30 protein-coding genes and 1 tRNA gene (2 of these 31 cut by a window edge) are annotated in these 57671 nt (G+C 52.4%); 4 read left to right on the plus strand and 27 right to left on the minus strand.

The features are described 5' to 3' along the window. On the minus strand, positions 1-524 hold the 5' portion of the coding sequence (locus tag T496_RS0110125; protein ID WP_027450649.1) for a sodium-dependent transporter. Its footprint begins 877 nt before the window's first position; 524 of the gene's 1401 nt are visible here — the first part of the coding sequence; its start codon is at positions 522-524; the stop codon falls past the left edge of the window. Positions 525-669: 145 nt separating this feature from the next. Between T496_RS0110125 and T496_RS0110130 the strand changes: the two genes are divergently transcribed. Continuing rightward, entirely contained in the window at positions 670-1014 is a 345-nt protein-coding gene (locus T496_RS0110130) for a VanZ family protein (protein ID WP_231478041.1), read from the plus strand. Here the strand turns inward: T496_RS0110130 and T496_RS0110135 are convergent. From T496_RS0110135 to T496_RS0110205, 15 genes are all read right to left on the minus strand, one after another. Further along, complete coding sequence (locus tag T496_RS0110135) at positions 983-8965, minus strand: chitobiase/beta-hexosaminidase C-terminal domain-containing protein (protein ID WP_081783617.1); 7983 nt, start codon at positions 8963-8965, stop codon at positions 983-985. The genes T496_RS0110130 and T496_RS0110135 overlap by 32 nt on opposite strands. Positions 8966-8969: 4 nt before the next feature. Further along, positions 8970-20426, minus strand: a complete 11457-nt coding sequence (locus tag T496_RS0110140) for a hypothetical protein (protein WP_155808853.1) — start codon at positions 20424-20426, stop codon at positions 8970-8972. A 33-nt stretch (positions 20427-20459) separates the two neighbouring features. Further along, positions 20460-21473: a hypothetical protein gene (locus T496_RS0110145; protein WP_155808855.1), complete on the minus strand. Its 1014-nt coding sequence runs from the start codon at positions 21471-21473 to the stop codon at positions 20460-20462. A gap of 8 nt (positions 21474-21481) precedes the next feature. After that, entirely contained in the window at positions 21482-22654 is a 1173-nt protein-coding gene (locus tag T496_RS0110150) for a fimbrial protein (RefSeq protein ID WP_155808857.1), read from the minus strand. A 13-nt stretch (positions 22655-22667) separates the two neighbouring features. Further along, a complete protein-coding gene (locus T496_RS0110155) occupies positions 22668-24407 on the minus strand; it encodes a hypothetical protein (protein WP_155808859.1) in 1740 nt (579 codons plus the stop codon). Between the two features lie 9 nt (positions 24408-24416). Next, positions 24417-25442 (minus strand): hypothetical protein, encoded by a 1026-nt coding sequence (locus tag T496_RS0110160; RefSeq protein ID WP_155808860.1) that lies wholly within the window; start codon positions 25440-25442, stop codon positions 24417-24419. 12 nt (positions 25443-25454) lie between these two features. After that, complete coding sequence (locus T496_RS0110165) at positions 25455-27785, minus strand: hypothetical protein (RefSeq protein ID WP_155808861.1); 2331 nt, start codon at positions 27783-27785, stop codon at positions 25455-25457. Between the two features lie 74 nt (positions 27786-27859). Further along, the gene (locus T496_RS14475) at positions 27860-29311 is read right to left on the minus strand and encodes a DUF3575 domain-containing protein (RefSeq protein ID WP_197018952.1); all 1452 of its coding nucleotides are present in this window, start codon (positions 29309-29311) and stop codon (positions 27860-27862) included. A gap of 264 nt (positions 29312-29575) precedes the next feature. Continuing rightward, the gene (locus tag T496_RS0110175; protein ID WP_027450658.1) at positions 29576-31138 is read right to left on the minus strand and encodes a helix-turn-helix domain-containing protein; all 1563 of its coding nucleotides are present in this window, start codon (positions 31136-31138) and stop codon (positions 29576-29578) included. A gap of 14 nt (positions 31139-31152) precedes the next feature. After that, positions 31153-31638, minus strand: a complete 486-nt coding sequence (locus T496_RS0110180; RefSeq protein ID WP_027450659.1) for a CYTH domain-containing protein — start codon at positions 31636-31638, stop codon at positions 31153-31155. Then, the gene (locus tag T496_RS15170; protein WP_162164195.1) at positions 31639-31794 is read right to left on the minus strand and encodes a hypothetical protein; all 156 of its coding nucleotides are present in this window, start codon (positions 31792-31794) and stop codon (positions 31639-31641) included. It abuts the gene before it with no gap. Between the two features lie 491 nt (positions 31795-32285). Beyond that, a complete protein-coding gene (gene prfB / locus T496_RS0110190) occupies positions 32286-33407 on the minus strand; it encodes a peptide chain release factor 2 (RefSeq protein WP_027450660.1) in 1122 nt (373 codons plus the stop codon). Positions 33408-33924: 517 nt separating this feature from the next. Beyond that, positions 33925-37734: a glycoside hydrolase family 31 protein gene (locus tag T496_RS14480; protein WP_081783618.1), complete on the minus strand. Its 3810-nt coding sequence runs from the start codon at positions 37732-37734 to the stop codon at positions 33925-33927. A gap of 201 nt (positions 37735-37935) precedes the next feature. Then, positions 37936-39894 carry a helix-turn-helix domain-containing protein gene (locus T496_RS13960; RefSeq protein ID WP_081783619.1) on the minus strand — a complete coding sequence of 653 codons (1959 nt, stop codon included), beginning with the start codon at positions 39892-39894 and terminating at the stop codon, positions 37936-37938. 8 nt (positions 39895-39902) lie between these two features. Continuing rightward, positions 39903-41711 carry an AMP-dependent synthetase/ligase gene (locus T496_RS0110205; protein WP_027450661.1) on the minus strand — a complete coding sequence of 603 codons (1809 nt, stop codon included), beginning with the start codon at positions 41709-41711 and terminating at the stop codon, positions 39903-39905. A 194-nt stretch (positions 41712-41905) separates the two neighbouring features. Here T496_RS0110205 and T496_RS0110210 point away from each other — a divergent pair, with 194 nt between their 5' ends. Further along, a complete protein-coding gene (locus T496_RS0110210; RefSeq protein ID WP_027450662.1) occupies positions 41906-42802 on the plus strand; it encodes a phosphate acyltransferase in 897 nt (298 codons plus the stop codon). Between the two features lie 80 nt (positions 42803-42882). Next, a complete protein-coding gene (buk, locus tag T496_RS0110215; protein WP_027450663.1) occupies positions 42883-43950 on the plus strand; it encodes a butyrate kinase in 1068 nt (355 codons plus the stop codon). Between the two features lie 113 nt (positions 43951-44063). Here buk and gyrB read toward each other — a convergent pair whose 3' ends face one another. The 3 genes from gyrB to T496_RS15010 form a co-directional block, all read right to left on the minus strand. Then, positions 44064-46040 carry a DNA topoisomerase (ATP-hydrolyzing) subunit B gene (gene gyrB / locus T496_RS0110220; protein WP_027450664.1) on the minus strand — a complete coding sequence of 659 codons (1977 nt, stop codon included), beginning with the start codon at positions 46038-46040 and terminating at the stop codon, positions 44064-44066. A gap of 153 nt (positions 46041-46193) precedes the next feature. After that, a complete protein-coding gene (rpsT, locus tag T496_RS0110225; protein ID WP_027450665.1) occupies positions 46194-46445 on the minus strand; it encodes a 30S ribosomal protein S20 in 252 nt (83 codons plus the stop codon). 209 nt (positions 46446-46654) lie between these two features. Further along, a tRNA-Glu gene (locus T496_RS15010) sits at positions 46655-46726 on the minus strand. A 105-nt stretch (positions 46727-46831) separates the two neighbouring features. Between T496_RS15010 and recO the strand changes: the two genes are divergently transcribed. After that, positions 46832-47557 carry a DNA repair protein RecO gene (gene recO / locus T496_RS0110230; RefSeq protein ID WP_027450666.1) on the plus strand — a complete coding sequence of 242 codons (726 nt, stop codon included), beginning with the start codon at positions 46832-46834 and terminating at the stop codon, positions 47555-47557. A 173-nt stretch (positions 47558-47730) separates the two neighbouring features. On the opposite strand, the gene ftsZ is transcribed toward recO, so the two are convergent. The 8 genes in view from ftsZ to T496_RS0110270 are tightly spaced (at most 24 nt apart) and all read right to left on the minus strand, a layout consistent with a single transcriptional unit that may run on beyond the window. Continuing rightward, complete coding sequence (gene ftsZ, locus T496_RS0110235) at positions 47731-49056, minus strand: cell division protein FtsZ (RefSeq protein WP_027450667.1); 1326 nt, start codon at positions 49054-49056, stop codon at positions 47731-47733. A gap of 20 nt (positions 49057-49076) precedes the next feature. After that, positions 49077-50516, minus strand: coding sequence for a cell division protein FtsA (gene ftsA, locus T496_RS0110240; RefSeq protein ID WP_027450668.1), 1440 nt, complete (start codon positions 50514-50516; stop codon positions 49077-49079). Positions 50517-50540: 24 nt separating this feature from the next. Then, positions 50541-51272 (minus strand): cell division protein FtsQ/DivIB, encoded by a 732-nt coding sequence (locus T496_RS0110245; RefSeq protein WP_027450669.1) that lies wholly within the window; start codon positions 51270-51272, stop codon positions 50541-50543. Between the two features lie 7 nt (positions 51273-51279). Then, entirely contained in the window at positions 51280-52656 is a 1377-nt protein-coding gene (murC, locus tag T496_RS0110250; RefSeq protein WP_027450670.1) for a UDP-N-acetylmuramate--L-alanine ligase, read from the minus strand. A gap of 7 nt (positions 52657-52663) precedes the next feature. After that, positions 52664-53773 carry an undecaprenyldiphospho-muramoylpentapeptide beta-N-acetylglucosaminyltransferase gene (gene murG / locus T496_RS0110255; RefSeq protein ID WP_394331348.1) on the minus strand — a complete coding sequence of 370 codons (1110 nt, stop codon included), beginning with the start codon at positions 53771-53773 and terminating at the stop codon, positions 52664-52666. Beyond that, the gene (locus T496_RS0110260; RefSeq protein ID WP_027450672.1) at positions 53770-55086 is read right to left on the minus strand and encodes an FtsW/RodA/SpoVE family cell cycle protein; all 1317 of its coding nucleotides are present in this window, start codon (positions 55084-55086) and stop codon (positions 53770-53772) included. The genes murG and T496_RS0110260 overlap by 4 nt, the downstream gene beginning before the upstream one ends. Before the next feature lie 9 nt (positions 55087-55095). Continuing rightward, the gene (gene murD, locus T496_RS0110265) at positions 55096-56427 is read right to left on the minus strand and encodes a UDP-N-acetylmuramoyl-L-alanine--D-glutamate ligase (protein WP_027450673.1); all 1332 of its coding nucleotides are present in this window, start codon (positions 56425-56427) and stop codon (positions 55096-55098) included. Further along, positions 56424-57671, minus strand: partial view of a phospho-N-acetylmuramoyl-pentapeptide-transferase gene (locus T496_RS0110270; protein ID WP_027450674.1) — the 3' portion only. Its footprint extends 24 nt past the window's final position; 1248 of the gene's 1272 nt are visible here — the last part of the coding sequence; its start codon lies off the right edge, out of view — the gene reads right to left on this strand; its stop codon occupies positions 56424-56426. Before T496_RS0110270 ends, murD begins: the two co-directional genes overlap by 4 nt.

The following is a 57671-nucleotide window of genomic DNA, read 5'->3' on the forward strand; positions in this document are numbered from 1 at the left end:
ATCATCTTGGAACCCTTCTCAATGCCTTTTTCCACACCACGCGAGATAATGAAATGACACATGAGCATGAACAGCAGCATACAGACAATTGGCTTCCAAGGATCAGACGAGAAGGTTTCAAAATAGGTTTTCACATAGTTGGCATCGCCCATAAGATGACCTGCTGCAGAAGCATAGATATACTGCAGACACCATCCCGACACCACTACATAATAGCCGGTGATCATGAAACCAGTGAAAACACCAAAGAGGCCGATAAGGCGCCAAGGGGTGCCGTTGGCCAACTTAGCATAGGCGCGAGCCGTGTTGGCCTGCGCCCGACGACCGATGATAAACTCGTTGAGCATACACGGGATGCCTAATATCAGCACACATGCCACATAGATAAGGATGAAGGCAGCACCGCCATTTTGACCTGTCATATAGGGGAAACGCCACACATTACCCAATCCCACAGCCGAACCGGCCGTGGCAAGGATAATGCCCAACTTACTTCCGAAACTTGCTCTTTCCGTCTGATTCATATCTAGTTTACGTAAATCGAGTGCAAAAGTAGAAAAAAAATATGAATTACAGATGATGATTCATAGATAATTTAGTACTTTTGCAGCCAACTTGACAATAAAGAAAGCTATTATGCTGCAAATCGTAAGAAATTATCCCCTTTCTATGATATGTATCGCCTTGGTGTGGTATCTGTCCATTTGGTTCATGCCACCAGAGGAGATGGAGCTGCCAAGCATCAACTTCCTGGATAAATGGACCCATTTCGTAATGTATGGCGGCACATGCGCAGTCATCTGGTGGGAATACTTGCATAATCACCATACAATAAATGCCCGCAAGCTGATCTTGTGGGCATGTCTGGCTCCCTCCGTAATGGGAGGAGTGATTGAGCTGGTTCAAGCCTATTGCACCGCCAACCGCTCAGGCGAATGGCTCGACTTGGCTGCCGATGCAATAGGCGTAATGATGGGTGCTGTTATGGGACTTGTTTACCGATGGTTACATTAGCAGAGCCTGTTACCTCGGCATTGTTACCACCACCATAGACATTACCTGTGATATTAGCGCCCAAAACTCTTTTCTTAGTATAAGTAGGCTTATTATTTGCATCCAAGACAGGATTGCCATCAGCATCGAGGATTGGAAGTGATATCATGTTGATATCTTCGCCCGTAGCCGTACCAATATTTACCTGCGTATTGCCAATCACCTTAGCAGCATTACCACCACCAAAGACATCACCAATCGTACCTATTCGGCCATCAACAGCATAGTCGCCCAGCACCACATTGACATTGACGGTGGGATTAGCAATCATCACAGCATTGGTACCATAGCCGCCACCATAAATGGTGCCTATGTTGGTAAACGACTTGACATTAACTTCAGGGTCGCCATACAAAGGCGAAGAAGCAGTTTCAATCAGAGATCCGTCCTCGTTATAGCCATAAACAGAATAGCCTGCCTCGTTGCCACCACCATACAGTTCGCCAATGACAATAGGCCTACAGCCAGTTTCCTCAATGTTAATAGTAATCTTACCACGGATGGTTCCACTGATATTGTTACCGCCAAACACGCGATTGAAGTTACCGTTGGTAATCGTCAACGTCACATCGTCGAAGACATCAGCTGCCTGAGCACCGCCATAGACTTCGGTCAGACCAGGGATACATGCCATAATCAGTTTAGCCTCTGCATCCATCGGTGCACTCTTACCGCCACCATAAGCCTCATCGACATGGAAAGCACAGAGAGGTATGCCATTATTGTCAACCTCTTCAAGAATTGTCAGAGCTGTTTTACGCACATTACCCTTCGTATTGGATCCACCAAAGACACGATGAATAGTGCCACCTTTGACATTAACAGCAGCCTCACCACTGCCATAGGAATAGCGGGCAATGAAATCGGCATTCGTCGCTCTTTCCTCCTTTGTATCCCATCGTTCATCATTCTCAACATCGGAGTAGTCCAGGAAACCGACATTAGCGCCTGGGTTCTTTTTCTTTATGTTGTTAACGACGATACTATCCTTTCCGTTACCGCCACCAAACAGTTCGCCAATCTCGAAAGTTCCATTGACTTCCACATTCGTAGCAGGTGTTGAGGCTGCATTGCCACCGCCATAGACCTGTCCAATACTGGTGCGGTCGCAACCATCAATGATCACATGGGTAGAACCATTAGCTAAATCCAATGGCATATAAGCTGCCATGTTACCACCACCATAGACAGCTTTAACATCGAATGACTCCAGCACAAAATTACCATCGGCACTCCTAGTGCCAAGCACTTTAGCCGTCTGCGGACCTTCCGCAGGATTGGTGATACGTGTCTGTCCTGCACGTTGAGTCTTATAGACATGCACCAAGACATCGCCCTGAGGAGAGCTATTCACATTATTACAACCAAAGATAAAGCCCTTCACAGCACAGCCGCGTGCATCGTCTGCCACATTCTCATTCAGTTTCACTGTGACATTCTTTGAAACACCCAGGCTATCGTTTTCAGTTGTGCCCATACAGCCACCATAGACATTTTGTTCGATAGTGCCTCCCGTGAGATTGACGGTAATCACGCCATGGTCATCGCCGCTCTGCATCTTTCCATAGTCAGGATTATCCACTTCCTCGCCAGATGAAGGATCAATGATTTTTGCCATAGTGAAATAGGTTCCGACAGAAGCAATACGACCACCACCATAGACAGAGCCAAGTATCGTACCATCCTGAACATTCAGAATCGCATTACCTCCAACGACACCGGAAGTCAAAGCCATAGAAGAGCCCTGTCCGCCACCAAATATATTACCATCATAGCCCGTAGTACCTACCGTACCTATCACCGTAGCAATATCATTATCTGCTTGGCGAATCGTTGTCACTGCATTGTTCAACACGTGACCATCCTCACCACCACCATAGACAGAGCCATAGACCTTGCCACCAAGTACGTTGACAGATGTCGAGGCTACATTGGTACTGGTATTAAAGAAGATACGTTTGTCGCCCATGCCTCCACCATAGATATGGCCTACAGTAGGATTGGCAACAATATCGGCAGCACTGCGTGGTACACCTACAGTACCATCCGTCATTAGAACCGTGGCTAAGCCAAGAATGTCGGCCATCTCACAACCGCCATAAACGTTGTTCAGTACATGACCGCCACTGATGGTCACACTCGCATTTCCTTCCACACGACCGGCAGAGCGGAGCCATTTGCCTGGTGCATAAGGATAGTAGCCAGAACCACCGGCAAACACGTTACCATAGAACGTATGGCCATCGGTGGCACTGGGATAGCCGCCACGAGCCGAGGGTCCATCCTCGTCGGCAGGCATCTCTGGATAGTTACCACTTGCATCAGCATATTGGTCGTGAGGACGGCCATTATGCTCGAAGGGCCAGTGGTCTGTGGGTGCCAATGTCTCAGCATCCCAGTCGGTGTAAGCCTTGTCGGCGCCCACACCACAACCAATCTGGCCACCACTGATCGTCACGTTGGTATTGCCCAGCACATGTCCACTCTCGCTGCCGCCATAGATTGAGCCTGTCACCAGAGCATCACCGCTGATGGTGAGCTGCGTCATGTTGAAATAGCTGACCACCTCCAGGTTCGGATAGAGCGCAGGATCGTGCATCTCGCCACGACCGGCACCAAACACATGCCCAAAGTCATCAGGACCGCCTTCGGCTGTCATGGTGGCCCCCGTGGCCCCAATCAAGCCACCACTAATCGTCACCTGACAAAGGCCGCCCGACAAGCATTCGTAGGGTTTGCCCAGCGGCAGTGTAGCAGCGGGATGGGCCGTGTTATAAGCCTCATCGACAAAGGCATACTTACCCACCGTACCCATGGCGCCACCGCCATAGACATTGTGAGCCACATGGCCGCCAAAGATCTGCACGTGAGTGTTGCCCCACACCTGACCCGACATGGGGTTATAGTAGTATTTTCCGCCTTTGACATACGTATCGGTGCCGCAGCCGCCACCATAGACATTACCACGGTGGGGATAGCGCGGACCACCATTGACATTACGGTCCAGGACGCCTATCAGTCCACTGTATATCTTCATGTCGGTATCGGCAAACGTGTGACCATTCTCACCACTGCCATAGACCGAGCCCGTAATGACAGGTCCGGTAGCAGAACCAGAGGTACCGATGGTGACATGCGTCTCATAGACCCACGCCATCTGGTCGTAGGGATCCACGCCGTCGTCGCCGGGTACAGACACATCACCACGCGAAGCGCCAGACACCATACCATTGTTCATACCCGTGGTACCAATCTGACCGCCCAGGATCGTCACATGGCATGCACCCGTATTGCTGGTACGCAGCGATGCCGGCAATCCGGTCTCACCACTGTAGGTAAAGTCGCCCACCGAACCGATGGCACCACCACCATAGACGTTGTGATAGATCATGGGCGAACCGTTGATGAGGATGTGCGTATTGCCCTTCACCAGTCCGGCCATCTTATCGTCCACCTTTCCTTTACCGCCACCATAGACGTTGCCATAGACAGCGGCTCCCAGGCCTTGAACACCGATGGCGCCACCGCTCACCGTGACGTAGGTGTCGCCAATGACGCTGGCCTCCTCGCCACCGCCAAAGACACTCTTCGTGACACTCATCACCTTGCCGCCAGTGACTGTGGTGTGACCATCTACGGTCAGCGTCACATCACCCGTGACGACACCAAGGTTGGTCAGATCCACAGGCGTATAGAGGATGTGGTTGGTTCTGTCAATAGCCGTCGCTGCAGAGTTGACCACATCACGGTGTTGCCAGGTGTAGGTCACCGTAGAAGGCAGCACAGCCTCCAGATAGGCTCCCAGGTTCACGTCGTAGTAAGGCTCTGTCTGGAAGTGGTTGTCCATCACTGCCACTGGTGGCAGACTGGCCGAGTAGCCTGCGCCAAACACGTTGCCCTCCACCACACAGTTGGTGAGCGTGGACTTGACAGGGCCTGCCACCATGCCGAGGTTACCACCGCCATAGAAGTTGCCCACACACTGACTGAAGAGGTCGAGCGTGCCCAGCGGACTGGTGGTGATGGTACAATCTGTCAGCTTAGAGGTGACGTCGCGCGTGGTAGCCAGCGAGAAGCTGACATAGTCAACAAACAGACGGGCCACGTTGTTAGCGTTGTCAGACATGGGGATAAACTGATAGTCGATGCGCGACTCCACGCCAGAGGCGTTGTATCTGTATTGTATGCCATTATTACCAGAAACCCAGGCATTCCAGTCGATGTTGGACACCTTGTTCTGGTTCTGAGGATAACGGCGGTTATAAGAGTTGCCGCCATAGCCAGCGCCGAAGAAGGTGCGGAAGATGCAGTTGGAGGCATTGGTAGCCACCTTCTTATTACTGTTCATATCGCCAAACTTCGGACCGCCACAGAACTGATCCACACGACTGTTGGTGATGACTGTCACGATGTTGCCCTCGGCAATATGGGCTGCATTGATACCACCGCCATAGAACTCGTTGATATCGGCATTATCTATCTGCCACACGATGTTGCCCGTATCGTCGGCACCACCAGCTGCGCCAATGCCCTGCATGCCCGTACCTGCCACCTTGTCGAAACGGCCGCCATTGATATAGCACTCGGCATTATCGGCATATTTGTTGGCAGGACTGTTATAGTAGCCCGTCAGGTAGAAGATGTCATAATCGCCACCTGTAACCGAGATGGGCGGATGCGGACTGACAAAGTTTTCCTGCGTCTTATCCTGGTGCACGCCGATGTGGAACTCCTTGAACCACACATTGCCACCCACGTGGTAGTAGGTCACCGACTCGGCCTCGTGGTGATAGACCTCAGCACCGCCGACAGTCACCCACTGCTCTATCACGCCACCTTGCAGAATCATCGGGCTCTCGGCTCTGCCGGAGTTAGCGACATTGATGTTCAGGTAGTCATATTCAAACTGCGTGACACGGAAAAGACCCGTGTTGGTGCATTCAAACCATCCGTAGGGCTGCATGATACCCAGGTTGTAAGTTCCCGTACCGCCGAAGGATTTCTGAGCCATACCCAGACCAATGACATTCAGGAAGTCTATTCTGACGGGATGCACTCTTTTACGAGAGTCGAAGCGAAGGATATAGGAATAGTCTGGCTCATTGTCTTTATCCAGGTCGATAGACATGATGGTATAGGGCAGCGTTTTGGCCTCGCTTGAAAGCTTCAGACTATGCACATTGCCCACCAGCACGATGGCATTATCGTAAACAGAGCCAGATGGTGCCAGTGCTGTAACAGCTGCTTGCATCGTTGTATAGACGTTCTGACTGCTGCCATTGATGTTGTAGGCCACCGCATTGGAGTAACGTGCTCCGTCGCCAACGGTGGTCACGTAGGCCGGTGTGCCATTGTTCATGGCCTGGTTGTAAACCACGTCGGGATATTCGTCAGCCACATACACACACTTGCCCCAATAGGGTTCGATGGTGATGGAGGTCACGCCCTCGGGCACATCGAAGTAAGCGCCCTGACTGAACACACGCTCACCTACACTATACAAGTCCTTGTCGGTGCTCTTGCGATCAGCAAAGTTATAAGGTGTCGTCAGCGTGATGTCGCCATTCGCATCGACTGTTGCCGTTGCGTCGGAACCGGTAGAGAAGCTATGTGTGCCACCACTGATGGCAACGATTTTCCAGCCCGTCACAACTTTATTGTTGGTATAGTTCTTCGAGCCCACATCGTTGTAATAGGGCAACTGCACCTTGTAGTAGTTGAAATTGAAGTGCGCTGGGTCTTTGTCGGTGATATTGGGTGTGACCGAGGGCACCTCGATATTGGCACCGGCAGGCGCACCGCTCGATGCGTTCTGGATGTAGATGATCAGCGTGCCGAACTTACGTCCCTGGTTATACTGTGTCTTCCTGGTAGCAGCATCGCTGGCAAAGGCCTCAGCATGGTCTGCGTCGATATTAACCACTGAAGAATACTTGCCTGGTGTTTTAAGGATGGGATACGGCGTCGTACTACCTATCTGCGAAGGTTCTAACACCCATTTCTTCATCTCGTTCACGTTTTCTTCACTGCCTGTTGCCCACCATGCAGCCAGTGCTCTGTTACTATTGAGCAAATGGCGGTAGAACTCAAAGCGCTGCAGGAAGCGCGTTTCGGCAGAAAGAGCACAGTTGTAAACATCAATCTGCCTGTTTTGAACATAGGAGGCGCCTGCCCAGAAATAGTTAAAGTTGCTAACCCCCGACTGATCGCTTCTGTTAGTGATAATACTACCATTGTAGATAGGGGCCTTTGAAGAGCCATTGACCTCACCATAGAACATGCAGTTCATCACCATAGTCTTGAGATTGTTTGATTTCGTGGCAACGTTATTATATCCCACGATACCACCCACATAACTGCCTCCCGACACATGGGCATAACTGAAACAGTTGATGACACGCGCACTGCCGTCGAGCAGACCTACAAGTCCGCCCACGTAGTTGCTGCCACTGACGGTACTGCTGCAGTTGGTCAGTCTGTTATAGCCATCCTTATCGGTCTCCACCGTGCTGCCCGTGGCCAGCACGCCACAGTTGAAGATGCGCGTGGTGCCGGTAGCCTCAGCACAGATGGCGCCCACATTCGTGCCACCACTGATGCTGACATTGTCGAGGATGACATTCTTGATCATGGCATTATTGGCATAGGCGATGAAAGGATGGTCAAGTCCCGACACCACCACCATGTTGCCATCAATCGTTCCACTGAAAGGATGGTCGGAGGTGCCGATGGGGGCCGTCGATGTGAAATTGTCTGCCAGGATATAATTGCCCGTCATATCCGTAATCTCGCTGGAAGAAGACACCTCCGTGGGAGGCAGAAGAACAGCCTCAGCAGAGATGACATAGCCTGGTTTGGTAGCAACAGTCCTGAAGACCGTGGAACTGCTCCAGACGACGGGAGCGCTGTAAACCGGCGATGCCGACGTGGCAGGTGTGTCGTTCGTGGTATAATGAATGACGGCACCCTCTGTACCACACGTCACCATGATCTTACTGCTATGAATCGATATGATAGGCTTTTCGCAGACAGGCAGTTCATAAGTGCGGGCTGGCGTAGAGTAAGGATCACTGGCCAGCTTGGCTATGGCCTTGATGACACGCATGTTCTCCGTCTGACTGACGTTGACCGTGGTAGTACCAGTGCCTGTATAGGACGACATGGTCGGCGTGCTGCCATCGGTGGTGTAATAGATAGCGGCACCAGCAGCGGCTGTAATGGTGAAGGTACCATCGAAATTGTTCGTGATGGTAGGCGCTGTAATCGTTATGGCCGACTCGAAATACCAGCGGGCAGCAGGCTCGTCAGTCCAATAACCGATACCGCCACCCACATTGATGGTGCCGGAAGAGGTTTCGGCCGTTCGATAGTTAGTGAGGTCAGTTCCTTCCCTATTACCACCAGCAGGATCGAGATAGGTCGTTGTCTTATTGTTGACCTTATCATTCATATCCTTATGCCTGATATTAAAAGCAGTGCCATTGGGTTTTATCTCAAACAGCGTGTTATTGTCAGGCACGTCCATGGCTTCAAGGTGCACTCTCAGTCGACCAACATCATTATCTTTTGTTCCGTCGTATGCAGGATTGGCTGTAAGATACTTTCCATCAGCAACATGGATGATATGGTAGTAGTCGCCCGCTTTCTCCACCATCCAGCAACTGTTGGACACACGGCCCGTCGTTGCTGTTGTCAGGTGCGGCTGTCCTGTAACATAATCAGCGTTGGTGGCTGGTATCAGATAGAAATTATTGGCAGGGGTGCCTGCATTGTAACCATTACCATTGGCAATATAATATACACCAGAATAGTCTGTCTCTGCCCACGCAGCGGCACTGCCGAGTGCCAGCATCGCCAGGGCAACAACCAATTTGTTGATCACTTGTTTCGTGTAATCGTATATCTTTATCATAGCTCTATCTTACTACTAATTTCTTCTGATATCTGCCACCGTCGGCATTCAACATATAGATACCTCCCACTCCGACACGGGTGCTGATGGTCTCACCGGGCTGTATGGTGAACGAGCCGACCTTCACACCTGCCGTGTTCACAATATGTACATCGGCAGCACGACGCAGCGTTGAGGTGACTATGATGGTATGGCGACGCAGACTGAACTGCAGACCGCCCTCACCTATTTCCTCCTCCGAAGGCTCCTGCTCATCGAAAGCGAACGAGGTGTCCTTGCCCACGAACAGGATGGACTGCACATGACGACGCGCGGCCGACGGACTGGCCACAAAGTACGGGCGGAATGGCGTTGCTTCCAGACCGCCAACAGGCGTCGCATCGAAACTACGTCCCTCGTCATTCATGAGGTAGCCATTCGTCACTTTACTCATATAGTTGGGCACGAAGGCATAGCCATCGGCAGGCACGCTGTTCAGCTCATCATCACTGACGCCAATGGTGATGGCCGGTTCGGAAACGAAACTGATGACCTGCTTGTCGAGTCGTGCGGGTGCCACACTGGCAGTATTCTGCGCGGTCCAGTCGCCACTGAGATCAAACTCATAATAGGTCTTGCCCGGGAATCCAATCATATAAGGCTTAGCCATCGTCAGCAGCGGATATGCTTTCAGCTCACGTCCGTTCTCATAGTAGGTCTGGTAGGTGTCGTTGTTGGCATCCTTCTGCGCGTTCTTACTGTAATAGTAATCCCACAGGAAGGTGTTGTCCACCTGCTTGTCGTCGCCCGTGGCCGTCGGATAGCTAAAGGCCGCTGTGAATACCTGCTCGTCCTCGGCCGACTTACCCTGATACTCGCGCAACCAGTACTCGTGGCCAATCTTTGCGCCGTTCTCCTCGGCCGTACGACTACCACTATAGAAGTGCGTAATCTCACCCTTATCCTGCGTAGATACCAGTTCGGCGGTGAAAGGCAGGCTGACGGTCTCCCATCCCTTGTTGATGTCCACATAAAGGTCTGGCATGCGCTGATGCCACATACGCTTTCCTGAGGCGAACGTATAACTCAACGGACAGTTGAAATCGCGCTTGTCGACCAGGAGGTGGTCAGTGATGGCCGTGAGGTTGCTCTGCACCAAGTGTCCATGAACCGTAGAGGCAGGTGCCACCTTCACGCGATGGTAGTCATCATCCACGTAATAATCCGTATAGTCTGGATCCACAAAATAGTTTGTCAGCACCTCGTTTGTCTCTGCGTTATGCTCGGCAGAAGGTGCATAGACCAACAAGTTGGTGGTCTCACCCTCGTTGGTGATACTGAGCAGTCCGTCAGCATCGTCCAGCATAGGCGGATAGAAATAGGTTGGAGCTGTTGGCTCCGCACCAACGCTGACAGTGCCCAGAGCCCACGTGTTATCTTGATGTCCGGCGAAGTCAATAGCCGTCATATTCGGATAAGCTGGTTTCAAGTCAGTATCCGTAACAGACTTCGGGGCAGATTTTGCTGCAAGCACAGCCGAGATATTAAAGTGAGCCTTGTCCATCACCTTACTCTGATAGTAGGCCGGTGCACGATAGACGCGGTTGCCGGCACCACTCAACGATAGGCGGTTGCCATTCTTGATGATGTGCTTAGGTGTGTCATCGTGCGGACGAGACATGTTATATCCGTAGGTCAACGTCTGTCCGAAGAAAATGTAGTCATCGGGCCAGATGGGTGCATAAGAGACGGTGCTGACAGCACCATTGTTGTTCACGCGCATACGGTCATCATATGTCTCAGGTATGCTACCCCCCGCATAGATAAAGTCGCCATCCTTATAGCGGTTCTCCACATAGCCCACATCACCATAACGGGCATCGGGCATTGTCGGGTAATAGCCTGTGAGCATCTGTTCCGACAGCACATCATTCTCTGCCTTCAGGTAGTGGTAGGCCTGTCCACTAGAGAGCTGTTTGTCGTAATAGCGTTTGTTCAGATAGAAGCCGTTCAGGTTATAGGCCACCGTACCGTTATAGAACGCCTGTTCACTCATGGCCGTAGCCATACCGTGTGTGTTGGCCGTTGTCTTATAGTTCTTGCCACTTTGGTAGTAGCAGTTCACCAGTTGGCGCGTGGTAGGCTCCTCGTCGGAAGGATTACCGAAGACCGCATAGACCGAACCATCGGGTGTTCCCGTCGTGTTGATCCAGCAGTTCTCCACATAACCATCGCCACTATCGACAACACCTGCCGAAGCAAACGAGCCAGTCACGCCCAGGTTATAGACACTGCCACAGAGCTTGCCAAACAACGAGTTGTTCAGTCCGCTGATGGTATAGCCATCGCCATGCAGATTTCCGGCAAAGCACTGTTCTTCATTACCAATGGGCGTCCAGTCGGTATATGCCTTTGGTGCCACATCACTACTCAGGATGAACTCCAGGTTTGCACCGCCCTTCACCCTACTATCGAGCAGGGCATGTCCTGCCGTAGCGCCCGTAGCAGCCTCTGTCGTCTGCAAGCTCAGGTCGTAGAAGTCCTTCAACAGGTCGAGTCTGCTCTTGCCAGCGTCCGACGTACAGTTGCCACCGTTGATATATATCTTTGAATTACGAGTCACATCAGGATGATCCACATACAGATGATGGTCCTTGTCGGCCATCACGGCATCCATATCATGATAGTTGGCTACCGTGACTGGCACGTAGTTAGAGTAGGTCTTACCCAAATAGGTCTTCGAATAGAAAGCAATCCATGCTTTCTGATCCTGATACCAGTACAGCGGTGTTCCATTGTTCTTGAATGGCACGCCATTACGGCGCATCATCGCATCATGTTCATCTGCAAACATCTCCCAACCGCTGGTCAGCACCTCGTAAAGACCGGGGTTCACCGTAGGAGCCTTCAGTCCAAGATTTGTGCCAGGCAGCACAGCAGGAGGTGCATTCAGCAAGCCAATTTCTGGTGCACCACTCTCCAGTTGCAGATGAACGTTCAGCACGTGCAGCTCATTGACCAGGCTCATACCTTCGCCCTCTTCATCAGGCTCGTAGTAGGTGTACTGATAAACGGCCGTCAGAATCTTCTCTGATGTCACATCCCTGGCTGTTGATTCGCGCGACACAAAGAGTGTTGTCGTCTCGGTTGGCTCAGAACCACGTATTGAGAAATGCTTCTGGTAGTTAGGAATCGTGGCAAAGACACTGGCAGAGATGACCGAACCCTTTTGTCCTGCAGTACCACGCTCTGTCGTAAACGAAGCAGAAGGCGTATAAGTCTCGTAGCAATAGAACACCGTGTTTGCCATGCCACCCTTCTGGAAGGTAATAGAATCAACCTTGGCACGGTTGACAGCCGACAGCAACTTAAAGTCTTTCTCACTGATTTCCTGTCCCTTTGCATAAGGTGTACCATTGTCTATCAACGACTCGTTGACAATAAATACCTTCTGTTCGCCAGACCCTGCGGGCACCACAATGCTTGAATAGTGCAGTTGATCGTTTCTAACTTCCTCGTACTCCTCACGCGTCAGTTTGTTGCCCGATGCAATCGTGTGTTCCACGTTGTCATTATCATAATAAGTCAGAGTGCTAGGGCCGTCGTAAATGGCATCATACTCTACCGCCTTCACATCGCTATACGGACTCTTATAATAAACATCCGTGAAGCCCTCGCCATGATAGTCTGGGTCAATCAGCAAATCAAGGGCATCATAGTTGAAATCGAAATTCTCACGTGCATCTGTCAGCGAGCACCACGACTTGATGGCGCTATAATTCTGGCCTGCCTCGTAGTACTGACCGCCATAGAGGCCATCGCTCTTGACATAGTAGGCTTCAGACAGATGAGCCTTCACATACTCCAGCGCCTCTGCATTAGTGACAGAGTCGGCATTAATCCTGCTGTTGTTGTACACCTTGTATTTCCGAGCCAGTTCTTCCAGGCTTTCGTCGGTTCCGGATACCAGCTCTCCGTGCAGGATGTACGACTCTTCGCCAATCTGGAAGGTGTTGATGCAGACCATAGCAGGCTCAAACTTCGACTTATCATCCAGCGCATCGTAAGCTTCCTGACCGATCGCATTACCTTTCTGGGTGTTTGCGAAATCTTCCAATGCCACATAAGCTGGCTCCACAACAGCCTGTCCTGTGGGCGGCTGCGGCATACGCACCACCGTAGAGACATAGTCGTCATGAGCTTCCTTCGTGATCACATCGCCCACCTCATACTCACGCTGACCATACAGACCTGAGGCTCCCGTCAACGTGTATGTAGGACCCTCTATATAGCCAGACTTATCAGGCAGTGCCTTATAGGCATCCTTTCGTATCTTGTCGCCGTCAGCGTCCATCAGCGGACTATACCAGTCGTTCCAATCCTTGGGGCTGTCCATCTTCACGGTGAGCACATAGCCCGTGTCATGGCCAATATTGTTCGACGAGTGGAACATCGAGTTCAGGTCTGTCACCTCCTCACCGAGTGCATTGCACACCGTGTGGTTTCCAGACACAAAGTTTTGCCAGGCCGTTGTGCTATGAAGGGTGGCATCATCTTCAAGAACGAATGCACCTGCAGAATAAGGCGTGCCATCAATGATACAAGAGTCCACGTTGACGCGGGTTTCCTTGACAAAGTATCTCTGTTCATTATCCGGCAGCTGGTGCCAGTCCCACCACGAAATGACGTCGTTCAGGTAGTACGTCATACTCTCGTTTTCCACCTTCACACCGTCGGGTGTTATCTTCTCCGTCCGCTCATCGTTAGCATAGTAAGCATAGAGACTGGGCTGGATGTTCAGCAGTCTGAGTCGTCCGTTAGAGCAAGCAGTGATGGTCAGCGGGATCTTGACCTCTTTTGAGTAGGCCGATGCAGAACCAGCATAGGCAGACACTACCTGGTCGTAAATATACACCTCACCCTTGATGAACCAATAGTGGGCAGGCGATATCACGTAACCATCATTATAGACACCGTTGTTCGGGTAACAGTCATCCACGATACGCTTTGACCTATGGATAAAGTTGCCGCTGGTCTGGTGGTCCAACAGCACCGTTGGACTATATATAAATATCTTATTGGTCAGCGCCTCATCGCCATTCTTCATATTATAGACAGATAGCAGAGTGTTCTCATGAGATATCTCACTGCGCTCACCATGTTCATTGCGTGCATAGACATAGCCACCACCCTCAATGTCCTTCTTCACATTAATCAGGTCCAGTTCAACCACACCTGTAATATCGCCATATATCTTGTTTTTCGGTGTACTCCGCTCCGAGGTCAGTTCCAGATACACACCAGATGCCAATGCCACCTGATTAATAGAAGTACCATTATTACGGTCGCGTTTGTCTATGTGACTTGTCTTCCAGCTATAATAGGTTTCAGTGTCGTCAGTCTTGGCATTACCGCGCTCCACATATCTGTAAGGATCGCTAAAGTGCACATCGCTCGTCAAGCCTCCCAGATAGTTCACCACGCTATAGATACCGAAGTAGTTGCCATGAAGCGCATTCTCTGCATTCAGATAGTCATCAGGTGACTGGTCGCTCACATTCAGCGCTGGCACAGCACCAGGCTTCAGCGCCAGGTCTTCGGCAATCACCGAGTGTTTCTGGTTCAGCGAGAGCTCGCCAATACGGTTGATGGTGTACTCCGTTGCATCGCCCACATCAGCCACACGGTCCTTGGCACCCTGCAAAACCAATCGACTGCCAAATACGCCACAGAAGTCTGCACGCTGGATGGTGTTCAACAATCGTCCGGCATAGATAGAACAGAAGCCATACTGCATCCAGTATTCCGGAATCTTATAGGCAGCGGGCAAAGCATTATACTCCTCCTCACTGATACGATCGGTTACGTGGTAAGACTTACCACCAATCACCACATCCTGCTGGCACTGGTATTCCAGTTTGAAGTAAGCACGCTCACGGTTGGTCAGCTTCTGATAGTCTTCCAACGAGATTTGCTGGTCCAGTCCGTAGTAGTCCGTACCATAGTTCGTGATGTTCAGTTCGCGATAGCCACCCACCAACGACAGGTTACCACCACCATAGAGACCACCCGTATGCTCTGTGCCCACGGTGATATAGTCATGGTGGTACACATCGTTGAGTGTTGCCGTGGTATTACCGAATACTGTGGTTGCATTGTTATAGCTCTCACTGTTAGACGACACGTTACCACCAGCAAACACAGCATTATGGATATGCACACCGCGCTCCACCCGGTCGTCGGCTGTCAGTCCGTCGCCTGTATAGAGGTTGGCCCATCTGCTGTCTTCCTTATCGGCAGGCAGAGTGTTCAGATAGTCGGTAGGCACATAGTCATAAGGACCATAAACCTGTCCCTGGAACGTCACCGGTGTGCCGTTCTTTCTGATTTGCAGCTGTGGCGAAACCACCACCTTACAGTCTTCTGTCAGGTGTCCTTCGCTGTCGTAGTAGTAGTAATGGTTAGGCGAGCCCGTACCAATCTTTCGGCTGTTCTCGCTGAAGTAACCACGACCATAGACATAGCCCACATCGCCACCGCCAAACACGTTACCATAGCCAGACGCCAGTCCTTCTTCGGTACCGATTTCACCACCATACACGTTCACTGCAGTCTGTCCGAACACGTAGCCGTCGGTATAGAAACCGTGAATACCGCCATAGCCCAGAATGTTATAGCCCTTACCGCCACCGAACACGTTGCGCTTCACATGACCGTTATAGATTGTTACGTTGGTGCCGCCATACAGATAGATGCTGTCCAGTTCACGAATCTTGTTGTCCACATCGCTTTCGTGCACCTTACCGCGTCCGATGGTAGCAATCTCACCACCGCCAAACACGCTATTACGTATCATACCGCCCCACACGGTGACAAAGCTCGTGTCCACACTACTGTTGTCGTCGTAGCCACCACCAAAGAGGTTACCACAGTCCGACAGTCGATCCTTACCCACGTGGTCGCTCCAGGTCTCATCGTTGACCTTCTCTACGTAAGTACCTCTCTCGGTATCATAGTAATAGCCAATGTAGCCATTGTTCATGGTCAGTGTGGCTCGGCCAATCACCGAACCACCTTCACCGCCGGCATAGGCGTTACGCAAGATGGCTGGCACACCATCATAATAGCCATAATCTTCGGGCAGCGCTTCTGTACGATCCTGGCGGATACCAATCACCACGTTTGTCTCTCCGGGAATATTTTCCGCGATGGTCTGCTTGCCGTTCTGTGCTGTCTCGCTCCTAGTATAGCCCACGTCACCTTGCCATCCACCGCCATAGACATTACGAGCCGAACCACCCTCTACGTAAGCAGTGGCACTGGCCGTGAAGGTTCCAGCTTTATAGTAGTCCTGCACAGCACCACTGGTACCGCCGGCATACATATCCTTTATCACATTACCGCCCAACAAGTCGATATAAGTAGAACCGCTGACCACCGCATTCGTACCATAACCACCACCATAGGCGTAGCTAACCACCGTGGCACCCTTGTGGATGTGTACGTTGGTATTGTATTTCTTGCCATCCATACGCACGGCATGCGCCAACGGGCTGTCCAGACCGTCATCGAAGCCATCTGCATTCTCGTAGCCAGGCAGTGAAAGGTCAAGTGTTGGGTCGGTCTCTTTCCACTTTCGCAGCGACTCCATGTTCAGCACCTTACCATTGTTTCCGCCACCATAGACCTCATAGACCTTGGCACCATCAAACAGGTTCACCTCGGTATATTGCGACCATGTGTCAGAACCATAACCGGCACCATAGACCGTGGCCAAATAGTCATTTTCCTTATCCTTCCACACCGGTGCACTGATGTTCACCTGTCCGTAGAGCGTACGGTCGGCAGAGTTGTTACCACCGAAGAGCACGTGCACACGTGCCTCCTCACTACGATAGTTCACTTGGGCCTCATAGACATCGCAGGGATAAAGCGGGTCGAAACCATAGGCACCACCAAAGATGCTGTCCACACGGATGGTTGCCCCCTGTGGCACGTTGATCACCGTACGACGAGTGACGCCCTCTTGGTAGCTGCCACCAAACACGCTCTTCACCTGACCCGTCATCAGGTCGATGATGGCAGAACCACTGTCTGGACGTCCCTCAACGGTGCCCTCAAGTGCATTCGTATAGCCACTCAGCGTCAACGGATTGACACCCATACCCAGACCGCAGTTGGCACCGGCACCAAAGATTTCAATATTCTGATATTTCGAAGTGGTCTTTGGTATCTCTACGAGTATATAGCTACGGTTCTGCATGCTGTCCACGCCCAGTCCCTTCAGGTGTCCCTGTCCCGCGCCAAAGACTTTTTTCAGTGAGTTTCTGACATGTACATTCGGACGAAGGTTAACAAACGCGTTGTCCAGACGAGGCTTTGTAAAGCCAGGCTTCGACGCACCATCAGGATAAGTGTACTGACGGTAGTGAGCATCCGTATAGTCATAGTCGCCATAGCAACCACCAAAAAGGTGGCTCACATTTCCCTGAATATACTCCACATAGGCAGAAGCATTCGTCACGTCGGGCACGTCTGCAGAATCTGGGTTATGCACCATGTCAACCACATCGTCGTTGATACGGTTCATAAAGTTACCCTTGTTCAGGATGCGTCCACCCAGGTCATTACCACCATACGCATGGTCACGCACCCAGGGGAATCCCAACACATCATGACCATCGGCATCTGTGCCATTACGTCCGATATACATCTCCGTATGTCCGTAGATGTCGGCATTACAGCTACCTGCAAAGGCGTTGAACACACGACCGTTACCCAGGTTCACAACCACATCGCCGGCAATGGGTGCCTCAAACGAACCGCCATAGATAAACTCAGCCTCAGCCATATCGTCGTCGTCCTCTTCATGTCCTCGGTGCACACCTTCCACAGTGCCCTTCAGGTTGACGTAACAGCTATTTTGTGGGTGATAGGAATAAACCAGTTTACTTGTCACAGGGTCGTAATAGTCTGCATTTCCCACCGGACCATTCTCGCCACCGCCAAAGACCTGGAACACATAACCCTTGTTAATATTCACCGTCGTGCTGCCCCATATCTCTGACTCGGGTCCATAGCCGCCGCCAAACACGTTCAATGCTTGACCCAGCACATCCATGCCCTGCTCATCGAGGATCACACCCGAGCGGCGCTCTGTCACATGATAGTCGCTGTTACCATAAAGGATAGCTTCACCCTCGTTCTGTTCCACCTGGTCGAAGATGGCAAACTCACCCTTACGGTCAACGATAGATGCATTGACATTGATAATCACATTGCCGTTCACATGACCGGTGTTATAGCAGCCGCCATAGACGTTACCACCCTTCAGTCGGCGGTCATGGTCGGCAGCCGTTGTGGTGCCGGGCAACAGACCCTCGGAACTGACGTTCTCGCCCGTGGCAGCACTGATGGTGTTCCACTCCAGTGCCGTCTTTGTGGCATTCCAGCGCTTGGGCTGAATCTTCAGTCCGACGAAGTTCAGCTCCAGCTTATCGCCATTGGCATCAGCGTCGCCCAGCAGTCCGCCCAGGTATTCCGCATTAAAGTCGTCGGTGGCATAGACGTTGGCATTATTACAACCACCCACCACCTTGTTATATATGATAATCTTATCGACGAAGTCAACGGTCATCTTACCATCCGTCAGGATGCTTCCCACGTTACCACCGCAATAGATAGAACCAAACTGTGAACTATAGGGTATATAATCATTGGGATCACCACGTCTTGTATCCTCAAACAGCACGTTAGGCTTAATCTTCATGGCACAGCCTTCCATGTATTTGGCAAAGAGCAACGAGTCCTTCAGGTTCATCGAGTTGAAGCGCGAACCATCGGGGGTCTGGTCGGTACTTGCCAGCGTGCGCAGCACACCCTCTTCACGACCTTGCTCGTCCACGGCCTCGTTGTATTTCACCATGTTCTCGCCATTGTTGCCCAGGAACACATTGTCGATGGTGACATAGGAGCCGATCTTGATGTGCGGCTGACGGGTGTCGAAGTTGCTTCTGGCCGTCTGTTCGCGCAGCGAGGCACTGTTGCCACCCACGTAAAGGGCGCCCTCTACAAGTACTGGATTCTCTGCCGTGCCACGAACCAAGATAGACACCTGCTCAGCATTCGGTCGGAAAAGGTTCAGGGCTTCTGCCGACTGCATCTGCGTGAAGCTGTTGCCTTCCAATCCCAGTATCTCGACAGGGTTATAGTAGAAATCACCCCATCTGGGATCATTTTTCAGTTTAGGATTGTCTGTATAGGCATACGAGCCATTGCCTCCACCATAGACATTGCCATAAATACGGGTCAGGATACCCACGGTGTTACCACCATAAACGTTGCCCGAGATATCATTACCGCCATAGACATTAGTCACGTGGCCACCCAGCACACGCACACGCGCTGCATAGCCACCAGGAATATTGTTCGGGTTGTCGGAAGGATCCAACTGTATTTCCGTATAGGGCACGGGATGATTGTCGTCGCCGTCATAAAGCGCACGCACATCGGCCTTACGGCATCCGCCATAGACATTCTCCACAACCATGCTGTCGCCTTCCACCTGCAGGAGCAGGCCCTCAGGACTGGTCATACGGCCTTCGTTACCGCCACCATAGAGGTTACGCACAGAACCGCGAATCAGGTTCCATCGGGGGCGTATGGCCATCTCAGCCTTGTTGTTTCCGCCAAACAGGCGTCCTATCTGATAGGCATTGCTGTGAGGATAGGTAAACGTCAGGTTGATGCCCATCTTGCTTTCCAGTCGGTCATCGTTCAGCACCTCGCCAGCCTGGTTGGCATTCGGATTGGTAGCATCAATAATGCTGCCAACTGCTGCGCTGGGGTTGTCCAGACAGATCACCGTTCTCTTCTTCACCGTGGCATTATTACCGCCACCATAGGCATAGACGATAGAGCCACCCAGTATCTCCAGATAGGTCTTTCCCAGTTCAGGCTTAGGCAATCCGAAATAGGGGTTCGGTGTCTCGCCGTCTTCCAGCTTCAGCGAGTTGTAGTCATAGTCACCATTACCGCCGCCAAAGAGCTGTCCGATATACACCTTCTTGGCATCAGCAGCAGCCCTGATCTTTCCGCCGACGATCTCCGTCTTGGTGGAAAGGCGTACAAAGGCATTCCATGTACTATCAATCTTATTCTGTCCGGCACCGGTGCCCACCCGCGTCAGTTGCTTAGGGATAGAGTCTGACGAGCCGATGCTTCCGGCAATGTCATTACCACCATAGAGATGGTTGATCACGATATAGTTGGAGGCATGCTCGCCATCGACATGCACAAAGGCAGAGCCTTGCACATCGGCCATACGTGCACCACCATACACCCTGTTCAGGTCGCCGGCATAAATGGCAACGGTCGTGTTTCCTTTCGTATTGCCCACATTACCGCCACCATAGACGTTGCCGCCTATGGTAATCTGTGCCTGAACTGCCAGTGCAGACATCCAACTCAGTAATATGGTCATTAGCTTTCGCATTTCGTTTGTTTTTTTAGTTTTTCACTCCTTCACAATCGTTGGATCCAGTGCATCAGGATCGGCTAAATAGTAGAGGTAGCTGGGAGCCACCGTCATGGTGAGCGTCGTCTTGGTGCCGTCTCGCATAGACATCAGTCCAGTGATGTCATTCTCTGCTCGGCAGTCCTTTCTGACCAGATGGCCCTCTTTGTCGTAAACATCATAGAAGCTCACCAACTTCAGTCCTGTCAGGATGGGTGCCACATAAAGGTCGTTCACCACCAGTGGTACGCTGGTACTAAGCATCTCGCCCTCGGAACTGTTCAGCATGTCGGTCACCTCGGCAGCCGTCTCGGTCGTGGTATAGTTGAACAGCGGTTCCAGTCCGTTCCACTGCGTGATGCTCACGTTGACCTTACGTGCTCCAGCAGCTTTCAGTTGTATCTTCTTCACCTTGATAGTGCGCAGGAGGTCATAATCGCTGCCCACCAGCAGTCGCAGGCTGAGGCTGGCATAGAGGTGTTCCATCAGCAGGTTCACCTTGTTATGGCTCTTGGGTTGCCCCTCGTAGAGGTATTTCCACATCGTGATATTCTCTGAACTGGCTACTGGTTCGCCACCTTTGACGCCAGCCAGGAAGCACAGGTCAACAGCTGTCACGGGGTCTAGCCCGTTCACCGTCAGCGTAGCGCCCTTGTCATAGCCGTCTGACAAGTAGCTGATGGCCGTTGACGATGCCGCATTGGCAGGCATAAAGCCATAGAGATACTGGTTCTCGTTAGGCAGCACCCTGACGTTGCTGCGCCATTCCGCCAGGTCGGTGGCATAGCTGAACGTGCCCCTTCGGGCTTCAGTGCCCCGCGTGACGTATATCTCGATGGCTTGGTCGGTGGTTGGCACGATGGCCGGTGAGTGTTTCATCATCGACGACAACTGCAGCATCTCGCCGTCCGTCGCCCCCTGTAGGTCGTTGGCGTCGTCCATGCTGCAAGCAGCCAGCAGCAGTGCTGCCAGTGTGCTCATCGCCATATTCTTCAGAAACATCTTCATTGCCATACACTTGCTTACCAGTTATACACCTCGTGATTTTGATTCACTTCGTTCCAGTCTGTCACAAAGACATCGTTCACCACCAGTCGGTCGGTGGCATTGCCTGCATAGTAACTATACACAATCCACGTGTGATTACGTGAGAAGTCGCCCGCCCTTTCCATCTGGAATGGTGCCTCTTTGAGAACGCCATCGACCATATAGTGGATGGTGCCACTGAGCCGTTTGTCACTCTCGCGCAGATAGAACGGTCCTGCCTGCAGCAGGTGACCGTCGGCCACAGCCGCATTGACCAGTCGGTCATAGTACGAGGGGGCCATACCCGACAGATATTCGTAGGACTCCGGATCTTCTATCTTGGGCACCTCTTCGGTGATGGTGGCCAGTGTGGTGGCGTCAGCCACATAGCTGTTGCCCAGGTGATAGTCGTTGCCATCGTCGCTCAGGAACAGATATTCGTCGGCAGGAATCATGTTGCCAGCCAGCTCCACGCGGGTCATCTGGAAGTCAGACAGCGTCACGGCGCAGCCAAACAGGAAGCGTACCTTCGACACCATGCGCGTCACGTTGACAATAGCTGGCTGTTGTGCCGTACCAATGCGCAGCACGGGGCTATCGCCATAGACGGGCTGGTCTCTCAGCACGCCCGACATGGGCAGTCCTTCGTCAGGCACCACCGTAGTCAGGACGTTCAGTCCGAAGGGCTGGTCGCCAGTCAGCATCAAAGCGTCATCCAGTTCCTGTCGCGTGGTGGTCTCGTCCAGCTGATGCGTGTGTGCAACATTTGCCAGCACATAGACATCCACGCTGGTGGGGTTCTGAGCAAACTCGTCTGGCACCAGCATCAGGTAGGTGGCACTGCGCTGACTGTTCAGTTGACCAATGGCCGGATTCAGATAGCCCACCAGAGTGCCATCGTTATGAGTAAACACCCATATCTGCACACTGCTGACCTTGTTTTCGGCCTCCGTGGCAGCCACATCACCGATGTAGGCACGCCGAGGAGCCGACTGCTTGTTGCTCAGTTGTTGGCCTTCTATATATATATTAAGGTATAAAGACGGAGTCGCAGGCGCACGCCCTGCCTCGTCGCCGCTATCATGAGAACAGCCCACGCCGCCCATTGCCACTGCCAGTAGTAGCAGTAGTGTGCGAATGATGCGATATGTCCCAGCAGTTTGTCTCATGCGGTCTTTCTGTTTATTCAAGTTCTACAATCGTTGGCGTCGCCATCTTCCAGTCGGCGGTCAGCTGTATGCCCACCTCCAGACGTTCTGTCAGCAGGTCGGGCACCACGTTATACGCTTTGCGGAGAGAGTTGACGCTGACATTCAGCGTGGTGACATAGTCTTGGGTAATGACACGACGCTGATAGTCGTATGTGGCACCACCCTCGGGTGCCAGGACGCCCAACAGGTAGAAACGGGTGCCGGGATAGACCAGTCCGTTCAGTCCGCGGAAGGTGACGTTGCTGTTGTTTTGGAACTCAACAATCACGGTCACCTCCTCGTCGTCGGGTGTTTGCAGCAACAGCGTATTACTGTTGGCCGAAGTTGTGCCGCCATAGGGAGGCAGATAAATCACACTGTTATCGGGAGCCACCGGATAGCAGTCGTAAGCATAGCGTACATCGACTTCAGATGTGGTAGTGGGCTTGAAGTCAAAGCCCACGGGCCGCTGACTGCCCACGATGATGCCTGTCAACGGGAAGGTAGTAGCACCGACGGTCACATAGCGTCCGTCGGCATCGGCCAGCGACAGCGTCGGCGCGTTGAGCCTCATCTGCAGACAGCCCACAGCATAGTGCACGGGCTCCTTGATAGCCACCGATGTCGTGTTGCCGCGCACCACGCCATTGTCGGTCTCGTAGCGGGCCAACACATCTGTCCAGGTGGCCTCGTTCTCGTAATAGGACCTACGGGTATCGGTCGTGGTGGTCTTGATCTGGCTGTTGGCATGATAGTAGAGCTCGGCCGGATGCGCATAGCGCTGGATGCCAGCCACGCGGGCCAGCGTGGTTGTGGTGGTCTGTGGGACAAACTGTCCGTTGGCATAGCGCACCACCGCAGCCCCGTCGGGCAGTCCGATAGAGGCGGGATAGCTGACAGGCAGTCCTACAGCCTTGTTGTCGATAGAGTCGAGGATGGCCTGTTGCAGTTTGCGCTCCACGGTCCAGTCGGCATAGGTCAGTGCGGCAATCTTGCTGCGCAGGTCGCTGACATAGGCCGTCACGTTGGCCGTCGAGCCTGCCATGGGCGCAGTGGTCTCCTGCCCCTGATTAATGAAGTTCAGGAAGAAAGCCTGCAACTTAGAATCGGTTGCAGCACTCCACGAATAGGTATGCGCCTCGTGCAGACATTCCGCATGGGCGATGGCCGTCAGATAGCGGGCGATGGCAGCCGCCTCACTAGGCACATCGTTGTTGTCTCGGATAGACTGCAGACTGAAAGAGATGTCGGCGGGATTGCCATCAGCAGGGTAGTTGGCTGTCAGTGCACCATAATACTGCTTGTTGGCGAGCGACGCATCTGAAGAACCGGCAGCTCGGGCATAGACCAGAAACGAAGCCACCCCGTTCATCAACTGCATGCCTTCATAGTAGAAGAAGTGTGCGTTGGTCTTGCTATAGTCGCTGCCAGCACTGTAGTCCACCCCAAAGAGCTTGGGCTGGTCGCTGATCTCCACACGTCCCCGCTTGGCGAAGGGGATGAGGTGTAGCTCTTGCAGTCCGCGGAAGTGCTCATCGGCCTGTACCACGCTGGCAGCAGTGCGATGCAGGGGTGCTTTCTCTGTGCGCAACTTGGTGAGAGGAGCCACGGCGAAAGCTAACTGCGCACGGACGGGTTGTTCGTCAGTGCGTAGCGACTCATCGTTTGTGCAGCCGCTCAGGACTGTCAAAACAAGCAATGGCAAGATCAGACAAAGTCTCTTCTTCCTCATATGGATTGATTATAGTTCCGAATCATAGTTGCCGCCATCATTCCAGTTCAGCGTGATACTCACACCCACCATACTGTTGGCTGGCGTCACAGCGCCGTCGTCGTTCAACTCGCCCTTGATCACCTTCAGGTCGCCAGCCTTCAGCGGCTCGGGGATGCCAAGCACAGTCTCGGTCACGGTGCCGTCGGTCTTGGTAACATACACCTTGAACTGCCAGAGCGAGGTATCGATAACGCGGCGTGGTGCCCCAGCAGGCACAGCATCGGGCGATGGGAAGTTCACCGAACAGAAGCATAACAGGTCGTTGTCGGTGGCTACTCTCTCTGCCTCGACCAGCACGGGCTTTTCAGGAAAGCGATAGATGCTGTCGCTGATACAGAAGGCATTGGCAAAACCGGTGGCATAGACCTTCATGTCGCGATAGCTCACACCACGAGGGTCGATGACCAGCGTGGCAGCACTGTTGGCCATATACAGTCGGACATTGAATGTCTGATCGATGCCCTCCAGTACCTCCATCGGCAGTCGTGCCGTAAACAGGCCCGTGGTGTGCGAGGTAATCTTCTCGCCATCGGTCTGCTGCAATTTCGACGTGGGACTAAGCTCATCGTCGTGCAGCGTCACCACAGGGTTGTTTTTGATGTTAGCCACAGCCAGGTGCATGTATTTGCGCATGGGCAGCGTCAGCGTGTAGCTGGTTTGATTGGCATTGATAATGTCCTGTACGTGCTCCAGTCGCTCCTGTTCCTTGTCGGTATCGTAGAACGAGAGGTCCACATCGTGGGCGAAGTCGCTGAAGATGTCCTTCAGGTGTGTCTCCAGTGCGCTGGCCACACTCATCTCGGTGATGGTGGTCAGCTGGGTCTTCAGCTCCGTAGTCATGTTGGTGACCAGCTTCAACTGGTAGTCCATCTCGAACTTCTCGCCCTCACGACAGTCGGACAAATCATCGTCGATGACAGAACACGCCGACAGTGACAATGCTGTGAGCACTGTCACCATCAGCTTTGCGATTGTTCTGTCGGGATACATCATATCAATTACTGTTTACTGTTGTCCCAGCTCTACGTCGAAGGTCAGACCTGGCTCCCACTGGATATCTACGGCCAGACCCAGCGAGATCTGTGAAGAACGCAGGTCGGGAACGGTAGAGTAAGCACTCTTCAGTGAAGAAGTACTGATGGTGAAGTTAGCCGTGGTCTTGTAGTCCTGCATGAACACGCGAACCTTCTCGGTGTCGGTGGTGCCATCAGTTGCCTTATAAGGAGGCAGGATGTAGTTAGAAGCATCTGTTGTGGCTCTGCTCACGGGGAACGAACTGCTGGTGGGATCCAGCTTACCTACAAGGTAGAACTTGCTGCCACGACGGATCAGGTTGGCATTGCCCCAGAAGTCAACACCCGAATTATTCACAAACTCCAGAGCTACGAATACTGGCTGCTTGTTGTTGGCAGCATCGTAGTTGTCCCACAGCAGGGTGTAGTTGAAGTCAGACGTTGTTCCGTGTGCAGGCACGTTGATGCCATTACCATCGTTGCCGATATAGCTGTCGTAAACCATGAAGTTAAAGTCGTTGCCGGTGACATCCTTCTTCAGGAAGTTCCAGCCCACCTTTTGGCACTGACCGCCAACGATGACGCCCGTGAGCTTGAACGAGGTGCTGTTCACTGAGATATGCTGGTCGCTAACCTCCTCGGTACAAGCGGCCTGATTGTCGTTAATCACACTGGCGCCATACTTCACGGTGGTGGCAAGCATTGCCGTGCCATAGTTGATGTCGCGCTGCATGGCCACACTGCGGGTGGTATTGCCCACGGCACCATTTTTCACCCATCCTTTCAGATTATTAGCTGCTACCCAGTAGTCATCTTTATCCCAGTTGGCCACGGTCTGTGGGTAGTTGTTTTCCACATGGGTCTCGCTGCTCACGCGCACTGGGCTGTTGCCAAAGTAAACCAGCTCTGCAGGATACAGGAACTTTTCGACAGTGGTAGTAGAGTTAGATACAGGCTTGAATACCGAGATATCAGAGACATAGCTGAAAGCACCGGTATTAGAATTAGCCGTTGGATCGAATATCATCTGTGCAGCACCTTCTGGGAGGTTCAGAGCCTGAGGGAAGGTGTTGAGATCGATGGCAGCATCGAGAGAACCAGGGGTAACCTTAATGTAATTGTCAAAGGCCGTCTTGACAGCAGTCAGATCCTTGAACGTCACGTTACCGGTTTCATCGCGCTGGAAATAGTTACTGAAGCGGTTTTTGATGCGCTGACCCATCTTCTTGGCAATCAGTTCTTTCTCACTGGTCACAGTGGCAACCGACACCTTATCAGCTACAGCCCACAGGTCTTCAATCACGCTCAGAATACCTTCTGCCGAACCCGAACGAATTTCGGTAGCACCGCCTACAGTGCGGATGGTGGTCATCAGCGAGTAAGCCTTACCCAGAATTTCCTCCAGTGGTTTCAATGATACTCTGGTCAAAGGATCATTGTAAGCCAAACCATATTCGCGCCAGTCTTTTGTGATTGGGCCAACCTTGGTATAAGTGACGCCACCTTCAACGTCAGTATAAGTTCCAGCTGTACTAGCATCTGTCAATTCCTGACCGCTCAAAGCAGTCAAACTTCCGCTGACGGTCTTATAGGGCACATCCAGGTATCCAGGAGTCCAATAAGTTACTCGGTAATCCTGATTAGACTTACTGAGATAATGATCATCTGGAGTTTCCACATGAAGACCGAGGTTGGCCATACGGGTCATCAGCACTGCCAGCATATAGCTGGTTGATGTGTAGGCAGCATTGTTTCCATTAATACGCGTATGGGTAGAGAACTCAGTACCAGTGGCGTTGTCGGCAACACTGTAGCTGATATTACCATACTCAGAGGGGTTAGCACCGGTTGTTGGCTTGGGTGCACGTCCGTAGAACAACAGGGTGTTGGTACCCACGGGCAGTGCCAGTTCTACTACACGACGAGAGTTGTCGGCAGCGATGGCACCCGATGCCAACAAATTCGAGAGGTCGTAGTTACGAGTAGAGGTGGCCAGCGCACTGGTAGATACATCATAGAGGTGCTTACCATTTTCGCTCTGCTTGTAGGTGAGGATGCGAGCATCGGTCAGTCCACGGAAGTTAGTGCCGAGAGCCTGTGTGGCTGTGGCCGAAGAACGATGCAGAGGCGCTTTCTTCATACCGCTCTGGTCGGCGGCAGCAATGTTCAATACGAACTGTGTGTTTACAGTTCCTTTTTCCGAATCGTACGTAGGATTCACAGCATCTGTCACGACTTCGTCGTCAGACGTGCATCCACTGAACACGTACGTACCTATGAGTGCTATCGCTCCTGCAAAGGCATAGTTGAAAAACTTTTTCATGTCAAACATTTTGTTTAGTAATTAATAATATTCTTTTTCTCGCTTATTCATTTGTTAGCATTGCTATTCACAGGTTAGGGATGTTCCAGTTGCCGCAGGTTGTCGATGGCATCGCGATCGCCATTGGCAGCGGCCCTTTGGAAACAGTCAAGGGCTTCACTGGTGTAGCCGCAGAGGTAGTAGGCCACACCCAGTGCATTTTGTGCCCGCTCTTCGTGGCGAATGGTCAACAGGTGCTGCAGGGCTTCGTGATGACAGTCGCTACAGTCGGTGCGCAACAGGCCGATGGCACGGTTGATGAGGGGCGCCACCTTATCGGGTTCATAATTATACATCACACGCATGTAGCCGGAGTTACGCTGGTCGCGCAGAATATGCGTCTTGATATACTGCCACGTGCGTCCACCGTTCAAACGCTTCAGTTTCTGTTCACAACGGTTCGGGTCTTTCTCGCTGGCTATCAAGTCGAGTGCCTGACGCAGCTCAGCGGCATGGTCGACATTCTGCTCGGCCTCGACTTGCAACTGCTGGCGGAAATCAGCCCATCCCTCGCCACCGCCAACGGCCTCAAACAGCGTGTCGGCCAACTGCAGGTGCTGACGCACATACTCTTTCAATGCCTCGGCACGACGAAGCGACAACTTCTGGTTGTAGGCAACAGGTCCCTCGATGGATGCCAGACCCACAATCTGGATGGTGCGCACATCGGTCATGGTGTCGGCCAGTGCATGGGCGGTGACGTCCAGTATCTGGCGCAGCACCTCGGCATTGTTGCGGAACTCGGGCAGCAACACAGACTTGTCGAAGGGGAAATGCACATGCAGCGGACGCTCGTCCTGATGCAGTCGGCCTGCACTATACGTGAGATTCGTCACGGGCGTCATGAAAGGTGCAAATGCGGGCTTGCTTTCCACTTCGGGCAGCATCTCGGGCAGTGGTTCCAGTCGAGGTCTGCCAGGCAGGTTATAGACGATATTTAAAGCAGCCTGGGGCATGAAGAACGCTTTCTTCGTGGTGCCCAGTTTCTTGCCGCAATGGCCGCATTCATAGCGATTAAATTGGGTGTAGCCGACGGCTGCTCCGATAATGGCTTCCAAATTCCAGTAGCGCCCCAGTGGCCAGGAGTAGCCATAGAAAAATCCCAGCGCACCCAAGTCGCCCTGACGACGCTCGTCGCGCACGGAACGATACATACCAAACGGGAAGCGAACTTCCGACACATTATAATGACTGTAAATCAGGTTAGCACCAAAGAAATGGTGCACGTTAACAGAGTCTGTCCAGTAGCGCACGTCTGGCGACAACAATAGGTGACGCCACTTGCGCGAGGTCTGATCGTTAGTAGGCCAAGGACGGAAACCTGCCGTCATGCCCACCGACCAGTGGGGCGACAGACGGGTACCGACGCGAAGATTAGGGGTGAGCCATGCATCGTAGAGCAGGTTGTTGCCGATGGTGACCTGCTGAGCATTCGTGCTAATGGCGAACCCGCAAAGAAGCAATATGTTCAATAAAAACCTACGCATACTTAAGCCCATTTATTTTGTATAACATAAATCTAATATTTGCAAAATTACTAATTAATTTCATTTTATTACTAATTTTAACAATTACCTTTTATCATATTGTCTTTTACATTTTTCATTTTGTCCAAATGGTATAGTTTTTCATGTATTTAAGGCGTTTTAGACGATAAAAAGAAAAAAAACTTGCACATATTTGCGCAAGTTAATCACAGTATAAGAACCAATAAATTTGTGATATTGATAGTTACGTTATGTTATCAAGTGTTAATTTTCGGGGGGGGTAGGTTCTGATGCCTCCAGTTGTCGGCGGAAATCAGATGGCGTCATGCCATAAACATGCTTGAAATTTCGAATGAACGTGGTGGCACTGGGGATACCGCAGGCTTCGCCAATGGCAGCCATGGTATATTCAGGATGACTTTTGATGAGCGTCACGGCATATTCCATGCGTTTGGTGTTGATATAGCCAGGCACGTTGGTATTCGTGTACTTATTAATAATAGTGGCCAGCATGTTTTTATCAACACCCATCAAGCCTATCAGATCGTCGCGACCGAAGTCGGGCTTCACAAAGAGTCGTTCACGGATGATGCGACGATCTATCTCCTCGAATTGTCGTTGCTCTTCATCGGGTGCATCTGTTGAACGATTTTCAACGGTTTCATCGGTAGTCTGATCACCCGCAACCATGTCGCGATAGTGCATTAATTGGCGCACAGTGGCCATAATGGTTTGGTTCTTGCGACGCACCATCAAGCTGTAATTCAACATCAGTAGCATCACAACAAACAGCAACAGCGCAGCGGCGCCCGTCACTATGATGAGCTGAACATGACGCGAGTTAGCACGCTCATTGTCTATCACCTTCATCACTTCGTCCGAGATGGTGGCCAACGTATGAGCGCTGATGGAATCGGCAATACGGGTGGTGCTGGCAAAACACTCTACGGCATGCTGGCTGTCGCCCATCTGATTATAGATAGAACCTTTATCGGCTAGCAACTTCAACATGTTGCGCCCCAAGCTATCGCCGTCACTCGTAATATGTTGGATGGACCTGTCGAGATAGCGAAGTGCCTCGTCGTTCATGTGGCGCAGGCGATAATACTCCAGCAGAGCATCGCCAACCAACGGATCGGAAATGGCTTCGCCCACATACTCTTGATAGATTTGGTCGGCCTCGGCAGTGCGTCCTAACTTAGCCAGCAGGGCGATGCGCATGGTATGAACACGCTGCCAGGCACGCTGCTGCCACACCTTGTCGTGAACCAGCGATCCCTTGCGCACGCAGTATTCTTCGTTATCGCACATGCGCATGGCTGTTCGACACAAACCATCACCATAATACATATAACACAGCAAGCAATAGTAGGCCGCCAGTTCATGATACTTATGCTCATAGTTGGAGCGCTTCATGATGCCAAGGGCATGGAAACAGGTCTGATACGCCATCTGCTTGTAGCCCTGCCTATAAAGGCGTCGGCCCCGCATAAAGAGGGCTTTTGACAGATACACGGAGTCGTCTTGCTGCCGAGCCAGCATGTAGAGTCGATAGGAGGCCTCGGGCATTTCCTTCCAATGGCGCAACATGTCGTGCGAACGCATGATGCGCTCCAACAACTGCAACCTGAGTGCAGGGTCGCCCTTATCGGTCAGGTCATCGTAGGCCTGCTGATAGTATTTCAGGGATTCATTGAACTTTAAAGAAAAACGACAGGAGTCACCTTGGGCCATCAGGGCTGATGGTGTGAGGGACGACGGCCATGCTGTATCTACTGCCACAAATAGAAAGATGACCATGCAACTGATGGTCTGACGTATGCTCATAAGCCTAAGAATAGTTATAAACTATCCTTCCAGTTACAAAAGGGATTTTGGCGGAGATGACTATTGTAATAACGTCGGTCGCCCGTCACCTCTTGAGCGAGGAACGGAGGTAGTTTGGGATTGTCGTTAACAGATTTCAGCTCAACTTCGGCCACCACGAGACCGTCATTTTCGCCATAGAATTCGTCAACCTCGAAGGTATAGCCCTCGTAGTCAACCAGATAGCGGGTCTTGTCGATAATACCTGGCTCGCAGAGGTCAAAGAGTTTGGCAGCCTCATCAAGGCTGATCTCTTTCTCAAACTCGTAGCGACTGAGTCCGCCGTCGAGCGACGGGCCCTTGATAGTAAGGAATCCCTGTTCGTCGCGCTGGCGCACGCGCACGGTCTTACCACCGCCACTGCAGATGTAGCCCTGCTTGATGCGGTAGCTCCGATGTGCCAGTCGCTTGTAGTCGCTGTTGCGCACCAGGAATTTACGTTCTATCTCCAGTCCGCTCATTTATTCGAACATCAAAACAGAGATGAAAGCATAGAGCACTGCGCACACAATAAGCACACCAATAATCCATGCCACCACGTTGGTACCCTTTTGCTCCAACTTCTGAGCGTAGGCTTTCTGCTTTTTATTCAGTTGCTTTCCTTGTTTATTAGACATAATACTTAATGTTTGATAGGTTTACGGAAGGCAAAGATACAACTTTTTTCTGTTTCGCCAAAAATTATCTGTTTAATTTTTTTGTTTCAAAGGCATTTATGGGGCAGAGCAGCGGTCTTTGAGGCCCCGAAATGGCAGTTTTGTGGGACAAGAGCGGCACTATCGTCAAGCAATAGTGGCACTATTATCCTGCAATAGTGGCACTTTTGACTTGCAATACTAAAGGTTTTGGTGTCGATCTAGAGTCTAGAATACCTCAATCTAGAGTCTAGATGACCTGATTCTAAAGTCTAGATTGCGCGCGTCTAGAGTCTAGAATAGATGATTCTAGGGTCTAGCTACATTTCAGGTGCGGCACTATAGGATAGCAAGAGTGGCACTATTCATCACGAATAATGCCACTCTTGATACTATAAACCACGCGTTTTATAGTACGGAATTAGAGCAATGAACTTTTATGCATAAAACATTGCCCTAAAACACTCAACCTTTTAATCTTCTGAAGTGGAGGGGAACTCCATCAGGTAGGCCTTGATGAAGCCGTCGAGCTTGCCGTTCATCACACCATCGACATCGCCTGTCTGGTAGTTGGTGCGGTGGTCTTTCACACGCTTGTCGTCGAAGACATACGAACGGATCTGCGATCCCCACTCTATTTTTTTCTTGCCAGCCTCAATCTTGGCCTGTGCCTCCATGCGCTTCTTCATGGCGCGGTCGTAGAGCTGCGAACGCAGCAGGGCCATGGCGCGCTCTTTGTTCTTGGGCTGGTCGCGCGTTTCTGTATTTTCAATCAGGATCTCTTCCTCCTCGCCAGTATCGGGGTCGGTGTACCAATAGCGCAGACGCACACCCGACTCCACCTTGTTGACGTTCTGACCACCGGCACCGCTGGAGCGGAACGTGTCCCACGACAACTTGGCGGGATCTACATAGACCTCGATGGTGTCATCGACCAGCGGGGTCACAAAGACAGAAGCAAACGATGTCATGCGCTTGCCCTGCGCATTATAGGGCGAGACACGCACCAGACGGTGCACACCGTTCTCGCTCTTCAGATAGCCATAGGCATACTCGCCACCTTCTATCTGCATGGTCACACTCTTGATGCCGGCCTCATCGCCGTCCAGCAGGTTGGCAATGGTCACCTTATAGCCATGAGCCTCGGCCCAGCGCATATACATACGCATGAGCATCTGTGCCCAGTCTTGCGCCTCGGTGCCACCGGCACCACTGTTGATCTTGAGCACGGCATCCATGGGGTCTTCCTCCTGGCGCAGCATGTTCATCAGCTCCAGCTGCTCGATGGCTGCAATGGCAGCGGCATAGTCGGCATCGACTTCCTCCTCGGTGACCATCTCTTCCTTGTAGAAGTCGAAAGCCAGCTGCAGCTCGTCGGCCTTGGTGCGCACATCATCGTAGCCATCAATCCACTTCTTGATGGCTTTCACTTTTTTCATCTGGGCCTCTGCCCTCTTCGGGTCGTCCCAGAAGTCGGGAGCCTGCGTGCGCAGGTCTTCTTCCTCCCACTCTATTCTTTTCTGATCGATTTTGAGGTAGTGCTCCAACTTTTCAGCACGATCGAGCACATCTTTCAATTGGTCTTGTGTAATCATACTTCTATATAACTAAGGTTACTGACCCCACCCCCTGCCCCTCCCCTACAAGGGAGGGGAGAGAGGCGGCTTCCTCTGCGGTTCTTCCCTCCCTTCCGCTCGAGCTCTGCTCGCTTGCTACCGAAGGGACGCAAGAAGGGGAGAGAGGCGGCTTCCTCTGCGGTTCTCCCCTCCCTTCAAGGGGAGAAAGGCGGCTTCCTCTGCGGTTCTCCCCTCCCTTCAAGGGGAGAGAGACGGCTTCCTCTGCGGTTCTTCCCTCCCTTATAGGGGAGAGAGGCGGCTTCCTCTGCGGTTCTCCCCTCCCTTATAGGGGAGAGAGGCGGCTTCCTCTGCGGTTCTCCCCTCCCTTGTAGGGGAGGGGCAGGGGGTGGGGTCAGTATTGTTATTATTCATGTCTGCTTTCGTCTATTCGAAAAGTTTACTGCAAAGGTATAAAGAAGCGGGCGAACTGCCAAACAATTCGCCCGCTTTTTTAGTATTTCGGTGTCTTTAAGTCGCTGACTCAAAGGCGATGTCGTTACTTCAGAAGGAATTTCTTCTGCTGGCTCACGACGATGCGATGACGCGATGAAACCGGCAGTTTTTGTCCGTTCAGACCATAGAAAGACTGGTCGGTAGAGCAGATGGGCTTCTGGTGGGCCACCTCTATGCCACTGGTCGATGGCATACCTGGCCGACGATACAGTCGGAAGTTGTCGATTTTGAACCAGGTCTCGGCAGGCGCACCCTCGGTAGAGACGCCGATGGTGACGGGCAGACCGTCTTCGGGCTGTTCGAAATCCACCGAGATGGTCTGCATGGGATAGACATCACCACAGCCAGCGGTGCTGATCTGACGGGCAAAGTAGCCCTTTTGGTTGCCAGCAAACACATGCTGCATGCCCAGGCGCACGGTCTCGTTAGAGCGGTTGCTGGCCTGCATATCGACCGTCAGGGTGTAGTTGCCTTTGGGCAGGGTGGTCAGGGTCTGACTGATAGTAGGGGTCTTGGTGGCGGCACCATCCCACACGCCGAAGATATACTGACCATCGGTGGCCTGGGGGTCGCCGTTGCCACCGCCAGTATTCACACCCCACCAGGTGGTCTCGCTGCTGACGGTCCAGCCCTGTGGTGCCACCATGTTCAGGGTCTTACCATCGGCCTCGAAGCTGGGATTCACAATCAGACTGGTCACATCCTCGGGGATGGTCTCGGTCTCGACAGTGTCTTTCAGGCTGACAACGAGTTGCTGACCGTCGTAGCTCACCTCCTGATCGTAGGTAGCAGCGGGCTGGTCGCCAAAGCCTTTCTGAGACGACACGCGAACCAGACGGAAGGTGCGCTGCTTCAGCATGCCGGGGAACTCGCCCTGACGGGCACCGATGGTGAGCGTCTGCGCGGCCTCGTTCCACGTGAAGGGAATCTCGCTGCAGGCGCCCTGCTTGTAACCATAGCCATCGAGCTCGTCTTCATAGAGCGTGAAGCGTCCGTCGGCACCGGCATAGATGCGAATTTCGAGGTCGTCCCATGATTTTTCGTTGCTGTACTGCACCTCAGGACCGAAAGGCAGAATGGTGCCCGCTGGGATGTAGAGGGGCAGGATATCTTGTGGAGCCGTGCGGAACAGGGTCTTACCACCTGCATGGGTAGCACCCGTCCAGAAGTCGTACCACAGGCCGCGGTCGGCAGTGGCGGTGGGGAACTGCGGCAGATAGACGTTGCGACCGGCAGCACCATCGGTGACGATGGGCGCCACGAGGAAGCTGCGACCGAACATATACTGATCGGTGAGGCCCACACACTGGGCATCGTCTTCATAGGCCAGCGCCATGCCGCGCATGAAGGTATCATCGTTTTTCACCACTTGATGGGCGGTGCTGTAGAGATAGGGCAACAGGCGGTAGCGCAGACGGATGTAGCGCAGGATGTTGTTGTAGTCGCCCTGGGCGTCATCCTGCGAACCGAACTGCCAGATTTCACGGGGGGTGTTATCGCCGTGGAAGCGCATCATCGGGCAGAAGCACGAGAACTGCGTCCAACGGTCGTAGAGCGAGCGCCATGCGGGGTCGCCCACGCCACCGTAGCTGCCAGTGAAGAATGCGCCGGTGTCGCTGTTCCAATAGGGCAAGCCAGACACGGAGAAGTTGCAGGCGGCAGGTATCTGAGCTGCAAGGGTCTGCCAGCTGGAGGTGATGTCGGCACTCCAAACGAAGGCACCGGTGCGCTGCATGCCTGCAAAGGCCGAACGGGTAAGGATGCTGACGCGCTTATTGCTGAGTGTGGGGTCGGCCAGGTGGTGGTCATAGACGCCCTCTACATGACAGAGGGGGAAGGCATTGCGGAGCGAACGGAAGGTGCGACCGGCAAGACCGGTGACGTAGTCGTAGTCGGTGCCTTTATTGCTGAAGTCGTCGGGTTCGGAAGAGTCGAGCCACAGGGCATCCACGCCCTTGCTCATGATACCCGTCGAGAGGTAGTTCCAATAGCTATCGCGGGTGGCGGCATCATAGACATCGTAGGGACGGGTGGCCACAGTGGTGGGATAGCTCTGGATGGGAATGAGGCGACCGGCCTGCTGGAACTCCTGATACTGGCGGGTGCCAGGACCGAAGTTGGCCCACACGCTGATCATGAGCTTGGCATTCATGCCGTGCACCTCGTCAATCATGCGCTGGTAGTCGCTATACTTGGGGTTGAGGAACTCCATGGCGTTCCAGTGGTTGTCATCGCCCCAGTACTGCCAGTCTTGCACCACGCAGTCGAGGGGCACACGCAGCTCACGGTACTTCTTCACTACGTCGATGACTTCCTGGGTGCTCTGGTAGCGCTGCTTACTCTGATAAAGACCGAAGTTCCACAGTGGAGGCAGCTGGGTGCTGCCGGTCATCTGGCGCCAAGCGTGAAGTACTTCGTCGGAAGTGGAACCCACGAGGACGTAGTAGTCGATGGCCTGACCGGTGGAGCTGAACATGGTACCAGCGGCATCGTCGGTGAACGTAGTGGGAGAATAGTTGTCCCAATAGAGGGCGTAACGCTTAGAAGAATATATATAAGGTATATGGATGCTGCGGTTGTCTTGTATCATGGTGGTGCTGAGACCGCGCATCGAGAGACGACCGTTCTGCAACTGTCCGAGACCATAGATCTGTTCGTCGTCGGCCAGGCGGAAGGTTTGCTTCAGCAGACAGGCATCATTGGGACCGTCGGCCTGAGCGGTGATGTTGGCAGCAAGCTCGGTAAAGAGCTGTTCGCCGGTGGCACGATAGACGGTGACAACGGCATCGCCGAGATGATAGGTCAGACGGACCTTAGAAGTGGATAAAGTGACGATTCCATCGGTCTCTGTGTGTGTGAAAGCCACTGGAGCATCAGCGGGCGATTTCACAACGAGGCTGGGCTCTACACGCGACTCATCGCCCACAAACTTGGTGATGCGCACAATGCTATCGTTCACGAAACGAATGCGGATAGACATGTCGTCCCAACCAGCCAACATACCATCGGCGGTGTACTGACAAGACACCTGACGACTGTTGGCACGATACTGCTCCATGGCCTGCTGCAGGGTGGCTACGTCTTCACCGACGGTAGCATAGTTGCTGGTAGTGATGCCGTCGCAGACTTGCTGGGCAGCAGTGATGGCATCGCGGAGCTGATTTTTCACGGTTTCATCGGCAGGACGGCTTGTCAACAGCTCGTTGGCAGCAGTGATGGCGTCCGTGAGTTGCTGGCGCATCTGCTGGGCCAAAGACTCGTGGGTGATGCCCAGCACCTGCATCAGCTCGGGATAGGCAGTGACCACAGCCATGTCGCTATAGTAATCGACATCGGTCACCGTGCCATCGCTTCCTGTAGCGGTGAGGCCCATGGCAAGGATGAAGCCTGTGCCATTACTGTTGAGCACCATGCGCTCGCGGTTGACATCAAACCATGAGAACAGCGGATTGCCATTGCGCAGGTTCCACACAAACACGGTGCGCTCGTCGGCAGTGGTGCACACGTGGTCGGGGGCCACCTGCGAACCGTGGTTGGTGCCGTTGAGCCACCACAGGTATGCATCGGCGGTGCCGGTCTTCAACTGGCGCCCACTGACCACAAACCAATGTTCGGCTGGTGTGATGAAATACTTGCCGTCGCAGTCACCGCCCATCTTGAAGGCCACATTATTCTGGCCTGAAGCATGAACGGTGAACGACTGCTCATCATAAGAAAAAGCGCTCTGAGGCGCACGATTGTTGTCGGTCGACACATAATCGGCAGGCACAAACTGATAAGCTGATTGCGCTGTGATTGTGGACTGTCCGATAAGGACGACCGACAATGTTAATAGTAAATTGTTAAGTTTCATAGCTGGTAAAAATTTGATTGTTTTTCCTTTAAACCGCTGCAAAATTACTATGAAACGATGGAATACTCGGTCAACAAATGTTGATTTGAAGTGAAGAAATGAAGAAAGATGTGCGGCGTTGCCGCAAGATGAGAGGTGAGAGGGGTGCGGCTGCGCCGCAAGATGAGAGGTGAGAGATGAGAGGTGAGGGTTTCCTTTTTTTTAATATTCGGAGGGTTTGCATCCAAATTCTTTTTGGAAGCATTTGCTGAAATAGCCGGGAGAGGAGAAACCGGCATACTCGGCGATTTCGGCTACGGACATGTTGCCCTCGCGAAGGAGGGCGGCGGCACGACGCAAACGGATGCTACGGATAAAGGCTACGGGCGACTGCTGGATTAGCGCGGTGAGCTTCTTGTAAAGTCCGGTGCGCTCCATGCAGAGGTCGGCAGCCAACTGCTCCACATGGTAATTGGGGTCGGCAATGTGCTGTTCGACCAGGGCGGTGGCTCGCGACATAAACTCCTTCTCCTGGGGTGTGGGCTCAGGCTCGGCACTGGCTTCCTGCTCGGAGGCGGGCTCACTGAGCATCACCACGGCAGCGGAGTGCTCATATTGGTTGACCTGCTCCACCAGGTTCTGGATGCGCAGTAACAGAAGTTGCTCGCGGTTCTGACGCTGCATCCGGCGACGGTAGAACAGGAAGGAGGAGCCTATCACCAGCGCCAACGCCACCACATAGAGTACAAAGGCTAGAGGCGACTGCCACCAGGGGTAGTCGATAGTGAAATGGATGGTGCGGACATCACGCTGGTTCCAGTGGCGGGGATTGGTAGAAGCCATCACCTCTAAGGTGTAGTCACCGGGCGACAAGCTCATCAGGGGCAGATAGAACACGCCTTTGTCATCAACGAAATGACCGATGGAATCGGCAGAAATGGTATGCCAGCCTTGTTCATCGCCCGAGAAGCGATAGCGATAGACGGTACTGCGAGGGCGCACATAGTTCATGGTGGAGAACTGGAAAGCTAGCGAGTTCTGACTATGGGAGAAATGGAGTTCATCGACATAGGGAGGTGTCACGGTGAGCAGTTCTTGCCCGTCGTAGCTGTGGCCTGGCAGCAGGGGTTGACCATGGAGATAGATGGTGGTGAGGATGGGATGGACCTCGATGTCGATGGGCTTGGTGTCGAACAAGCCCGACAGGGGCGAGGTGTAGAGGATGCCACTGTCGTAGGTGCCCAGCCACATGCCGCCTTCACGGTCGAGACAGACGGTGTTGACACCGGTAGAAAGCACGGTTCCATCGGGCAAACAGAGCTGACTGAAGAAGGTCTGTTCGGAGGTCTGGGGATTGATGCGCCAATAGCCGGAGGGCGCCGTGAGGTAGAGAATGCCGGAGGGCGTGAGCGTGAGGGTGTGGAGGGTGCGATCACTGCTGAGGATAGTGCGCCACTGACGGTGGTGTCGGTCGAACTCAAGCAGTACCGAACCGCCGGCACCGGTGCGCAACTGATAGAGACAACCGGCACCTGGCACCACCAGCGAGGTCCACTGATAGCGGGATACAGCCTCAGTGGGATAGGCCTGAGAGCTGAACAGCTGACGACCACGACCCGTGAAGGCAACTAGCTGACCGGTGTCGAAAAAGGTATAGACGGTGTCGCCTACGGATACGACATCCTGCAAAAGGCCGGCCTGCGAGGGCAACTGCAGGCGGCGGGTGCCTGCTGCATTTCTAAGCATGCGCCCCTTCAACAGCCAGGTGTCGCCTGCTTCATCGATGAAGAAGTCGTCATCATGGTGCCAGTCGGCAGGGATAATCTGCCGCATGGTGGGCAGATGGAAACAATAAAGACGCTCATGCTGCTTCATCCAAAGGCAGTCATGGGCGTCGGCAAAAAGATGGGTAGCCCCCTGATAAGCAGGAAGGGCCACCCATTGTGCGGTGTCAATGGTGAGCGAACTGAAGCGCTGGCCATCGTAGATATCTATGGTACGCGGCGTGATGGTCACCATTCGGCCGTCGTGGAGCTGAAGGAGCTGAAGGACACAGTTGTCACTGAGGCCGTTCTGCCGGTTCAACGTATAGAAGTGCTGCTCCTGACTACTGGCTGACAGCGTCAGCACTGCAAATAGCAGAAGTCCGAGAAGGCGGGAACAGGACGAGCGGGCGACCATCGTTGACACTACTCTGCGTACATGGCGTCGATTTCCTTCTTGTAGTTCTCGTTGAGCACGCGGCGCTTGATCTTCAAGGTGTTGGTGAGCTCGCCGCGCTCCATGGAGAATCCGTGAGGCAACAGGGTGAATCGCTTCACCTGCTCGTAGTGGGCCAACTGCTGCTGCAGGGTGTCGATACGCTCCATCATCATCTGATAGATCTGCTGGTTGCGGCACAGGTCTTCACGATTGGCGAAGGCGATGTTGTGGGCACGGGCATAGTCTTCGAGCAACTTATACTCGGGGATGATGAGGGCTGACACGAACTTGCGCTGATCGGCAATGATGGCAATCTGGTCGATATACTTATCAACGAGCAACTTCGACTCGATCATCTGAGGCGCGATGTACTTGCCGTTAGAGGTCTTGAAGAGGTCCTTGATACGATCTTTCAGGAACAGCTCGCCATCCTGGATATAACCAGAGTCACCGGTGCGGAAGTAACCATCCTCGGTGAACGACTCGCGGGTGATATCGTCGCGATTGTAATAGCCACGGGTGATGGTGGGACCCTTCAACAGGATCTCGCCCTCGCTGCTGATCTTGATGTCGATGCTATCGATGGGATGACCCACTGAACCGACGTGGAAGGGCTGACCAAGATGATCGCAAGAAACAGTAGCAAGACTCTCGGTGAGACCGTAGCCAACCACCATGTTAAGACCGATGGAATGGACAAATTCTTCGACATGAGCAGACACGGCAGCACCGGCTGTGGGGAAGAAATGAGCATTCTCAAGACCCAACTCCTTGCGAACGAGCGAGAAAACGGTCTTGTTGAGCATCTCGTACTCGAGGCGCAGAGCCATAGGTGGCTGCTTGCCAGCGGCGAGATAGGTGATGTTATGCTTCTTACCTACGGCAAGGGCATGCTTGAAGAGGGTGCGCTGAACGGCACCGCTGCTCTCGATCTTCTCCTGTACGCCCTGATAAACCTTTTCCCAGAAACGGGGCACGCTGGACATACAGGTGGGATGGGTCTCACGCATGGTCTTCTGAACCTCCTGGGGATAGGTGTTGACGATCAGACGGGCACCAACGGTGATGCAGAGGATCTTCCAGCCTTTCTCGAAGATATGGGTGAAGGGAAGGAAGTTGAGCACACGGTCGGCATCGGTGACGGGCACACACTTGTGGTTGGCAATCATGGCTGCATTATACTGACCCATGGTGAGGATAACGCCCTTGGAATCGCCTGTGGTGCCACTGGTGTAGAGGATGTTAGCAATATCGTCCATGGTGGCCTCACGCTGCAACTGCTCGACAGCGGCCTGATGGGGCAATCCCTCGCCCAGACGCAGGAAGTCGGTGAACGACATTACGGTGGAATCGTTCTCGGGCAGCTCTACAGAGGGGTCGAAAACGATGATGCGCTCGAGGGTCTTACAGGTAGCAAAGACACGACGGGTCTTCTCGTACTGATCCTTCTCGCCAACGAAGATGTAACGAATCTTGGCATCGTTGATCATGAACTGGATTTGCTGTTCAGAACTGGTGGCATAGAAGGGGATGGTGACGGCACGGATGCCCCAGGCACCAAAGTCGGTGAAGAGATACTGAACGGAGTTCTGTGAGAACACGCCGATGTTCTCCTGTACGCCAACACCCAAGCTGAGCATGGCATTCGACACCTGCTTGACAACGTCAGAGAACTGATTCCAGGAACATGACTTCCATGTCTTTCCACCAAAGTTTTTGTAAATAAGTGCCTCGCGGTCGCCGTACTTAGCTGCCACATCGTGCACGAGAACAGACAAATGACTACAAATCTGCATAATCCCTAATAAGTAATAATTTCTTTAGTGCAAAAGTACTGCAAAATAATGAGACCACCAAATTTTAACAGGAAACAATGGCCGTAATTGCACTTTTTCGGGTGAAATGTGCAATCGTAATTATTTTTTTTGTATATTTGCCACTGAAAAGCTATCTTACAGCGATGTGATAGCCTAACCTTATAGATAATAATATGAAGACCATTAACAGTTTTGACGAACTGGTAGAACATCTTGTAGAACGCCGCCAGAGAAAAAGGGTGGCAGTGGTTTGTCCAAACGATGTATCAACACTGACAGCCGTAACGAGAGCTGTGGACGAGGGATTTATCGAGGCACTGCTCGTGGGATGCCACGAGGGTGTGGCGAAGCTGGTGGAATCATACGGTGAACACGCCAAACTGGTGGATGCAGCCACGCCGGAGGAGGCTGCTCTGAAAGCGGTGGAACTGGTGAGAGACGGACAGGCCGACGTGCTGATGAAGGGATTTCTGAACACGGACACGCTGCTGCACGCGGTGCTGAACAAAGAGAACGGCATCCTGCCGAAAGGACAGGTGCTGACGCATATCACCTGCGCTCAGGTGCCGGGACACCGCCGACTGATATACTTCACGGATGCAGCGGTGATACCCTACCCCAACAAGGTACAACGCGAGGCGCAACTGCGCTATGTGCTGGACACGTGCCGACGCATGGGCATCGAGACGCCACAAGTGGCACTGATCAACTGCTCGGAGAAGGTGAACGAGAGGACGTTTCCTTTCACGGTGGAATATAAGGAACTAATAGCGAAAGCTAACGAAGGGGCGTTTGGGGCATGCGTCATAGACGGACCACTAGACCTGAAGACGTCGCTATCACCGGCTGCCCTGCATAAAAAGGGCATCGAGTCGCCACTGGACGGTCAAGCCGACGCACTGATATTCCCCGACATACAGGCGGGCAACGTGTTCTATAAGACCATCACGCTGTTCTGCGAAGCCACGACAGCAGGCATCCTGCGCGGACCTATCGTGCCCGTGGTATTGCCCTCGCGGGGCGACAACGGCACGTCGAAATACTACTCGCTGGCGTTTGCTTCGGTGTAGTTGAGGGTTGAAGGGAGGATATGAAGGAAGTTAAAAGGAGAAGTTTTTAGGAAATAACAAAATAAAGAAAAGATAAAGATATGCTGATATTAGCCATTAATCCGGGATCGACATCAACAAAGATGGCGGTATTCGAAGACGAGAAACCCATGGTGCTGCGTAGCATCCAGCACTCGAACGAGGACCTGGCGGGCTTTGACGACGTCATCGAACAGATGGACTACCGGAAACAACTGATTCTGGACGAACTGAAACGTATCAACGTGCCACTGAAGTTTGACGCGGTGATAGGTCGCGGCGGACTGGTAAAACCTCTGGCCGGCGGCGTCTATGAGATCAACCAACGGATGCTGGACGACACGCACAACGGCATCGCCATGCACAACCACGCCTGTAACTTGGGCTGCCTGATAGCGCACGACATAGCAAAGGAGATACCTGGATGCCGCTCGTTTATAGCCGACCCCGGTGTGGTGGACGAGCTGAACGACTATGCACGCATCAGCGGTTCGCCACTGATGAACCGCATCTGCATCTGGCACGCCCTGAACCAGCGCGCCATCGCCCGTCGCTTTGCCAACGAGATAGGCAAACGCTACGAGGACCTGAACCTGATTATCTGCCACCTGGGTGGCGGTATCTCGGTGGCAGCACACGACCACGGGCGAGCTGTGGACTGCAACAACGCCCTCGACGGCGAAGGTCCCTTCTCACCGGAACGTGCCGGCAGTCTGCCTGCGGCCGACCTGATACGCCTTTGCTTCAGTGGGAAATACACCGAGAAGCAGTTACTGAAACGGATTGCAGGAAAGGCGGGACTAAATGCTCACCTGGGCACCAACAACGTGGTGGAGATTCAAGAGCGCATAGCCAATGGCGACAAGCATGCTGAACTGATACTGAATGCGATGATCTATCATATCGCCAAGAACATAGCAGGACTGAGCGCTGTGCTCTGCGGCAAGATAGACGCCATCCTGCTGACGGGCGGTATGGCACGCTCGGAATATATCATCAGCGGCATACGCGAACGCATCGAGTTTCTGGCGCCCGTGTATTGTTTCCCAGGCGAAGACGAACTGGAGGCGCTGGCACAAAACGCCTACGCCGTGCTGAAGGGTAAGCGCGAAGTAAAGACATACGAGTGAGACAAGAGGACTGAGCGGACTAAGCAGATCCGCCGCCTCAACTTCAATAAAACAAGAAAAGGACTGGTTTCGGCGATGAAACCAGTCCTTTTTCATATAATAGCTTTTTCTAATTATGCGTCGATGTTAGCATAGGTGGCATTCTTCTCAATGAACTCACGACGAGGCTCTACGTCATCGCCCATCAGCATAGAGAAGATCTCGTCGGCCTCGGCAGCATTCTCGATAGTCACCTGCTTCAGCAAGCGGTTCTCGGGGTTCATGGTGGTCTCCCACAACTGCTCGGGGTTCATCTCACCAAGACCTTTGTAGCGCTGGGTGTGGAGGGCTGAACTGTTCTCGTCACCTGCCACATACTTATCGATGAAGGCCTGACGCTGCTGCTCGGTGTAGCAGTACTCAGAGAACTTCTTGTAAGTACACTTGTAGAGGGGAGGTGTAGCGATGTAGAGGTGTCCGCCCTGGATCACCTGAGGCATGAAACGATAGAAGAGGGTCATGATCAGCGTGTCGATGTGAGAACCATCGACGTCGGCATCGGTCATGATGATAATCTTGTCGTAACGCAGCTTGTCGATATTGGCATCCTTTGAATCCTCGCCATCAACACCGAAGCGAACACCGATACTCTGGATGATGTTCATCACAGACTCGGCCTCGAACACGCGGTGCCACTGCACTTTCTCTACGTTCAGGATCTTACCGCGGAGAGGCAGGATGGCCTGGAAGTGACGGTCGCGACCCTGCTTGGCAGAACCACCGGCCGAGTCACCCTCGACGAGGAAGATCTCGCAGGTCTTAGGATCCTTGTTTGAGCAGTCGGCCAACTTACCAGGCAGACCGCCACCACTCATAGGATTCTTGCGCTGTACGCTCTCGCGGGCCTTACGGGCGGCGATACGTGCTGTGGCAGCCAGGATGACCTTCTCACAGATGGTGTGGGCCTCCTTAGGATGCTCCTCGAGGTAGTTGTTCATAGCCTCGCCCACTGCCTTCTGAACAGCACCGTTCACCTCGCTATTACCCAGCTTGGTCTTGGTCTGTCCCTCGAACTGAGGCTCGGCAACCTTCACTGAAACGATGGCGGTGAGACCCTCACGGAAGTCGTCTTGTGCTACCTCGATCTTGGCCTTCTCAATCTGCTTGCGCAGCTGGTCGTCATCGTCGGCATACTTCTTCAGCGCACGAGCCAACGCAATACGGAAACCAGTCAGATGGGTACCACCCTCGATGGTGTTGATATTGTTGACGTATGAGTGGATATTCTCAGAATAGTCGCTGTTGTAGAGCAAAGCCACCTCGATGGGCACACCATCCTTCTCGGTCTTCAAACAGATAGGATCGCCAATGATAGAGGTGCGGTGACGATCGACATAGCGAACGAACTCCTTCAGACCTTCCTTGGCATGGAAGACCTCGGGCTCGCGCAGCTTGCCTTCCTCGTCGGGACGCAGGTCGGCCAGCGTGATGGTGATACCGGCATTCAGGTAGGCCAGCTCGCGCATACGCTTTGCAATGATGTCGTACTTGTATTCTGTGGTGGTGAAGATAGAACCATCGGGCCAGAACTGCTGGCGTGTACCGGTCTTATCCGTATCACCTACGATCTTCACGTCGTAGAGGGGCTTTCCCTTCTCGTATTCCTGCTGGTAGATATGACCATTGCGGAATACCTGCGACTTCATATGGGTAGAAAGGGCGTTTACGCAGCTTACACCAACACCGTGCAAACCACCAGACACCTTATAAGAGCCTTTGTCAAACTTACCACCAGCGTGAAGCACGGTCATTACCACCTCGAGGGCAGACTTATGCATCTTCTCGTGCTCGTCAACTGGGATACCACGTCCATTATCCTGGACGGTGATAGAGTTATCTTCGTTAATAGTTACTTCGATATGAGTACAATAACCAGCCATGGCCTCGTCGATAGAGTTATCGACGGTCTCGTTCACCAAGTGGTGAAGACCCTTCTCGCTGATATCGCCGATATACATAGCAGGACGCTTGCGCACGGCCTCCAATCCCTCAAGCACTTGAATATTACTTGCGGAATAATTTTGCTGTTCTTGCTGTAATTCTTCTGACATATTTCAAAAAAGCTTTATAGGGTGCAAAATTACATAAAAAAAGTGACTTAAGCGAATAAAATATATAATATTTTAGACTTAAAAAAACAAAAAAAATCCGCATAAACAAAATTGTCTATGCGGACTGTATCGAATACTCTATTATTGTTTCTCTTAGAGCTTGTTCACGTGGAGAGCGAGGCTTGACTTCAGGTTTGAAGCCTTGTTCTTGTGAATAACGTGAGTCTTTGCCAGCTTATCCAGCATCTTCTGAACTTTGGGGAAGAGAGCAACAGCCTCATCCTTGTTAGTCATAGCGCGCAGCTTGCGAACTGCGTTACGCATGGTCTTGGCATAGTACTTGTTGTGCAGTGCCTTTTTCTTGTCCTGGCGAATTCTCTTCACCGATGATTTGTGGTTTGCCATTTTTTTAATTAAAATTTAATTGTTATTAAAGCTTATGGGTCTTACGCCGCTAAAGCAGCCCTGGGCGGATTTGATTAGTTGTCTGTTCTCGGTTCATAATGGTGTGTTACTGACCAATCCCTTAACTAAAAAAAATCCTCCGCCACCCCTTCCTAGCTTTCACCAGTAGCACATCACTGTGCAGATGACGGATTTAACCTTTTTCTTTGTAGTCCCTAGGAGAGTCGAACTCCTCTTTAGAGAATGAAAATCTCTCGTCCTAACCGATAGACGAAGGGACCAGACGCCTTTTAAGCGGGTGCAAAATTACTGCTTTTTTCTGGTTCCACCAAATTTTCTTCAATAAAAATGCATTTTTCTCTCGTTTTTTTTCTAATTTTGCCCCAATGTTTACAAAAACGCAGGCTATTGTGCTTCATACAGTTAGGTATGGCGACCAGAAACTTATCGTGGATATGTTCACGCGCCAGGCAGGGCGAATGTCGTTCTTCATACGGCTGCCCAAGACGGCGCATGGGAAGATGAAAAAGCAGCATTTTCAGCCGCTATCCCTGTTAAACATCGAGAGCGAGATCCGTCCTAACGAGCAATTACAAAGGTTGAAGGAGGTGAACTTCCTGATGCCCCTACCCTCTCTTCACGGAGATCCCTCCAAGATGGCCATCAGCCTGTTCACCAGCGAGTTCTTGTCGCATGCTTTGCGAGACGAGCAACAGAACGAGCCGCTGTTCGACTATATCCGCTCGGGCATCGAATGGCTGGACAATTGCCAAAAGGACTACGCCAACTTCCACCTGGTATTTCTGATGCACCTCACGCGTTTTCTGGGTTTCTACCCAAACATCAGCGACTATAACGATGGCGACTACTTCGACCTTCGTGCTGCGGTGTTCTGCAAACAGCCCCCAGTGCATCGAGACATCCTGCTGCCACAGGAGGCCCGCCTCATCCGTACCATGATGCGCATGGACCTGGGCACGATGCATCTGTTTCAAATGTCGCACGAGGATCGCAACCAACTGCTGGACCACCTCCTGCTCTACTATCGCATTCACCTCCCGTCATTCCCCGAACTTCGTTGTCTCCCCGTACTCCGCGAGCTCTTTAAATAAGGCATCTCCTTTTCTATACAGTCCAAACAGTCACCTTATTCTGCCCATCTTATAACACAAAAGAGCTACTTTTACGTCCTAAAACCATTACCCTTCCCCCACAAAAGCAAAAAAAGCCAGGCCACTAAACAGATGCTCAGCAGCCTGGACGCGAAATAAAACAGCACTACGGCTTAAACAAAACTAATGACGCCCTGCTGGAAATCCACCTGATTGGGCGTTTCGGGTGTTTGCGCAGGTGCTGGATTGCCAATGCTGGCCAGCACTTCGCGAGTACGTTTGTATGTAGGTGTCGACTCTACAGCCGAGATTACATCGTCATTGTCAAGGTCTTCGGGACCGAAAATATAAATATTAGGACGGCGCTTGCGAATCTTCTGATTGTCGCTTTCGCTATAGTAGAGTCCACGACGCTCCTCACGCTTGGCAGCACGCTCCTGCTCTTCGGCAATGCGGTTGGCCTCTTCGCGCGTCTGCTGCTTCAGCATGCGCTCTTCCATGCCGTCCACATTCTGCACACCGAAGCCCGTGGCCAGGATGGTCACCTTCACCTTCTTGCCCAGATCAGGATCGATAGCCACACCCCACTTGATTTCGAAGTCGCCAAACTTGTCCATGAACTCATGCACATAGTTCATCTCCTCCATCATGAAGTTGTCCTTCGAGTCCTTCTGGTGACTGAACGAGATATTGAGCAGAATCTTCTTAGAGTTGAAGATATCGTTGTCGTTAAGCAGCGGTGAGTTCAGCGCATCCTCAATAGCCTTCTTCACACGATCCTCGCCTTCGCCATAACCCGTTGACATGATAGCCACGCCACCATCCTGCAGCACGGTCTTCACATCGTTGAAGTCGAGGTTCATCGTACCGTGCAGGGTGATAATCTCGGCAATAGACTTGGCAGCCACCGACAGGGTGTCGTCGGCCTTACCAAAGGCGTCGAGGAACGACAGGTCAGGATAGATCTCACGCAGACGTTCGTTGTTGATAACCAACAGAGCATCAACGTGTTTGTGCATCTCTTCCACGCCATCCAGCGCCTGGTCGATCTTCTTATTACCTTCGAAGCGGAAAGGAATGGTGACAATACCTACGGTCAGGATGCCCATCTCCTTAGACACACGAGCGATGACAGGTGCAGCACCAGTACCGGTACCACCACCCATACCAGCGGTGATAAAGGTCATGCGAGTGCCGTCGCTCAGCATCTGACGGATCTGATCGATGCTTTCCTCGGCAGCTGCACGAGCCTTTGCAGGACGGTTGCCGGCACCAAGACCCTCGCTACCCAACTGCAACTTCACGGGTACAGGCGAGTCGTTGAGGGCCTGATTATCGGTGTTACATACCACGAAGGTCACATCGTGAATACCTTCCCTATACATGTGATTAACAGCATTGCCACCGCCACCGCCAACGCCGATGACTTTAATAATGCTATGACGCTCTTCGGGGATTCCGAAGTCGAGTATCTCGTTTGATTTACTGAATTCTAACATGGTCTCTTCGTTTTTTGAGGTTATTCATCTTCGGTTAACTTCTGGAAGAAACGGTTAAGTTTCTTGCCGAACTTATTCAGCGCACTGTTCTCCTTACGTCTTCTGCGCTCTTCCTCTTCTTCTTTTTCACGTTCGCGCTGAGCAGCACGTTCCTCTTCCTCTTCCTTTCTGAGGCGCTCTTTTGCAGCAAGCGCTTCCTCCTGAGAAGAACGGATCACGCCCCCTTCCAACTCATGAGGCTGACGGGGACGACGGTCAAGACCAGTCGGCTGTGGAGCGCTCTGGCCCTCGAACAGGTCACCATTAGGATCAATAAAGTTGCCAGCACAGTTCAGGTCGCCCTTAGCCAGGAGTCCCAAGACGGTGTTATACATGCCGTTGCGAGCCTTGATAGCCTCGTTAGCCGAGTTGATGGTCATCGTCACGAACTTAGCCACGCGCACCTTCTCGATGTGGGTGTACATGGTGAAGGCATGCTCTATGTTCTTCATGTTAGCGCCACCACCCGTCAGGATGATACCTCCCAACAGCTTATCGTAGTATTCTGCTGGAATCTGATAACGTACGTTCTCGATGATCTCCTCTACGCGACCCTCTACAAGCTCAATAAACTGGCGGCTGTCCACCTGTCTGTCGGCGCTGATAGAGTACTTCAACGTAGGATCAATATCGCCATTGTCTGTATAGGCCGAGGCATATTTCAACTTCATCTGCTCGGCCTCGCTGTCTTCCATCTGCAGCGAAGTGATATCCTTTGTGATATTGTTTGAGCCCAAAGGAATAACAGCCAGGTGGCGAAGCACATTCTTCCAGAACACAGAGACCGTAGTGGTATCGGCACCGATATCCACCAAAGCACATCCCGAACGCTTCTCGGCCTCGGTCAGCACGGCATTAGCCAGGGCCAAGGGAGCCAGATACATCTCTGCCACATTGATCTGTGCAGACTCAAAACACTTGTTCAGGTTTTCGAAGAACGACTTACGTTCCAGGATATTCAGGAAGTTTCCTTCCAAGTGTGCAGCACGGATACCCACAGGATCCATCTGCAACTGCGAGTCAACGCGGTACTCCTGCTCTGCCACATCCAGGATCTTCTGATCTGGATAGTCCAGTGCACGGTTCTCGTCCATCAGCTGCACCACCATCTCCTGTGTGATGATGCCATCGTCGGGCAGTTCCTTTACCACCGTATTGCGCACGCTACGAATAGACTGGCCGCCCACACCCACGAAGACCTGTGTGATACGGGTCTTCAGCTGGCCTTCCAGTTTTTTAATAATGCTTGTCAGACATTGAGCCGTCTTGTCGATGTTGTAAACAACACCCTTGCGGATAAATGCAGACGAGTCTTCGTTCACCATCGCCAGCACACTGATGCTGCCGTCAGGTTTCTTTTGTCCTGCAATGCCCGTCACCTTCGATGAACCGAGCTCAATTGCAATAATAAAATCTTTAATTTCTGCCATACTGTTTTATCTGTTTTATTTTCGCTTACAAATAATCTGATTATCAAACTCCACGTTGATGCGCGAGTAGCGGTTCCATCCGGCCTGGTTCAAACCATAGACGTAGAACTTCCACAGTCGGTCCAACTTCGTGCGGAGGTTGGTTGGCTGTCCTATATATATAATATGGTCACCCACACGCGGCACCATCTCAATGGTACCATCGGCCAACACGTTCAGTTGTACGATCTGGTCGTTCCAGAACTCGTCCTTGCGCAGAATATTAGCCACTGGCCCCAACACTTTCTCGCCATATTTCATACTGATATGACCAGTAGCAATCAGCAGGTTGCACGAATAGTCAGTGCGAGGCATGCGCTGGCCGCTGCTGTCGAGGAAATAATCGTCGCCATTGTCGCCCATCACCCTGATGACAGGGATGCGCTGTTTGATAATGACGTGCACCATCCCATCTTGTGCTTTATAGCATTCTGCGCTCTCCACCAGATCTTTTGATGCCAGTTTCTCCTCAATAACCCTCGTGTTCACCTCGCTCATCATCCGTCCTTGCGGGTTCAACTGGTCCACCGTCAGTATGTTTCTCACGTCCTCGACGGTCAAGAACCCCACGTCTCCCTCCTGGGCAATCTCAATCTTCACGCCCTTGCACATGGTGTCTGGGCCTTCCGGATTCCTTTGCATGGCGAAAACGAATACCAGATAGACCGCTATCAAGAGGCTGAGAAGGATGATGACGACTTTCTTCATACGTGTATTATAATCTTGCTTTAAGTATCTCGGCGATCTCAGGCACCTGTGCATCCAGGTCGCCGGCACCAAGGATAATCAACACATCGAAATTGCGACTCTTGATCATGGGAAGCACATCCGACTTGTTCACCAAATGTTTCTCAACGCCAGGAGCCAGGCGATCGTAGATCAACTGCGAAGTAACACCTTCGATAGGCAACTCACGGGCGGGATATATCTCGGTCAGGATAACCTCGTCCAACTGGCTCAGCGCCTCGGCGAAGTCCTGATAGAAGTCGCGGGTTCGGGTGTAGAGGTGTGGCTGGAAAATGGCTGTGATATGACGTCCCTGATAGAGCTGACGAATGCTGCGTGCACTCTGGTAGATCTCTTTGGGATGATGTGCATAGTCTGAAAGGAACACCAGCTTGTCGGTCTTGATCTTAAAGTCGAAACGACGATCCACGCCACCATAGGTCTTCATGCCCTGGCGCAGTTCCTCGGCCGTGCAACCAGCCAACTGTGCCATGGCCATGGCTGCCACGCCATTCTCCACGTTGATGGGAATAGGATGTCCCAGTTGCACATCCTTCACCGACTCGATGGGAGAGATGAAGTCGAACGTGATCTCGCCATTCTCTATTCGGATATTCTCTGCATGGAAGTCACCCTCGTTCAGGGCGTAGTCATAGCGCTTCACGCCATCCTGCAGATGCTCTTTCATCTCCAAGTCACGGTGAATGATCAGTGCACCACCCGGCTGAATCAGTTCGGTGTAGTGACGGAAGCTCTCCAAGTAAGCCTCCTTGGTGCCGTAGATATCCAGATGGTCAGGGTCGGTAGCCGTGATCACCGTCATCCAGGGCGAGAGCCAGTGGAACGAACGGTCGAACTCGTCGGCTTCGATCACCACATACTCTGAATCGCTGACAATATAGTTGGTGCCATAGTTCTTGGTGATACCACCCAGGAACGCATTACAGTCCAGACTGCTCTGATGCATGATATGAGCACACATGCTCGATGTGGTGGTCTTTCCGTGTGTACCTGCCACGCAGAGTCCTTTCATCTGGCGGGTCAGCGTGCCCAACACCTGTGCACGTTTCTGCACCTCAAAACCATTTGTCTGGAAATAGACCAGCTCTTTATGCTCTGCTGGAATTGCCGGGGTGTACACCACCAGACAATGCTCACGGTCCTTACATGCAGCAGGAATAGCATCTACGTTCTCTTCATAGTGAATCATAGCGCCCTCTTTCTCCAACTGCCTGGTCAGATCCGATGGCGTCTTATCGTAGCCGGCAACCACCAGGCCACGATGAATAAAGTAGCGCACGATAGCACTCATACCAATGCCACCGGCACCTACAAAATAGACGGCTTTTATATCTTTTGCTTCCATTATTTGATTATTTTTCTTCTGCTAACTTCAGTACCTCTTTGGCGATGATCTCGGCCGAGTTGGGCAATGCCAGCTTCAGCACATTCTCGCTCAGGCTCTTCAGGCGCGCATCGTCAGCGACGGTCTTTAAGGCCAGAGGAATCAGTTTCTCCTGTGCCTCTGCATCCTTCACAAACAGGGCGGCACCACGGTTCACCAGTGCCATCGCATTCTTCGTCTGGTGGTCTTCAGCCACATTCGGGCTGGGCACCAGGATGACGGCCTTTCCTATCAGGCAGAACTCAGAGATAGAACTGGCACCGGCACGGCTGATGACCAGGTCGGCAGCTTTATAGGCAGCAGCCATATCACTGATAAAGTCCATGACACGCAGGTTCTCGGGCTGGCCTTTCTCCTTCAGTGTCTCAGCTATCTGAGCACTGTAGTACTTACCGGTCTGCCAGATAAACTGCACGCCTGACTGGGCAATCTCGTCCAGATGCTGCAGCACACTCTCGTTGATGGTGCGAGCGCCCAGACTGCCGCCCACCAGCAGCACCGTCTTCTTCTCCTGACTCAGGCCAAACGACGCCAGAGCCTCCTCACGCGTCACCTTCGAATCGAGCAAAGCCTGACGCACGGGGTTACCCGTCATCATGATCTTTTCTGCTGGGAAGAAGCGCTCCATGCCCTCGTAGGCCACACAGATCTTCGATGCCTTCTTGGCCAACAGCTTATTGGTGACACCAGCATAGCTGTTTTGCTCCTGTATCAGACAAGGAATACCCATCGAGGCAGCCTTGTTCAACGTAGGACCGCTGGCGTAGCCACCCACGCCCACAGCCACCTGCGGCTGGAAGTCACGGATGATGGCTTTGGCCATACGCTGGCTCTTCCACACGTGGTAGAGCACCTTGATGTTCTTTAATAAGTTCTTACGGTCGAAACCCATGATGGGCAGACCCTTTATCTCGTAGCCGGCCTGTGGCACGCGCTGCATTTCCATTCTTCCCTGTGCGCCAACAAACAATATCTTTGCATCAGGACAAAGTTCACGAATAGCATTAGCAATAGAGACAGCGGGAAATATATGTCCTCCTGTTCCACCTCCACTGATGATGATTCTTGGCTGTTTCATGATTCTTCCAATTCGCTAGTTATTTTCAAACGACTTTTCTTTTCACTCTTACCGTTCTCCTCACGACGCTTGGCCGAACGGCTCACGCTCAGGATGGCACCGATATAGGCACAGTTGATGATGGTCGATGTACCACCACGCGACACCAAAGGCAGCGGCTGACCTGTGACAATGCCGAAATCCACAGCCACACACATGTTGATGGCCGCCTGGAACACCAGCAGCATGGTCAGTCCCATGATGAGGAACGCCGGGAAGTTGTTCTCACACCGACTGGCTATTCGTGCCGCCCTAAACAGCAATATCACATAAAGGAACACCACTGCGATGGCACCTCCTATGCCCATCTCCTCAATGATGATGGCAAAGATAAAGTCGGAATAGGCCTGCGGCAGATAGTCGCGCTCCTCCGAGTTGCCAGGTCCCTTGCCTACTATGTTAGACGAAGCGATGGCCAGGTTCGAGTGTGTCACCTGATAGTTCTTATCAGTCACCTTATACTGGGCGGCCTCCACATTCTTGTTCTCATCCTCACCGGCAATACGGTTTTTCCAGGTCCAGAAGCGGTGTGTCAACCTGTCCCAACCAGACTTTTCCTCCTTTGCCTTCTGCTTCTTGACCAGTTCCAAGTTGCCCGCCTTCTGCGCAGCCTCCAGTTCCTTACCCTCACGGTCGAGCTTCGACAAAGAGAACACCAGGATCAGGAAGCCTGCCACGATGAGCAGCAGCACACCCGTGAGCTTACCCATCTGAATCATTGGCACGCGGGCTATGAACATCATCAGGTAGATCACCAGGAAGAGCAGCACCGCCGTTGACAGGTTCTCTATACCAATCAGGGCGACAGCAGGAACCGCCATAATCAGCACATATTTCATGGCCAGCGGATCGGCGCCCGAGCCATCGGGCTTCTGCATGGCACTCAGCACCTGAGCTGCGGCCAGCACCAGCGTGCCCTTGGCAATCTCAGACGGTTGGAAGGTGAATCCCGGCAAGGGTATCACACGGTTGGCACCATTAATGCTCTGACCGCCAAACAGCACCCATATCAGCGTGGCATAGGTCACCAACAGGAGCATGGGTGTGATGAGTTTGAAGTAACGGCATGGAATGTTCAGAATAACGATAGTCACCATCAGTCCGATCAAGATCTTGCTGACGTGTCCCAGGATAGGTCCCAGATAGCTCTGCGAATGATACGTCAGCGTGCTCGAAGCCGAAAAGACCTCGACGATACTGATGATGCAGAGGAACAGGAACACCGTCCATATTCCCTTGTCACCTTTAAACAGATTTCCTATCTTCTTCTCCATTCCTTATGATTATAAGCTTCTAACCAGTTCTTTGAACTGTTCTCCGCGGTCCTCCATGTTCTTGAAGAGGTCGAACGATGCGCAACAGGGCGACAGCAGCACTGTCTCGCCAGTCTTGGCCAACTCGTAGCAGGCTGCCACACAGTCTTTCATAGAGTGCGTGTCGCGCACGGGGATGCCCAGGCTGTCGAAGTTGTCGTGCAACTTCTGGTTGTCGGCGCCCAGATAGACCAGTGCCGAGCACTTCTCTTTCACCAGTGGCTTGATAGGATCATAGTCATTACCCTTATCCTTACCACCCAGGATCAGCACCACCTTGGTCTTCATCGAGTCGAGCGCATACCAGCAGGCATCCACATTCGTAGCTTTCGAGTCGTTCACATACTTCACGCCACGAACGGTGGCCACTTTCTCCAGACGGTGTTCCACACCGGGGAACTCGCTCAGCGACTTGCGTATCACCTCTTTCTTGATACCAGCGATATCACCAGCCAGTCCGGCTGCCAGCGAGTTGTAGATGTTATGGCGTCCCGTCAGGCTCAGCTGTTCCTGTTCCATGTTGAAGGGCTCGGGCTTCTCCAGCACATATTTTCCTTCTTCAATATAACCGATACTACCCTTTTCCTTCAGTTCAGAGAAAGGATACTGGATAGCCTTGATATCATATTTCTTCAGCTCACGACTGATGATGGGGTCGTCGTTCCAGTAGATGAAAGCATCCTCGGCCGTCTGGTTCTGCAGAATACGCATCTTAGCATCCACATAGTTCTGCATCTCGAAATTATAGCGATCCAGGTGGTCGGGGGTGATGTTCAGCAGGATGGCAATGTTGGCACGGAAGTCATACATGTTGTCCAACTGAAACGAAGACAGTTCGATGACATAGTAGGCATGAGGCTCCTCGGCCACCTGCAATGCCAGCGAATTACCAATGTTACCAGCCAGGCCCACATCATAGCCAGCCTCCTTGAAGATATGATAGATCAGAGAGGTCGTAGTGGTCTTACCGTTAGATCCCGTGATACAGATCATCTTAGAGTTTGTATATCTTCCGGCAAACTCAATCTCACTGATGATGGGAATCTGGCGGTCCATTGCCTTCTTCACCATGGGTGCTGTCTCAGGAATACCTGGGCTCTTGATAATCTCATCGGCATTCAGTATCTTCTCCTCGGTGTGCTGTCCCTCTTCCCATACTATCTGATGGTCGTCGAGCATCTTCTTATAGCGCTCACCAATGCGTGACATGTCTGAAACGAACACGTCAAAACCTTCTTTCTTTGCCAGCACAGCAGCTCCTGCGCCACTTTCACCTGCACCAAGTACTACAATTCTCTTCATCGTATCTTCAATGTTATAATCGTTAACGCTGCCAGGATAATCGTTGTTATCCAGAAGCGGATAGTAATCTTTGACTCATGGAACGGGCGGTGGGGCCATCCCTTCAGGATATAGCGCGACGTCTGGTCCAGTTGAGTGTCTAGTTTTCTAAAGTTATCGTGTATCGGCGTGGCACGGAACACGCGCACGCGCTGACCTTTTTTCTTCATGAGTTTGAACCACTGTGTCTGGATGATCACACTGAGGCTTTCCACGAAAAAGATGCCACAGAGGATGGGCAACAGCAGTTCCTTGTGAATGATCACGGCAGCCACACCAATCACACCACCAATGGTCAGCGAACCGGTGTCGCCCATAAAGATCTGGGCGGGGAAGGCGTTGTACCATAGAAAACCGATCATGGCGCCCACGAAGGCCGACAAGAACACCACCAATTCCTCACTGTGAGGAATAAACATGATGTCGAAATAGGAGGCGAAGCCCACGTGCGACGACACATAGGCCAGGATGCCCAGCGCCACACCGATGATGGCCGAGTTGCCGGCACACATACCGTCCATACCATCGTTCAGGTTGGCACCGTTAGAAACGGCCGTCACCACCAGGATGGTCATGGCCACAAACAGAATCCAGCCTGCTGCCACCTTATGCTTGCCCACGAACGACATGATCTCTGAGTAGCTCAGGTTATGATGCTTGGTGAAAGGCACCGTTGTCTTCAGCGACTTATGCGCCTTGGCCTCATGCTTCACCAGTTCCATCTTGTTCTTCACGGGTGTCGAGATATTCTCCCTCATCACCACGTCAGGACTCAGGTAGAGCGTCAGTCCCACGATAAAACCGATAGACACCTGTCCTATAATCTTATATTTACCTTTCAGTCCTTCCTTGTTTCTGCGGAAGATCTTGATATAGTCGTCCATGAAACCCAGGAAGCCCAGCCAAATGGTGGTGATCACCATCAGGATGAGATAGATATTCCTGATACGTCCCAACAGCAGCACCGGCACCAGGATAGAGACGATGATGATGATGCCGCCCATGGTGGGCACACCCTTCTTCTCTACGCCAAAGGGATCGATGGCCGGATCGCGCTCGGTCTCGAAAATCTTGCGGCGCTTCATCCATTTGATGAAGAACTCGCCAAACCATGCCGAGATGACCAGCGACAGAATCATGGCCAGCAGGGCACGGAAGGAGATGTAGCTCCACAGGTGCGCCCCTGGGATGTTATACTGTTCTAA

The organism is Xylanibacter brevis P6B11, assembly GCF_000621825.1.
GTDB classification, from domain to species: domain Bacteria; phylum Bacteroidota; class Bacteroidia; order Bacteroidales; family Bacteroidaceae; genus Prevotella; species Prevotella brevis.

Coding starts and splice junctions, on each gene's coding strand:
- T496_RS0110150 (WP_155808857.1), bottom strand. CDS start 22,654: ATGAGACAAACTGCTGGGACATATCGCATCATTCGCACACTACTGCTA.
- T496_RS14475 (WP_197018952.1), bottom strand. CDS start 29,311: ATGCGTAGGTTTTTATTGAACATATTGCTTCTTTGCGGGTTCGCCATT.
- T496_RS0110210 (WP_027450662.1), top strand. CDS start 41,906: ATGAAGACCATTAACAGTTTTGACGAACTGGTAGAACATCTTGTAGAA.
- T496_RS0110135 (WP_081783617.1), bottom strand. CDS start 8,965: ATGATAAAGATATACGATTACACGAAACAAGTGATCAACAAATTGGTT.
- T496_RS0110155 (WP_155808859.1), bottom strand. CDS start 24,407: ATGAGGAAGAAGAGACTTTGTCTGATCTTGCCATTGCTTGTTTTGACA.
- prfB (WP_027450660.1), bottom strand. CDS start 33,407: ATGATTACACAAGACCAATTGAAAGATGTGCTCGATCGTGCTGAAAAG.
- T496_RS0110140 (WP_155808853.1), bottom strand. CDS start 20,426: ATGACCATATTACTGAGTTGGATGTCTGCACTGGCAGTTCAGGCACAG.
- T496_RS0110180 (WP_027450659.1), bottom strand. CDS start 31,638: ATGAGCGGACTGGAGATAGAACGTAAATTCCTGGTGCGCAACAGCGAC.
- T496_RS0110165 (WP_155808861.1), bottom strand. CDS start 27,785: ATGAAAAAGTTTTTCAACTATGCCTTTGCAGGAGCGATAGCACTCATA.
- buk (WP_027450663.1), top strand. CDS start 42,883: ATGCTGATATTAGCCATTAATCCGGGATCGACATCAACAAAGATGGCG.
- rpsT (WP_027450665.1), bottom strand. CDS start 46,445: ATGGCAAACCACAAATCATCGGTGAAGAGAATTCGCCAGGACAAGAAA.
- T496_RS14480 (WP_081783618.1), bottom strand. CDS start 37,734: ATGAAACTTAACAATTTACTATTAACATTGTCGGTCGTCCTTATCGGA.
- T496_RS0110130 (WP_231478041.1), top strand. CDS start 670: ATGATATGTATCGCCTTGGTGTGGTATCTGTCCATTTGGTTCATGCCA.
- recO (WP_027450666.1), top strand. CDS start 46,832: ATGTTTACAAAAACGCAGGCTATTGTGCTTCATACAGTTAGGTATGGC.
- T496_RS0110245 (WP_027450669.1), bottom strand. CDS start 51,272: ATGAAGAAAGTCGTCATCATCCTTCTCAGCCTCTTGATAGCGGTCTAT.
- ftsZ (WP_027450667.1), bottom strand. CDS start 49,056: ATGTTAGAATTCAGTAAATCAAACGAGATACTCGACTTCGGAATCCCC.
- gyrB (WP_027450664.1), bottom strand. CDS start 46,040: ATGTCAGAAGAATTACAGCAAGAACAGCAAAATTATTCCGCAAGTAAT.
- murG (WP_394331348.1), bottom strand. CDS start 53,773: ATGAAACAGCCAAGAATCATCATCAGTGGAGGTGGAACAGGAGGACAT.
- murD (WP_027450673.1), bottom strand. CDS start 56,427: ATGAAGAGAATTGTAGTACTTGGTGCAGGTGAAAGTGGCGCAGGAGCT.
- T496_RS13960 (WP_081783619.1), bottom strand. CDS start 39,894: ATGGTCGCCCGCTCGTCCTGTTCCCGCCTTCTCGGACTTCTGCTATTT.
- T496_RS0110145 (WP_155808855.1), bottom strand. CDS start 21,473: ATGGCAATGAAGATGTTTCTGAAGAATATGGCGATGAGCACACTGGCA.
- T496_RS15170 (WP_162164195.1), bottom strand. CDS start 31,794: ATGTCTAATAAACAAGGAAAGCAACTGAATAAAAAGCAGAAAGCCTAC.
- murC (WP_027450670.1), bottom strand. CDS start 52,656: ATGGAAGCAAAAGATATAAAAGCCGTCTATTTTGTAGGTGCCGGTGGC.
- T496_RS0110160 (WP_155808860.1), bottom strand. CDS start 25,442: ATGATGTATCCCGACAGAACAATCGCAAAGCTGATGGTGACAGTGCTC.
- T496_RS0110205 (WP_027450661.1), bottom strand. CDS start 41,711: ATGCAGATTTGTAGTCATTTGTCTGTTCTCGTGCACGATGTGGCAGCT.
- T496_RS0110175 (WP_027450658.1), bottom strand. CDS start 31,138: ATGAGCATACGTCAGACCATCAGTTGCATGGTCATCTTTCTATTTGTG.
- T496_RS0110260 (WP_027450672.1), bottom strand. CDS start 55,086: ATGGAGAAGAAGATAGGAAATCTGTTTAAAGGTGACAAGGGAATATGG.